This is a genomic window from Mesorhizobium sp. Cs1299R1N1 (assembly GCF_037179655.1).
Lineage (GTDB): Bacteria > Pseudomonadota > Alphaproteobacteria > Rhizobiales > Rhizobiaceae > Mesorhizobium > Mesorhizobium salmacidum.
On sequence record NZ_JAPYKR010000007.1, the window covers coordinates 340,222 to 395,658 of the forward strand.

The 55,437-nt window shown below is 63.2% G+C and carries 55 protein-coding genes, 2 pseudogenes and 1 riboswitch (2 of these 58 cut by a window edge); of the genes and pseudogenes, 37 read left to right on the plus strand and 20 right to left on the minus strand.

What is annotated here, in order from left to right:
* On the minus strand, positions 1-929 hold the 5' portion of the coding sequence (gene ubiA, locus O7A70_RS17900; RefSeq protein WP_027142327.1) for a 4-hydroxybenzoate octaprenyltransferase. The gene continues 55 nt to the left of window position 1, outside the view; only the first 929 of its 984 coding nucleotides appear in the window; the start codon lies at positions 927-929; the stop codon falls past the left edge of the window.
* A gap of 68 nt (positions 930-997) precedes the next feature.
* On the minus strand, positions 998-1,909 hold the full coding sequence (locus O7A70_RS17905) for a LysR family transcriptional regulator (protein WP_337141561.1): 912 nt from the start codon (positions 1,907-1,909) through the stop codon (positions 998-1,000).
* A gap of 90 nt (positions 1,910-1,999) precedes the next feature.
* Between O7A70_RS17905 and O7A70_RS17910 the strand changes: the two genes are divergently transcribed.
* A complete protein-coding gene (locus O7A70_RS17910) occupies positions 2,000-2,821 on the plus strand; it encodes a phytanoyl-CoA dioxygenase family protein (protein WP_337141562.1) in 822 nt (273 codons plus the stop codon).
* A 163-nt stretch (positions 2,822-2,984) separates the two neighbouring features.
* The gene (gene purD / locus O7A70_RS17915) at positions 2,985-4,262 is read left to right on the plus strand and encodes a phosphoribosylamine--glycine ligase (protein WP_337141563.1); all 1,278 of its coding nucleotides are present in this window, start codon (positions 2,985-2,987) and stop codon (positions 4,260-4,262) included.
* Between the two features lie 19 nt (positions 4,263-4,281).
* On the opposite strand, the gene O7A70_RS17920 is transcribed toward purD, so the two are convergent.
* Positions 4,282-5,394 (minus strand): glycoside hydrolase family 25 protein, encoded by a 1,113-nt coding sequence (locus O7A70_RS17920; protein WP_337141564.1) that lies wholly within the window; start codon positions 5,392-5,394, stop codon positions 4,282-4,284.
* 383 nt (positions 5,395-5,777) lie between these two features.
* A complete protein-coding gene (locus O7A70_RS17925) occupies positions 5,778-6,014 on the minus strand; it encodes a hypothetical protein (protein WP_337141566.1) in 237 nt (78 codons plus the stop codon).
* Between the two features lie 211 nt (positions 6,015-6,225).
* Between O7A70_RS17925 and O7A70_RS17930 the strand changes: the two genes are divergently transcribed.
* Both O7A70_RS17930 and O7A70_RS17935 read left to right on the plus strand, forming a co-directional pair.
* The gene (locus O7A70_RS17930) at positions 6,226-7,995 is read left to right on the plus strand and encodes an acyl-CoA dehydrogenase family protein (RefSeq protein WP_337141567.1); all 1,770 of its coding nucleotides are present in this window, start codon (positions 6,226-6,228) and stop codon (positions 7,993-7,995) included.
* A gap of 19 nt (positions 7,996-8,014) precedes the next feature.
* A complete protein-coding gene (locus O7A70_RS17935) occupies positions 8,015-8,767 on the plus strand; it encodes a crotonase/enoyl-CoA hydratase family protein (protein WP_337141569.1) in 753 nt (250 codons plus the stop codon).
* Between the two features lie 11 nt (positions 8,768-8,778).
* Here the strand turns inward: O7A70_RS17935 and pdxH are convergent, their stop codons facing one another.
* The gene (gene pdxH / locus O7A70_RS17940; protein WP_337141571.1) at positions 8,779-9,396 is read right to left on the minus strand and encodes a pyridoxamine 5'-phosphate oxidase; all 618 of its coding nucleotides are present in this window, start codon (positions 9,394-9,396) and stop codon (positions 8,779-8,781) included.
* A gap of 40 nt (positions 9,397-9,436) precedes the next feature.
* Between pdxH and O7A70_RS17945 the strand changes: the two genes are divergently transcribed.
* The 4 genes from O7A70_RS17945 (at position 9,437) to O7A70_RS17960 (ending at position 12,495) form a co-directional block, all read left to right on the plus strand.
* Positions 9,437-9,898 (plus strand): RT0821/Lpp0805 family surface protein, encoded by a 462-nt coding sequence (locus tag O7A70_RS17945; RefSeq protein ID WP_140507832.1) that lies wholly within the window; start codon positions 9,437-9,439, stop codon positions 9,896-9,898.
* Positions 9,899-9,998: 100 nt separating this feature from the next.
* Positions 9,999-10,931 carry a DnaJ C-terminal domain-containing protein gene (locus tag O7A70_RS17950; RefSeq protein WP_027142336.1) on the plus strand — a complete coding sequence of 311 codons (933 nt, stop codon included), beginning with the start codon at positions 9,999-10,001 and terminating at the stop codon, positions 10,929-10,931.
* A 105-nt stretch (positions 10,932-11,036) separates the two neighbouring features.
* A complete protein-coding gene (gene fabI / locus O7A70_RS17955; RefSeq protein WP_015318818.1) occupies positions 11,037-11,855 on the plus strand; it encodes an enoyl-ACP reductase FabI in 819 nt (272 codons plus the stop codon).
* Between the two features lie 52 nt (positions 11,856-11,907).
* The gene (locus O7A70_RS17960) at positions 11,908-12,495 is read left to right on the plus strand and encodes a histidine phosphatase family protein (RefSeq protein WP_337141573.1); all 588 of its coding nucleotides are present in this window, start codon (positions 11,908-11,910) and stop codon (positions 12,493-12,495) included.
* Between the two features lie 125 nt (positions 12,496-12,620).
* On the opposite strand, the gene O7A70_RS17965 is transcribed toward O7A70_RS17960, so the two are convergent.
* Positions 12,621-12,884, minus strand: coding sequence for a DUF1344 domain-containing protein (locus tag O7A70_RS17965; RefSeq protein ID WP_023783490.1), 264 nt, complete (start codon positions 12,882-12,884; stop codon positions 12,621-12,623).
* A 183-nt stretch (positions 12,885-13,067) separates the two neighbouring features.
* Between O7A70_RS17965 and aroC the strand changes: the two genes are divergently transcribed.
* Both aroC and ribB read left to right on the plus strand, forming a co-directional pair.
* The gene (aroC, locus tag O7A70_RS17970) at positions 13,068-14,168 is read left to right on the plus strand and encodes a chorismate synthase (protein WP_337141575.1); all 1,101 of its coding nucleotides are present in this window, start codon (positions 13,068-13,070) and stop codon (positions 14,166-14,168) included.
* Between the two features lie 108 nt (positions 14,169-14,276).
* Positions 14,277-15,377, plus strand: coding sequence for a 3,4-dihydroxy-2-butanone-4-phosphate synthase (gene ribB / locus O7A70_RS17975; RefSeq protein ID WP_337141577.1), 1,101 nt, complete (start codon positions 14,277-14,279; stop codon positions 15,375-15,377).
* 19 nt (positions 15,378-15,396) lie between these two features.
* On the opposite strand, the gene O7A70_RS17980 is transcribed toward ribB, so the two are convergent.
* A complete protein-coding gene (locus tag O7A70_RS17980; RefSeq protein ID WP_337141579.1) occupies positions 15,397-16,617 on the minus strand; it encodes an MFS transporter in 1,221 nt (406 codons plus the stop codon).
* 119 nt (positions 16,618-16,736) lie between these two features.
* Between O7A70_RS17980 and O7A70_RS17985 the strand changes: the two genes are divergently transcribed.
* Positions 16,737-17,345, plus strand: coding sequence for a TetR/AcrR family transcriptional regulator (locus O7A70_RS17985; RefSeq protein ID WP_337141580.1), 609 nt, complete (start codon positions 16,737-16,739; stop codon positions 17,343-17,345).
* An 86-nt stretch (positions 17,346-17,431) separates the two neighbouring features.
* Complete coding sequence (locus tag O7A70_RS17990) at positions 17,432-18,415, plus strand: hypothetical protein (protein WP_337141582.1); 984 nt, start codon at positions 17,432-17,434, stop codon at positions 18,413-18,415.
* 86 nt (positions 18,416-18,501) lie between these two features.
* Here O7A70_RS17990 and bluB read toward each other — a convergent pair.
* Positions 18,502-19,161, minus strand: a pseudogene (gene bluB, locus O7A70_RS17995) (5,6-dimethylbenzimidazole synthase); the annotation flags it as partial.
* 100 nt (positions 19,162-19,261) lie between these two features.
* A riboswitch (cobalamin riboswitch) is annotated at positions 19,262-19,456 on the minus strand.
* Positions 19,457-19,621: 165 nt separating this feature from the next.
* On the opposite strand from bluB, the gene O7A70_RS18000 reads away from it, so the two are divergent.
* The 6 genes from O7A70_RS18000 (at position 19,622) to O7A70_RS18025 (ending at position 24,573) form a co-directional block, all read left to right on the plus strand.
* Complete coding sequence (locus O7A70_RS18000; RefSeq protein ID WP_337141583.1) at positions 19,622-20,548, plus strand: histone deacetylase family protein; 927 nt, start codon at positions 19,622-19,624, stop codon at positions 20,546-20,548.
* Positions 20,549-20,551: 3 nt separating this feature from the next.
* Positions 20,552-20,803, plus strand: a complete 252-nt coding sequence (locus O7A70_RS18005; protein ID WP_015318808.1) for an exodeoxyribonuclease VII small subunit — start codon at positions 20,552-20,554, stop codon at positions 20,801-20,803.
* Positions 20,804-20,895: 92 nt separating this feature from the next.
* Positions 20,896-21,162, plus strand: coding sequence for a DUF2277 domain-containing protein (locus O7A70_RS18010; RefSeq protein WP_027035955.1), 267 nt, complete (start codon positions 20,896-20,898; stop codon positions 21,160-21,162).
* 40 nt (positions 21,163-21,202) lie between these two features.
* Positions 21,203-22,123, plus strand: a complete 921-nt coding sequence (locus O7A70_RS18015) for a pirin family protein (RefSeq protein WP_337141584.1) — start codon at positions 21,203-21,205, stop codon at positions 22,121-22,123.
* A gap of 70 nt (positions 22,124-22,193) precedes the next feature.
* The gene (gene dxs, locus O7A70_RS18020) at positions 22,194-24,131 is read left to right on the plus strand and encodes a 1-deoxy-D-xylulose-5-phosphate synthase (RefSeq protein WP_337141585.1); all 1,938 of its coding nucleotides are present in this window, start codon (positions 22,194-22,196) and stop codon (positions 24,129-24,131) included.
* Between the two features lie 148 nt (positions 24,132-24,279).
* Entirely contained in the window at positions 24,280-24,573 is a 294-nt protein-coding gene (locus tag O7A70_RS18025) for a hypothetical protein (protein WP_337141586.1), read from the plus strand.
* Here O7A70_RS18025 and O7A70_RS18030 read toward each other — a convergent pair.
* Positions 24,570-24,971: a GFA family protein gene (locus O7A70_RS18030; protein WP_140745692.1), complete on the minus strand. Its 402-nt coding sequence runs from the start codon at positions 24,969-24,971 to the stop codon at positions 24,570-24,572. The genes O7A70_RS18025 and O7A70_RS18030 overlap by 4 nt on opposite strands.
* Before the next feature lie 175 nt (positions 24,972-25,146).
* On the opposite strand from O7A70_RS18030, the gene O7A70_RS18035 reads away from it, so the two are divergent.
* The 3 genes from O7A70_RS18035 (at position 25,147) to O7A70_RS18045 (ending at position 30,002) form a co-directional block, all read left to right on the plus strand.
* Positions 25,147-25,911: a TlyA family RNA methyltransferase gene (locus O7A70_RS18035; RefSeq protein WP_337141588.1), complete on the plus strand. Its 765-nt coding sequence runs from the start codon at positions 25,147-25,149 to the stop codon at positions 25,909-25,911.
* Complete coding sequence (locus tag O7A70_RS18040) at positions 25,908-27,149, plus strand: class I SAM-dependent RNA methyltransferase (RefSeq protein WP_337141589.1); 1,242 nt, start codon at positions 25,908-25,910, stop codon at positions 27,147-27,149. Before O7A70_RS18035 ends, O7A70_RS18040 begins: the two co-directional genes overlap by 4 nt.
* A gap of 156 nt (positions 27,150-27,305) precedes the next feature.
* On the plus strand, positions 27,306-30,002 hold the full coding sequence (locus O7A70_RS18045) for a caspase family protein (RefSeq protein ID WP_337141590.1): 2,697 nt from the start codon (positions 27,306-27,308) through the stop codon (positions 30,000-30,002).
* A 147-nt stretch (positions 30,003-30,149) separates the two neighbouring features.
* On the opposite strand, the gene O7A70_RS18050 is transcribed toward O7A70_RS18045, so the two are convergent.
* From O7A70_RS18050 to O7A70_RS18060, 3 genes are all read right to left on the minus strand, one after another.
* The gene (locus tag O7A70_RS18050; RefSeq protein WP_337141591.1) at positions 30,150-30,824 is read right to left on the minus strand and encodes a transglutaminase-like cysteine peptidase; all 675 of its coding nucleotides are present in this window, start codon (positions 30,822-30,824) and stop codon (positions 30,150-30,152) included.
* A gap of 131 nt (positions 30,825-30,955) precedes the next feature.
* Positions 30,956-32,368 (minus strand): metalloprotease TldD, encoded by a 1,413-nt coding sequence (gene tldD, locus O7A70_RS18055; RefSeq protein WP_337141592.1) that lies wholly within the window; start codon positions 32,366-32,368, stop codon positions 30,956-30,958.
* Positions 32,369-32,533: 165 nt separating this feature from the next.
* The gene (locus tag O7A70_RS18060) at positions 32,534-33,094 is read right to left on the minus strand and encodes an invasion associated locus B family protein (RefSeq protein ID WP_337141593.1); all 561 of its coding nucleotides are present in this window, start codon (positions 33,092-33,094) and stop codon (positions 32,534-32,536) included.
* Positions 33,095-33,353: 259 nt separating this feature from the next.
* On the opposite strand from O7A70_RS18060, the gene coxB reads away from it, so the two are divergent.
* The 13 genes and pseudogenes from coxB to O7A70_RS18125 all read left to right on the plus strand — a co-directional run bounded on the left by coxB (position 33,354) and on the right by O7A70_RS18125 (position 43,697).
* Positions 33,354-34,370: a cytochrome c oxidase subunit II gene (gene coxB / locus O7A70_RS18065; protein WP_337141594.1), complete on the plus strand. Its 1,017-nt coding sequence runs from the start codon at positions 33,354-33,356 to the stop codon at positions 34,368-34,370.
* 38 nt (positions 34,371-34,408) lie between these two features.
* Entirely contained in the window at positions 34,409-36,061 is a 1,653-nt protein-coding gene (gene ctaD / locus O7A70_RS18070; RefSeq protein WP_140507797.1) for a cytochrome c oxidase subunit I, read from the plus strand.
* Positions 36,062-36,135: 74 nt separating this feature from the next.
* Positions 36,136-37,080, plus strand: coding sequence for a heme o synthase (locus tag O7A70_RS18075; RefSeq protein ID WP_337129847.1), 945 nt, complete (start codon positions 36,136-36,138; stop codon positions 37,078-37,080).
* Between the two features lie 2 nt (positions 37,081-37,082).
* Positions 37,083-37,244 (plus strand): hypothetical protein, encoded by a 162-nt coding sequence (locus O7A70_RS18080; protein ID WP_127873161.1) that lies wholly within the window; start codon positions 37,083-37,085, stop codon positions 37,242-37,244.
* The gene (locus O7A70_RS18085; protein WP_337141595.1) at positions 37,244-37,876 is read left to right on the plus strand and encodes a cytochrome c oxidase assembly protein; all 633 of its coding nucleotides are present in this window, start codon (positions 37,244-37,246) and stop codon (positions 37,874-37,876) included. Before O7A70_RS18080 ends, O7A70_RS18085 begins: the two co-directional genes overlap by 1 nt.
* Before the next feature lies 1 nt (position 37,877).
* A complete protein-coding gene (locus tag O7A70_RS18090) occupies positions 37,878-38,759 on the plus strand; it encodes a cytochrome c oxidase subunit 3 (RefSeq protein WP_027142360.1) in 882 nt (293 codons plus the stop codon).
* A gap of 68 nt (positions 38,760-38,827) precedes the next feature.
* Positions 38,828-39,336, plus strand: a pseudogene (locus O7A70_RS18095) (L,D-transpeptidase family protein).
* 18 nt (positions 39,337-39,354) lie between these two features.
* Positions 39,355-39,741, plus strand: a complete 387-nt coding sequence (locus O7A70_RS18100) for a DUF983 domain-containing protein (RefSeq protein WP_027142361.1) — start codon at positions 39,355-39,357, stop codon at positions 39,739-39,741.
* Entirely contained in the window at positions 39,738-40,493 is a 756-nt protein-coding gene (locus tag O7A70_RS18105) for an SURF1 family protein (RefSeq protein ID WP_337141596.1), read from the plus strand. Before O7A70_RS18100 ends, O7A70_RS18105 begins: the two co-directional genes overlap by 4 nt.
* A 70-nt stretch (positions 40,494-40,563) precedes the next feature.
* Positions 40,564-41,574: a 4-hydroxy-3-methylbut-2-enyl diphosphate reductase gene (ispH, locus tag O7A70_RS18110; protein ID WP_337141597.1), complete on the plus strand. Its 1,011-nt coding sequence runs from the start codon at positions 40,564-40,566 to the stop codon at positions 41,572-41,574.
* 6 nt (positions 41,575-41,580) lie between these two features.
* Positions 41,581-42,543, plus strand: a complete 963-nt coding sequence (locus O7A70_RS18115; RefSeq protein ID WP_337141598.1) for a homoserine kinase — start codon at positions 41,581-41,583, stop codon at positions 42,541-42,543.
* Complete coding sequence (gene rnhA / locus O7A70_RS18120; protein ID WP_027142365.1) at positions 42,540-43,073, plus strand: ribonuclease HI; 534 nt, start codon at positions 42,540-42,542, stop codon at positions 43,071-43,073. Before O7A70_RS18115 ends, rnhA begins: the two co-directional genes overlap by 4 nt.
* 42 nt (positions 43,074-43,115) lie before the next feature.
* Positions 43,116-43,697, plus strand: a complete 582-nt coding sequence (locus tag O7A70_RS18125; RefSeq protein ID WP_337141599.1) for a histidine phosphatase family protein — start codon at positions 43,116-43,118, stop codon at positions 43,695-43,697.
* Positions 43,698-43,699: 2 nt separating this feature from the next.
* Here the strand turns inward: O7A70_RS18125 and O7A70_RS18130 are convergent, their stop codons facing one another.
* From O7A70_RS18130 to O7A70_RS18140, 3 genes are all read right to left on the minus strand, one after another.
* Positions 43,700-44,176 (minus strand): DUF2938 domain-containing protein, encoded by a 477-nt coding sequence (locus O7A70_RS18130; RefSeq protein ID WP_337141600.1) that lies wholly within the window; start codon positions 44,174-44,176, stop codon positions 43,700-43,702.
* Between the two features lie 94 nt (positions 44,177-44,270).
* Positions 44,271-44,753, minus strand: coding sequence for a peroxiredoxin (locus O7A70_RS18135; RefSeq protein ID WP_337141601.1), 483 nt, complete (start codon positions 44,751-44,753; stop codon positions 44,271-44,273).
* Positions 44,754-44,940: 187 nt separating this feature from the next.
* Complete coding sequence (locus tag O7A70_RS18140) at positions 44,941-45,747, minus strand: protein-disulfide reductase DsbD domain-containing protein (RefSeq protein ID WP_337141602.1); 807 nt, start codon at positions 45,745-45,747, stop codon at positions 44,941-44,943.
* A 173-nt stretch (positions 45,748-45,920) separates the two neighbouring features.
* Between O7A70_RS18140 and O7A70_RS18145 the strand changes: the two genes are divergently transcribed.
* Entirely contained in the window at positions 45,921-46,529 is a 609-nt protein-coding gene (locus O7A70_RS18145) for a YqgE/AlgH family protein (RefSeq protein WP_027142370.1), read from the plus strand.
* 7 nt (positions 46,530-46,536) lie between these two features.
* Here the strand turns inward: O7A70_RS18145 and O7A70_RS18150 are convergent, their stop codons facing one another.
* The 4 genes from O7A70_RS18150 to thrC are packed head-to-tail and all read right to left on the minus strand — an operon-like array spanning position 46,537 to position 52,738.
* A complete protein-coding gene (locus O7A70_RS18150; protein WP_337141603.1) occupies positions 46,537-49,425 on the minus strand; it encodes an EAL domain-containing protein in 2,889 nt (962 codons plus the stop codon).
* 2 nt (positions 49,426-49,427) lie between these two features.
* Positions 49,428-50,024, minus strand: a complete 597-nt coding sequence (locus O7A70_RS18155; RefSeq protein ID WP_337141604.1) for a GNAT family N-acetyltransferase — start codon at positions 50,022-50,024, stop codon at positions 49,428-49,430.
* 12 nt (positions 50,025-50,036) lie between these two features.
* On the minus strand, positions 50,037-51,329 hold the full coding sequence (locus O7A70_RS18160; protein ID WP_337141605.1) for a M16 family metallopeptidase: 1,293 nt from the start codon (positions 51,327-51,329) through the stop codon (positions 50,037-50,039).
* Positions 51,330-51,343: 14 nt separating this feature from the next.
* Positions 51,344-52,738 (minus strand): threonine synthase, encoded by a 1,395-nt coding sequence (thrC, locus tag O7A70_RS18165; protein ID WP_337141607.1) that lies wholly within the window; start codon positions 52,736-52,738, stop codon positions 51,344-51,346.
* A 130-nt stretch (positions 52,739-52,868) separates the two neighbouring features.
* On the opposite strand from thrC, the gene O7A70_RS18170 reads away from it, so the two are divergent.
* Positions 52,869-53,600 carry a hypothetical protein gene (locus O7A70_RS18170; RefSeq protein WP_337141608.1) on the plus strand — a complete coding sequence of 244 codons (732 nt, stop codon included), beginning with the start codon at positions 52,869-52,871 and terminating at the stop codon, positions 53,598-53,600.
* A gap of 142 nt (positions 53,601-53,742) precedes the next feature.
* Here the strand turns inward: O7A70_RS18170 and O7A70_RS18175 are convergent, their stop codons facing one another.
* Positions 53,743-54,432 carry an HAD family hydrolase gene (locus O7A70_RS18175; protein WP_337141610.1) on the minus strand — a complete coding sequence of 230 codons (690 nt, stop codon included), beginning with the start codon at positions 54,430-54,432 and terminating at the stop codon, positions 53,743-53,745.
* Between the two features lie 177 nt (positions 54,433-54,609).
* On the opposite strand from O7A70_RS18175, the gene O7A70_RS18180 reads away from it, so the two are divergent.
* On the plus strand, positions 54,610-55,437 hold the 5' portion of the coding sequence (locus O7A70_RS18180) for a site-specific DNA-methyltransferase (protein WP_337141611.1). It continues 306 nt past the right edge of the window; 828 of the gene's 1,134 nt are visible here — the first part of the coding sequence; the start codon lies at positions 54,610-54,612; its stop codon lies off the right edge, out of view.

Below are 55,437 nucleotides of genomic sequence, written 5' to 3' on the forward strand. Positions count from 1 at the left end.
ATCAGCCAGCCGACCTGGTTGTTCGACCGGAACAGCCGCAGGCATTGGTCCGGATCGTCGATATCCAGCACCGCGATCTGCCGGGCCATATGGGCACCGGCCGCTATCAAGCCAGCCAGTGCCACCACCGGGGCCTGCGCCGAGGCGAAGGCGATGGCGAAGCAGATCAGCGTACCGCCATAAAGCCCAGCGAGCCACGCTTTGGTGTTGTCGCCGAACAGCCGCGCCGTCGAACGCACGCCGACAATGGCGTCGTCTTCCTTGTCCTGGTGCGCATAGATCGTGTCGTAGCCGATCACCCACAGGATCGAACCGATATAGAGCATGATGGCGGGACCATCGAGATCACCGAACTCGACCGCCCATCCCATCAGCGCGCCCCAGGAAAACGCAAAACCGAGAAACAGTTGCGGCCAGTTGGTTATCCGCTTCATGAATGGGTAGACGGCCACGATCGCCAGCGAGCAGACGCCGAGCAGGATGGCGAAGCTGTTGAACTGCAGGAGTACCGCCAGGCCGACCAGGGCCTGCAGGACAAGAAACAGCCAGGCCCGCCGGCGCGTGGTCTGGCCGGATGGCAGCGGGCGTGAGCGGGTGCGTTCGACCTGGTTGTCGATGTCCTCGTCGACAATGTCGTTATAGGTGCAGCCGGCGCCACGCATGGCAATGGCGCCAATCAGGAACAGCACGAGATAGAGTGGCGCCGGCAGCAGCGAAAGCAGCGGGTCGCCAGGCCGGGGATAGGCGCTCGCCGCCAGTGCGGCCGACCACCAGCATGGCCACAAAAGCAACTGCCAGCCGATCGGCCTGTCCCACCGTGCAAGCTGTGCATAGGGCCAGATCGCGCGCGGCAGCACGCGGTAGACCCAATGGCGGTTCGGCGCATCGGAGACGCGGCCCTGGGACGCTTTCGACTGGACAGGTTCCATTGGCATGGAGTGGCAGCAGCGGCGGAAACCGTCAAGCGGCAAGCAGGGCAGGAGCGTCCGTCCGCCCGTCAGGCGGTGAAGATGTCGCGTGTGGAAAACCAGACTTTTGCCACCTCGATGAAAGCCAGCGCCGCATTCGATACGCGCTGATGCGTATCGTGGGTCAGGATGATGCGCTGCATGGGCAGCGGATCCGACAGCGGTTTGCAGACGAGGCGCAAGCCGTCATAGCTGTGGTCGCCATGCGGGCGGGTATAGCTGACCGCGACGCCGAAGCCGTTCGCCACCATGCTGCGCTGGAGTTCGAACGAGCTTGAGCGCATGTCGGCGACGGGTGACAGGCCACGGCCGCGGAACAGGTCAAGCATATGCTGCCAGCTATGCGGCTGGTCGGTGGTGATCAGCGGGTAGGCGGCGAGATCCGCCAGGCTGACCTCGGGGCGGTCCGCCAGCGCATGGCCCGCCGGCAACAGCGCATGCGGCCGCAGCTCGTGCAGCAGGATGCGGGCGAAATGCGACGGCAGGCCGAGATCGTAGCTGAGGCCGAGATCGACGGCGGCGTCCGCCAGGCGTCGCCCGAGCGTCTCGAACGTCTCGTCGCGGACGATGACGGCGACCGCTGGATGGCGTTCGGAGAAGGCGCGGATGAGGCCCGGCGCGAAATAGGGCGCCAGATCCTCGAAGCAACCGAGCACCAGCTCGCCGCCGATCGCCGAGTTGACCTTTCCCAGGGCAAGGAGTTTGTCTGTCTCGGCAAGAACCTGCTTTGCCTTTGCCACGGCGGCACGACCGAAGGAGGTCAGCGAGACACCGCTTCCACGCTGGCGCACGAACAGTTTCTGGCCGAAATCCTTTTCGATGGCATCGATCGCCACCGAAATAGACGGTTGGGAAATGTTGAGCGCCCGGGCCGCGCCCGTGACGCTGCCAAGGCGGGCGACGGCGACGAGATAGCGTAGCTGGGCGAGCGTCAGACTCATAGTTCAAACCTATGTGTCGGATGAGAAGTTATTATTTTACTGAATGAGCGGCCGTTGCGATAGTCGCATCGATCCTGAAAGGAGGACAACATGGCTTCCCAACCCGCTCCACCGGCAATGGACACCGAAATCATCGATCCGCGGACAATCGCCGACTACCAGAGCGACGGCGCGGTCTGTGTCCGCGGCGCCTTCAAGGGCTGGGTCGACACGATCGCCGCCGGCATCGAGCGCAACATGCAGAACCGCAGCGCCACGGCGTCCGACATTGCCAATGGCCGCGGCAGCTTTTTCGACGATTACTGCAATTGGGAGCGCATCCCCGAATTCGTCAAGGTGGTGCGCGAATCGCCCGCGGCGCGACTGGCAGCCGCGGTGATGCAGTCGCGCACCGCGCAGTTCTTCCACGACCATGTCCTGGTCAAGGAACCTGGCACGCAGAAGCCGACGCCGTGGCACCAGGACATTCCCTATTATTTCGTCGACGGCCAGCAGACGGTGAGCTTCTGGATCCCTATCGATCCGGTGAAGGAGGCGACGCTGCGTCTGATCGCCGGCTCGCACAAATGGGACAAGATGATCCTGCCGGTACGCTGGCTGGACGACGGCAATTTCTACGCCGCCGAGGGTGATTATCGTCCGGTGCCCGATCCCGACAACGATCCATCGATGAAAGTTATCGAGTGGGAAATGGAGCCGGGCGACGCAATCCTGTTCGACTTCAGGACGGCGCACGGCGCGCGTGGCAATATGACCGCGGCCCGGCGCCGGGCGCTGTCGCTGCGCTGGGTCGGCGACGATGCCCATTATGTCGAGCGGCCGGGCCGCACTTCGCCGCCCTATCACGGTCATGGCATGCAGCCGGGGCAGAAGCTGCGCGAGGACTGGTTCCCGGTGGTCCATCAGGGCTGAACGAGAGCCAGAATAGGGGGCGCCGGTGGCCTGCGCCCCCTATTCGGCAGGCATAGCGTTCCCGTGCGCAATTCAGATCAATCCACCTGATGCCTTGACCCGTCGTCCAGAGAGCAATAGCGGGTTGTTTTCTCTATGGGATAGTCGGCATCATGAGGTGGCCATGAACGTTCTTCTTCTCGGCTCCGGCGGCCGCGAACATGCGCTGGCCTGGAAGATCGCCGCTTCACCGCTGCTGACCAAGCTCTACGCGGCGCCCGGCAATCCGGGCATCGGCGCCGAGGCCGAACTGGTGAAGCTCGATATCGCCGATCATGCCGCCGTAGCCGCCTTCTGCCGCGAGAAAAAAATCGATCTCGTCGTGGTCGGTCCGGAAGGGCCGCTGGTGGCCGGTATCGCCGATGATCTGCGCGCCGAAAACATTCGCGTCTTCGGGCCTTCGAAGGCCGCCGCGCGGTTGGAAGGCTCGAAGGGTTTCACCAAGGATCTCTGCGCCCGCTACAACATCCCGACCGCCGCCTATGGCCGGTTCGGCGATCTGGCCTCCGCCAAGGCCTATGTCGAGAAGATGGGTGCGCCGATCGTCATCAAGGCCGACGGGCTCGCAGCCGGCAAGGGTGTCACCGTCGCCATGACGATGGATGAAGCACAGGCGGCACTCGCTTCCTGCTTCGACGGGTCCTTCGGCGCCGCCGGCGCGGAGGTGGTGATCGAGGAATTCATGACCGGCGAGGAGGCGAGTTTCTTCTGCCTCTGCGACGGCACAACGGCGCTTCCCTTCGGCACCGCGCAGGACCACAAGCGCGTCGGCGACGGTGATGTCGGTCCCAACACCGGCGGCATGGGCGCCTATTCGCCGGCCCCGGTGATGACGCCTGACATGATCGAGCGCACCATGCGCGAGATCATCGACCCGACCATGCGCGGCATGGCCGATCTCGGCGCGCCTTTCGCCGGCATTCTGTTCGCCGGGCTGATGATCACGGAAAACGGGCCGAAGCTGATCGAATACAACACCCGCTTCGGCGATCCTGAATGCCAGGTGCTGATGATGCGGCTGAAGGACGATCTTCTGGTGCTGCTCAATGCCGCCGTCGACGGCCAGCTTGCGCATACCTCCGTACGCTGGCGCGACGAGGCGGCGCTGACCGTCGTGATGGCGGCGAGGGGCTATCCCGGCACGCCGGAGAAAGGCTCCGTCATCCGCGGCGTCGAGGACGCCGCCGGTGAAGGCGTCGAGATTTTCCATGCCGGAACAGCCATCAACGGCGGCGCGCTGGTTGCCAATGGCGGCCGTGTGCTCAACGTCACGGCGACCGGCGCCACCGTTGGCGAGGCGCAGGCGCGGGCCTATGCCGCGCTCGACCGGATCGACTGGCCGGATGGGTTCTGTCGCCGCGACATCGGCTGGCAGGCCGTGGCACGCGAGCAGGCAGGCTGAAGCTCCGACCGGGTGGCGGTTACCGCTGGCCGCGGTCGAGGGTTGTCGAAGCGGTGCTGACCGGGTCGGCGGCCGCTGCGAAGGCGGCGTCGAGTTGCTCGGGTGAACGCCGCCCGGCCCGCTTCCAGGCGACATATTGGACAATACCGAACCCCGGCCGTCGCGGCACCGTCTTCACGACAGGCATGCGGAACCCGTCGCGGAATTTCGACCAGCGCGAACCGAGCACGGCGGCCATTTCCTCGAATGTCGGCGGCGTCGCCACATCGGCATAGATGATGGTCGCTTTGCCGGCCAGGGCAGCTTCCCGCGAGAGCGGCACCGGCACGCTGGCAAGATAATCGGGAGGCACGTCGATCAGGCCGCCGAAAGGCCATTGCTGACGCAGCGTGACGGCATCCGTGGGCGCCACGTTGACGTCGATGTTGTCGGGCGTGCCGGCAACCCTGTAGGGGCAACGGAAGCGCCCGCAATTGGCCTGCGCCGAAAACTGCCAGAGCGCGTAGCCCTGCCAGTTGCCCATCGGAAAATGCACGTCGATGTCAGGCTTATAGCGCGCGTACCACAGAGGCAGCCGCGACAGGAGCCGGTATTTGTAGCGGTTGTCGGCGATATATTGGGCGGTCTTGCCATTGGTGTAGAGCACCGGGAAGCGGCCGACGCGCCGATGCACCTGGCGCGCGAACTCCTCGGCGTCATCGAGCGACATCCATTGCGAGGGATCGTTGCCCTCGAGGTCGAGAGCCATGAGATCATCCGGCGCGGGGTCGGCGAAATCGAGGAAATTGTTGGCCTGCTCGACCGGATTGCCGGGACGGGCGAGATGATAGGCGCCCCATTTCATGCCGAGCGTCTTGGCCACGACCCTGCGTGTCTGGAACAATTCGCGCGTCACCGCGTGGCGTTTCCACAGCGCCTTGCACAGCTTCACGTCGGTGTCGCCGCCGAAACAGAAGTAGGGCGGCGGCATGCCGTCGGACGCCTTGTTGATGAAGGCGACGATGCGTTTGTCGGTGGCAAGCCGGGCCCAGTCGATGGAATTGTACTCGTAGGCATCGACCACCAGAGCACGGTCGGCACTCTTCCACGGCTCGGAAAAGTCCGAAGCCTTTGCCGCCATCGACAGCGCCATTGTCGCCGCAAGAGCGAGAAGCGCTGTGCGGCGAAGGAAACACGCCGTCCTTTTCAAACAGGGAATCCCCGTTGATCAAAGCAATCCTGGACCGCTATGGTTAAGGATTTACTTCGGAAATGGCCAGGATCGACGCGGTCCTTGGCAGATAGCTGGCAAGCGCGAAATTTACCGGGAATCCACGACCAGCCGTTTGTAAGCATTGGCGGCTGAGCGTAGCGCTTCATTCGGTTCGGGCGGCGGATTCACAATCGCCTACGCCAAGGCGATCTGATCCTCGATTGAGAGGCGCATGGCTGCGGCCTCGTCAGGCGGGCAGCGCTGACCGGGGCCGCGCAATAACGGCCTGCTTGTTTGGCATCATGTCTCCTCTAGCCCAACTTTCACCGCTGGCTGAACGGCTGAGATTCGAACGGGTCCGGCGCGGGCTCTTGCTGCAGTGTCCCTTCGGCGGCGCGTTTGTGGTGGTGGGCAAGCGAGCATCGCGGCGAGCACAATATGCCGCGATCAGACCAGTAGGCGGCACCGTTTGCCACGTCGCCGTGATAGTAGGAAAATCCCGCTGCCCGATAGGGTAAGCCGCATTCAACACAGCGATAGGCGTCGGGTCTGGCAAGCATTGGAATGTTCCGGTCGGCTGGTTTTCAGTCGCCGTTCGATTTGATCCGGCATCCGTCGAATTTAGTATAGGCCGGCCCGATTGCAAAATCCGCGTGACAAATTTTGACGTTTACGTAAAAAGAAAATGGGAGACCGCCCAAAGGCGGATGGTTTTGCGGCGGCACTGGCTCTAGGGTCGGCAAGGCCGGTGCATCAGGAGGATCGAGCAGCATGTATCGGGCACCGGTCGAGGATATTGCGTTCACCCTGAAGCACGTCGCCGGCATGAAATCGGCCATCGATGCCGGTGCGTTCGGCGATCTCGGCGAGGATCTGGTCGATGCCGTCCTTGGCGAAGCTGGCCGCTTCGCCACCGAGGAAGTGGCACCCCTTTATAAGATCGGCGACGAACACGGCGCCGTGTTGAAGGACGCGGTCGTCACCACCCCGCCGGGCTGGAAGGAACTCTATCGCCGCTGGATCGAAGGCGGCTGGAACGCGCTCTCCGGGCCGGAAGAGTATGGCGGTCAGGCGCTGCCGACGATGCTCGGCGTCGCCGCGCTCGAAATGTGGAATTCGGCCGCCATGGCCTTCGGCATCGGTCCGACGCTGACCATGGGCGCGGTCGAAGCGCTTGACAAGCACGCCTCTGGGGACCTCAAGGCCAAATATCTCGCAAAGCTCGTCTCCGGCGAATGGATGGGCACGATGAACTTGACCGAGCCGCAGGCCGGATCGGACCTCGCCGCCCTGCGTAGCCGCGCCGCGCCGGCCGGCGACGGCACCTACCGCATCTTCGGCCAGAAGATATTCATCACCTATGGCGAGCACGATTTCACCGACAACATCGTCCACCTGGTGCTGGCGCGGCTGCCCGATGCACCGGCCGGAACGCGCGGCATCTCGCTGTTCCTGGTGCCGAAATTCCTGGTCGGCGACGACGGTTCGCTGGGTGCGCGCAACGACGTCTTCTGTTCCGGGCTCGAGCACAAGCTCGGCATCCATGCCTCGCCGACCTGCACCATGATCTATGGCGACGGTTTCCAGGGTGCCCAACCCGGCGCCATCGGCTGGCTGATCGGTGAGGAGAACAAGGGCCTCGCCTGCATGTTCACCATGATGAACAATGCGCGGCTTTGCGTCGGCATGCAGGGCGTCGCTGTCGCGGAAGCCGCGACCCAGAAAGCGATCGCCTATGCCAATGAGCGCCGTCAGGGCAAGGCGGCAGGCTTTGGTGGCGCCGGCATGGCGCCGATCGTCCATCACCCGGACGTGCAGCGCAATCTCCTGACCATGAAGGCGCTGACACAGATCGCCCGCGCCATCAGCTATTCCTGCGCCCACGCCATCGATCTCGCGCGCGCAACGTCCGATGACGAGGCGGCGCATTGGCGCGACCGTGCCAATCTCTTGACGCCGCTCGCCAAGGCCTTTTCCACCGATGTCGGCGTAGAGGTCGCCTCGCTTGGCGTCCAGGTGCATGGCGGCATGGGCTTCATCGAGGAAACGGGTGCGGCAGCCCTCTATCGCGACGCGCGCATCGCGCCGATCTATGAGGGCACCAACGGCATCCAGGCGATCGATCTGGTGATGCGCAAGCTGCCGCTTGGTGGCGGCGAGCACGTGCATGGCTATATCGACGAACTGGCTGGTATCGCCAATGCGGTACGAACGTCGAACCTCGAAGGGTTTGGCCGCACCGCTGATGCTCTCGATCAGGCGCTCTCCGATTTGACGCAAGCAACGCGCTTCCTGCAGAAATTGTCGGCCGACGGCCGGACGGAGGAGGCGCTGGCGGGTGCGACGCCTTATCTCAGGCTGATCTCGCTTGCCGCCGGCGGCGCCTATCTGGCGCGGGCCGCTCTTGCCGACCAGGGCCGCATCGCGCTTTGCCGCTTCTTCGCCGAAAACCTGCTTGGCGAAGTCAGCGCTTTGAAGGAGCGCGTCATCGGCGGCGCCGAAAGCCTGGCTGCTGCCGGCAAGGCACTGATTTCCGCCTGACCTTCACAAGGAAAAGACCGTGACAGACCACATCCTCGTCGAGCGCCAGGGCGCCATCCAGATCATCCGCATGAACCGCCCGGACAAGAAGAACGCCCTGACGCGCGCCATGTATGCGAAGATGTCGGCGGCCCTTGCCGAAGGCGACTGCGATCCGGCGGTCCGCGTTCATGTCTTTCTCGGTGTGCCCGGCGCCTTCTCATCCGGCAACGACCTTGCCGATTTCATGGTTATGGCCACCGGCGGCGATGGTGGCACGGAAGTCTGGGATTTCCTGCTGGCGTTGGCCCGGGTCGAAAAACCCATCGTTTCTGGCGTCGACGGCATCGCGGTCGGCATCGGCACCACGATCAACCTGCATTGCGATCTGACCTTCGCCACGCCACGCACCGTGTTCCGCACGCCCTTCGTCGATCTCGGCCTCGTGCCGGAGGCTGGATCGAGCCTTTTGGCGCCGCGCATCCTGGGTCAGCAAGCTGCGTTTGCGCTGCTTGCCCTCGGCGAAGGCTTCTCGGCCGAGCGCGCGAAGGCCGCTGGACTGATCTACGAGGTGGTCGAGGAGGGCGCTCTGGAGGCCTCGGTCCTCTCGGCCGCCGGCCAGATCGCGGCCAAGCCCCCGCAGGCTCTCAAGATCGCGCGCGACCTGATGCGCGGCTCACGCGACGATCTGGTTGCCCGCATCGGGGTGGAGAGCGAGCATTTCCGTGAGCGGCTGAAATCCGATGAGGCGCGCGCGGCCCTCACGGCATTCATGACCAGGAAAAAGGGCTGAACCTTACCCTTTCAGGGATAAAGCCTCGTCTTGCTCCACCCACCATCGGCGTCGCGTGAGAAGACCACTCGGTCATGCAGCCGGAACGGCCTGTCGTGCCAGAATTCGATCGTCTTCGGCACGATGCGGAAGCCCGACCAGTGCTTGGGCCGTGGAATCTCGCCGATAGCGTAGCGCGCTGTGTATTCCGCGACGGCCTTTTCCAGGGCAAAGCGGCTTTCCAGCGGCCGCGACTGCTTCGAGGCCCAGGCGCCGATGCGGCTGCCGCGTGGCCGCGTCGCGTAATAGCTGTCGGCCTCGGCGTCGCTGACGACTTCCACCGGACCGCGAATGCGGACCTGGCGGCGCAGCGATTTCCAGTGGAAACACATCGCCGCCTTCATGCTGCCTAGAATCTCCTGGCCCTTGGCGCTTTCGAAATTCGTGTAGAACACAAAGCCGCTTTCATCGAACCCCTTGAGCAGCACCATCCGTACGTCCGGCATGCCCTCGGCATCGACGGTCGCCAGCGCCACGCCGTTGGCATCGTTGATTTCGCTCTTGGTGGCGTCGTCCAGCCATGCGGCAAAGAGGCGAAACGGCTCGGCCGCTTCGGTAAAGTCACTGGTTATTAACGCTGTGTCACTCATAGTTTTTCTCAAATTGTCACGAGATCAGGGAGGTTGCCGATTGTCGCGTATCGCGCAAGCTTTTGACAGCAGGCAATGGGGCGTTATCGCTTCAGCCAGCGCGAAAGCGGCGATCGTGGCAATCGCCCTGCCGCTTGCTGGCTGCGGTGCGGGCGGCTTCAGCCTGGACAAGGCCGAAGTCGACCGATCGATCCTGACCAGCAGCACATCGGCTTCGGCCAAGCCGGCCGATTCGGATCGCGACTCCGACCAGACGACGATCGGCAATGCGGTATCCTCCGCCGACATCGAGCAACTCAGTGGCCAGGCCGTGCCTTGGGCGAATGCCGGCACCGGCTCGCGCGGCTCCATCACGGAACTGGCGGAATTGAAGGACAGCGGCCAGACCTGCCGCCGCTTCAGGGCTTCGCGCGAGAGCTTTGACGGTGTTGCCATGTTCGAGGGCGAACTCTGTCTTGCCAGCGCCGGCGGCTGGCGCATGCAGGGCTTCAAGGCACTCTGATTTTCCGGCCTTGATATGACGCTCCGCTACTGGAATTTCTTCCTATGCGAGCGCATATAGGAGGCAAGTATGGACTCACTCCTTTTCCAGGGCAGGAAGCATGCGCGACCCCTATGAGGTGCTGGGCGTTGCAAAGAACGCATCGGCCAAGGACATAAAATCGGCGTACCGGAAACTCGCCAAGAAGCATCATCCGGACCAGAATCCGAATGATCCCAAGGCGAAGGACCGTTTTGCCGCGGCCAATCAGGCCTATGAGGTCATCGGCGACGAGAAGAACCGTGCCGCTTTCGATCGTGGCGAGATCGATGCCGACGGCAAGCCGCGTTTCCAGGGTTTTGAAGGTGCGGCCGGCGGCGGCGACCCCTTTGCCGGGTTTCGCCGCCAGCAACAGGGCGCCGGCGGCTCGCGATTCGAGTTCCGCTCGGGCCGCCCCGGTGGCGATCCGTTCGACGGCAACAGCGACATCTTCAGCCAGATTTTCGGCGATGCCTTTTCAGGCGCGCGCGGGCCAGGCGCAGGCGACCGCCGCCAGCCGGCGACATCAGCTGACCTGAACGTCACGCTCGACGTCACCATCGAGGAAGCTGCGAATGCTGAAAAGGTCACGGCGATGTTCCCGGACGGCCGCAAGGTGGCGGTCAAGCTGCCGGCCTATGTCGAGGATGGCCAGACCATCCGGTTGAAAGGCCAGGGCGAGCAGGGACCGGGCCAGCCCGGCGACGCACTGGTCAAGATCCACATCCGCCGCCATCCGCGCTACCGCATCGAGGGTCGCGACCTGCACGCCGATCTGCCGGTTTCGCTGGCCGATGCGGTGCTGGGCGCCAAGGTGCCGGTCGAGACGCCGACCGGCAGGCTCGCTGTCAACGTTCCCGCCTGGTCGAGTTCCGACAAGGTCCTGCGGCTCAAGGGCAGGGGCTTGCCCGAGAAAGCCGGCGGCCATGGCGACCTCTACGCCCATGTGCGTATCATGCTGCCGGAAGGCGGCGACAGCGCGCTGGAATCGCTGTTGCGCGGCCAAAAAGGCTGATCAAGAGCTTTTGTCCCCCGAACTGTCCGGTTTGAACGCTTGAAGGGGCTGTGTGCCTGTGCGATAGGCACTCCACAAAGCAGAAACCTTGCGGAGAGCGCTGACATGGCGGGTGGACAGGGCCTAATGGCCGGCAAGCGCGGCCTTATTCTTGGCGTCGCCAATAACAGGTCGATCGCCTATGGCATTGCCAAGGCCTGCGTCGATCACGGCGCCGAGATCGCACTGACCTATCAGGGCGAAGCCTTCAAGAAGCGGGTCGAGCCGTTGGCGGCGGAACTGGGCGCCTTTGTCGCGGGCCATTGCGACGTCACCGATCCCGCGAGCTTGGACGAGGTTTTCGCCAATGTCGCCAAACACTGGGGCAAGCTCGACTTCCTCGTCCACGCCATCGCTTTTTCCGACAAGGACGAGCTGACCGGCCGCTATGTCGAGACGACGCGCGACAATTTCCTGCGCACCATGGACATTTCGGTCTATTCCTTCACCACCATCGCCAAGCGTGCCGAAGCGCTGATGACCGAGGGCGGGTCGCTGCTGACGCTGACCTATTACGGCGCCGAGAAGGTGATGCCGCACTATAACGTCATGGGCGTCGCCAAGGCGGCACTCGAGGCCAGCGTGCGTTACCTCGCGGTTGATCTCGGCGCCAAGAAGATCCGCGTCAACGCGATTTCCGCCGGCCCGATCAAGACGCTTGCCGCCTCCGGCATCGGCGATTTCCGCTACATCCTGAAGTGGAACGAATACAATTCGCCGCTGAAGCAGACAGTCACGCAGGAAGAAGTCGGCGATTCCGGCGTCTATTTCCTGTCCGACCTGTCGCGTGGCGTCACCGGCGAGGTGCACCATGTCGATTCCGGCTATCACGTCGTCGGCATGAAGGCGGTCGACGCGCCGGATATTTCGACGGTCAAGGATTAGTTCTCTCCGCCTATCCTCCGTCCAGGCCCTGGCCCGATCTCCGGAAGAGCTGATGTACCCGCTGGTTTATATCGTGCGCCACGGCCAGACCGCGTGGAACGCCGAGTTCCGGCTTCAGGGCCAGGCCGACACCGATCTCAATGCCCTCGGCCGCGAGCAGGCGACCAGAAACGGCCGTCGGCTGGCGGAACTCATCGGCGATCCCAACGAGTTCGACTTCGTCGCCAGCCCGATGAGCCGGACGCGCGAGACGATGGAACGCATCCGCGCCGCCATGAAGCTCGATCCGCTCGCCTATCGAACCGATGTCAGGCTCATTGAAGTCAATTTCGGCGATTGGCAGGGCTTTACATTTGCCGAGCTCGATACGCGGTCTCCCGGGGCAAGCAGGACGCGTGCTCGCGACAAATGGAATTTTCAGCCGCCGGGCGAAGGTGCCGAGAGCTACCAGATGCTGCTTGAGCGGGTGAAGCCATGGTTCGACGAGATCGACCGCAAGACGATCTGTGTCACGCATGGCGGTGTCATGCGCGCCCTGTTTCGCTTCGTGCTTGATAGGCCCGAGGACGAGGCCGCGAACCTGGAGATACCGCACGATCGCGTGCTCAAACTTGAAGGCAACAGCCTGGAGTGGCTTTAGGACGCCTGGTAAAGGCCAATTCCTAATGCATGTCGCCCAAAAGTGACCTCGGTTTTGGGGAAGACGATATGCACAAAAACAAGACCTAAAGCGTGTCGCATGAATCCGTTTCGACGCGACCCGCTTTAGTTCGTGTCGCTGTCTCCCGGCAACTGCATGTCGGTGACGACGTTTTCGCCATCGGTCACATCGTAAGCGATGACGATGTCCATGCCTGGCTTCAGCGCATCGAGATCGGTCTCGGCGTTCAGCTTGTAGGATTTGCCGTCATCAAGCGTCAGCGTCAACGCGTCCTTGTCGACCTTCTTGATCAGGCCTTCGGTCTGGCCGGCAAAGGCGGCGGTGGAAAGCAGCAGCGTGGCGGCAACAGCGCCAATCAGGGTACGCATCATCGTCCTCTTTGGTCATTGCGCCGGCCTGGGTGGCGGCGGATCCTCAACGGCGAATGGAGCAGAGCAGAAACCAACCGAATGTGTCAAAACTAAATCCGCCAGATCACAGTTTGACCACTGTGGAAAACGCCAATAGAAGGCTGGCTTCAGCCGGTTTCGATGCCGGGCAGGGCACTTTCCATGTCTCACAACACGTTTGGCCATCTTTTCCGCGTCACCACCTGGGGCGAGAGCCATGGCGCGGCGCTCGGCTGCGTGGTCGATGGCTGCCCGCCCGGCATCCGTTTCACACGCGATGAAATCCAGGCCGAACTCGACAAGCGCCGACCCGGCCAATCGCGCTTCGTCACGCAGCGCCGCGAGCCGGACGAGGTGAAGATCCTCTCGGGCTTCGTCCTCGACGAGGACGGCGCGACGATGATCACCACCGGTACGCCGGTGTCGATGCTGATCGAGAATGTCGATCAGCGCTCGAAGGACTATGGCGACATCGCCCGCCAGTTCCGGCCGGGCCATGCCGACTACACCTACGAGGTCAAATACGGGGTACGGGACTATCGCGGTGGCGGCCGCTCTTCCGCGCGCGAGACCGCGGCCAGGGTCGCCGCCGGCGCGCTCGCCCGCAAGGTGGTGCCGGGCATGGTGGTGCGCGGCGCGCTGGTGTCGATGGGCGAAAAGTCGATCGACCGCACCAACTGGAACTGGAATTTCATCGGCGACGCGGAAAATCCGTTCTTCACTCCGGACCCGGCTTCCGTTTCTGTTTTCACGCAGTATCTCGACGGCATTCGCAAGGCCGGCTCCTCGGTCGGCGCGGTGATCGAGATCGTCGCTGACGGCGTGCCTCCCGGCCTCGGCGCGCCGATCTACGCCAAGCTCGACCAGGACATTGCCTCCGGCCTGATGTCGATCAACGCCGTCAAGGGCGTCGAGATCGGCAACGGCTTCGAGGCCGCCCGCATCACCGGGGAACAGAATGCCGACGAGATGCGCATGGGCAATGACGGCAGGCCGGTGTTCCTGTCCAACAATGCCGGCGGCATCCTCGGCGGCATCTCCACCGGCCAGGCGATCGTCGCGCGCTTTGCCGTGAAGCCGACGTCGTCGATCCTGACGCCGCGCAAATCGATCGACAAGGACGGCAACGACGTGGAGGTGATGACCAAGGGTCGCCACGACCCTTGCGTCGGCATTCGCGCCGTGCCGATCGGCGAGGCCATGGTTGCCTGCGCCATCGCCGACCACTATCTGCGGCACCGAGGACAGACAGGAAGGGGATAGGGAATAGGGGACTAAGCTTGGCTGCCACGCCGAAACGGCCAAATTTTCCTTTTCCCTACTCCCGCACTATCCTATTCCCCTACTCCCTGCGAGTGAAACGAGCGCTTTATGCCTTACGACCAGAAGAAAATCGTCGAAGCAATTCGGGCCTTCGAACGCGGCGAGATCGTCGTCGTCATGGACGATGACGGGCGTGAGAACGAGGGCGACCTGATTGTCGCCGCCGTCCACTGCACGCCGGAGAAGATGGCCTTCATCGTGCGCAACACGTCGGGCATCGTCTGTACGCCGATGCCGCGCGAGGAGGCCAAGCGGCTGAACCTCGCGCCGATGGTGGCCGACAATGATTCGGCCCACATGACCGCCTTCACCGTCAGCGTCGACTTCAAGCATGGCACCACGACAGGTATTTCAGCCGACGACCGCACGCTGACCGTTCGCAATCTTGCCAACGGCAATGTCGGCGCCTCCGATTTCGTCCGCCCCGGCCACATCTTTCCGCTCATCGCGCGCGAAGGCGGCGTCTTGATGCGCTCGGGTCACACCGAGGCCGCGGTCGACCTCTGCAAGCTCGCCGGCCTGCCGCCGATCGGCGTGATCTCGGAACTGGTCAATGATGACGGCACCGTCAAGCGCGGCCCGCAGGTCGCGGCCTTCGCCGAGGAGCATGGTCTCAAGCAGGTATCGGTCGCCGACCTCATCGCTTACCGGCAGCGCAAGGAAACGCTGGTCGAGCGCGTCGCCTGCTCCGACATCGAGACGCTGGGTGGCAAGGCGCAGGTCTTCACCTACACGCTGCCCTGGGACACGATGCATCACGTCGCCATCGTCTTCGGCGATATCCGCGACGGCGAGGACGTGCCGGTGCGACTGCATTCGGAGGACGTCGTAACCGACGTGTTCGGCACCAGCCACCGCCTCGACGGCATCATGAAGGCGATGGGCGAGCGCAAGCGCGGCGTCATCGTCTATCTGCGCGAGGGCTCGGTCGGCGTCGCCCACCAGGAGCGCAACCGGCCGGCGCCGGGCGATCGCGAGGACCATGAAGAGGCGCGCCGGCGCGAGAGCGAATGGCGCGAGATCGGCCTTGGTGCGCAGATCCTGAAGGATCTCGGCATTTCCTCGATCAACCTGATCGCCTCGCGCGAACGCCATTATGTCGGCCTCGAAGGGTTTGGCATTCACATCGCCAAGACCGAGATTATCTGAGCTCAGCAAATCCTGGCTGTCATTCGGCCGGGATTGCCGCCTCGCATCCTTCCAACTCGCATTCGTGGGTGGCGAGGCTGCGCTGGCCGAGCAGCACCGTGACCAGTGCAATAACGCCCGATGCCACCGATACCCAGAACCCGTTCTGGGCGCCGAACGCATCCACCACCGCGCCGGCGGCGAACGAACCGAGCGCCATGCCGATGCCGATGCCGGTGGTCACCCAGGTGATGCCTTCGGTCAGCATCGTCTCAGGCACATGCCGTTCGATCAGGCCGAAGGCGGTGATGAAGGTCGGCGAGATCGCCACCCCGCTGATGAAGACAGTCAGCGCGAGCACGGGCACGGTGCTGGCGGTAAGCGGCAGCAGCGTGCCGAGCGCGACCAACGCGACCGCGATGGCGAGCTGGCGCTGCAGCGGTGCTGTCAGGTTGAGCGCGCCGATGATGATGCCGAGCACGAAGGAGCCCAGCGCATAGACGCCGATGACGAGACTTGCGGCGCCCGGCTGGCCGAGTTCTTTGGTGATCGCCACCGTGCTCACCTCCGTCGTCGCGAAAGTCGCGCCGATGAAGACCATTGCGAAGGTGATGATTTGAACCGGCACCAGGCGGATAGCCGAGCCGGTTGAGCCATGGTCCACCTGTCGCACCTGCGGTTCGGTCGAACGCTGCAGGATGAAGGCTATCGAGCCCAGGGCTAGGAACAGCGTGCTGACGAGCACGCCCGCTTCCGGGAACAGCGCGGCGCTGAGACCAACCGACAGCGATGCGCCGGCGATGTAGACCAGTTCATCCGCCGCCGACTCGAAGGCGAAGGCGGTGTTCATCTCGGGCCGGCCCCGGAAAATCTCGGTCCAGCGCGCGCGTACCATGGCCGGCATGCTTGGCATCGCCGCGGCCAGCAATGCCGACACGAATAGCGTCCATACCGGCCAGTCCTGATTGGCCGATGCGATCAGGGCCGCGAATGCGAGCACGGAGATGACCGTGGTGGGGACGACAACCCGCGTCTGGCCGAGGCGGTCGACCAACCTCGATATTTGCGGCGCCAGGAAAGCATTGGCCAAGGCGAATGTCGCCGAAACCGCACCCGCCAGCCAGTATTCGCCACGCGTCTGCGACAGCATCGCCACGATGCCGATCGGCGCCATGGCGATGGGCAGGCGCGCCATGAAGCCGGCGGCGGCAAAGCCCCTGGCGCCAGGAGCGCGAAAGATTTCCGAGTAGGGGTTTTGCATGATCCTGTTCCTCGACAAGGGACGATTCGACAATTACATACGAGACGTATAAGTGTTAAATAGACCATACGCCGCGTATGTCAATTGGCATACGGAGCGTATGTAGATAAGGCCAGAGCATGCACCGACCCCGCAAGGAGATGATCGCCGAGACGCGTGCCAAGCTGATCGCCGCGGCGCGCCAAGCCTTTGGCACCATCGGTTATGCCGAAGCGTCGATGGACGATTTCACCGCATCGGCCGGACTGACGCGCGGCGCCCTCTATCATCACTTCGGCGACAAGAAGGGACTGCTGCAGGCGGTTATCGCGCAAATCGATGCGGAAATGGCCGCGCGGGTGAATGAGGTCGCGTCGAGGGCGCCAACCCGCTGGCAGCATTTCGTCGACGAATGCACGACCTACATCGAAATGGCGCTGGAGCCGGAAATCCAGCGCATCATGTTCCGGGACGGTCCGGCCGTGCTGGGCGATCCGGCACAGTGGTCGAATGCCAATGCCTGCGTCGGTTCAATGACCGATCATCTGACCGCGCTGCAAGAGGAGGGGGTGGTCGTGCCGGGCCTCGATCCCGAGACGGCGGCGCGGCTGATCAACGGGGCGAGCAGTCAGGCCGCGCAGCGGATCGCCAACTCGAACGATCCCGAAGCGACGTCGAGGAAGGTGGTGGTCGCGTTCAAGCAATTGCTCGAAGGCCTGCTCGAGAAGCCGGAAGCGCGGCCAAACTGACCCGCAATCGGGCTCCGCCACCGCTCGCAATTGACAATAGACGGTTTGGGCGCATCCTCCACAGCCACCTCTGGGGGATTCGGGGCATGTGGGATTTCGATATCGGCAGGTCGGTGTCCATCATGATGCGGACCTGGCCTTTCATCGTCTTTCGCATGATCGTCTATTTCGGCATTACGCTGGCCTATATCATGGCCACCGGCACGGGTGCCTCGGTCGGCTATGGCGTCGGCCATATCTCCACCGATCCCGACGGGCCGTTGTCCTTTGCCATGTGGGGCGGCGTAGTTGGTTTCGGCCTCGTCTCGATCGCCGTCTACTGGATCCGCGAATACATCCTCTACATCGTCAAGGCAGGCCATATCGCCGTCATGGTGCATCTGATCGACGGCCATGACGTACCCGACGGCCAGAACCAGATCGCCTATGCGAAAGGGGTTGTGACCGAGCGTTTTGCCGAGGCGAACATCCTTTTCGTCGTCGACCAGCTGGTCAAGGGCGCCATCCGCGCCATCACCGGCCTGCTCGGCGGCATCGCGGCTTTCCTGCCCATTCCGGGCCTGAGCGGCCTGGTCTCGTTCCTCAACACGGTGATCCGCCTGTCGCTGACCTATGTCGACGAGATCATTCTCGGCTACAACATCCGCATCAATTCGTCCTCACCCTTCGAGACCGCGCGGCAAGGCGTTGTGCTCTACGCCCAGAACGGCAAGATCATGGTCAAGAACGCCGTCTGGCTGGCCGTGATCATGTGGGGGGTCTCCTTCGTCATCTTCCTGCTGATGCTGGCCCCGGCAGCCGCCATTCTTTACGTCATGCCCGGACAGCTCGCCGGTTGGGCCTTCGTTCTGGCCATCGTCTTTGCCTGGGCCTTTAAGGCGGCGTTCATCGAGCCGTTCGCCATCGCCTGCCTGATGCAGGTCTATTTCAAGACCATCAAGGGTCAGGTGCCCGATGCCGCCTGGGACGCCAGGCTGGCCGATGCCTCGTCGAAGTTCCGGGAACTCAAGCGCAAGGCGCTCTCCACCTTCGACGGTTCGCGCTGGGGCACGGCCGGCGCGACACGCTGATCGGTTGGGCTGGCGGGCCCACCGGCGACGGTGCTGAAGCGGGCCACTGTCGATTTGAGCGGCGCTTCGCCTTGCCCACAAAAAGTCTCGCTCATGATCAGGTCGGGCAACGGCAGCCGTCGGCCCCAGCCATGCGTTTCGAGATCCGGTTTTGGCGCGAACTCCGAGACACGGCCGACGCAGAGATAGGCGATCGGCGTCACGTGATCGGGGATGGACAGCAGGCTCTTCAGCGCTTGCGCCTCGATGATGCTGACCCAGCCGACGCCGACTCCCTCGGCGCGTGCCGCCAGCCAGAAATTCTGCACCGCGCAGACCGTGCTGTAGAGATCCATTTCCGGATTGTGCCACCGTCCCAACGGCGAGCCTTTCGAGCGCTCACGGTCGCAGGTGATACAGATGTTGAGCGCGCTTTCACAAATGCCTTCGAGCTTGAGCTTGCGGTAGAGCGCCCGCCGGTCCGCCTCGATTGCCGGCAGTTCCTGTTCGCGCGCGGCAAGGAACAGGTCGCGCACCTGCGCCCGTCGCGCGGCATTGCGAATGACGATGAAATTCCAAGGCTGCATGAAGCCGACCGATGGCGCGTGATGGGCGGCAAGCAGCAGTCGCGCCAGCACCTCGTCGTCGAGGGCCTCTGATGTAAAATGGCTGCGGACGTCGCGCCGCGTGAACATGGCGCGGTAAACCGCGTCGCGCGCTATCTGATCAAATCCATCGCCCGTTGGAGCGGTCATAGCTTCCGGCATCGCTTGTCCCCTTGCGATTGCAGCAGTTCAAATTCTCAGAGCGTACTTTGTGCGTCCAGGAGGACGCACGTCGTTCTGATGTCGTCCGCCTGACCATGCGGATGACGATGCCTGCCAGGCCGGTCTTCTGGCTCGGGATCAACCCGCGTCCGGTGCCTTCCCGTCATCGACAGTGGCACTTACCGGCGCGGTCCCCCTCACAGCGTTGGGCACGCCACGGTATCAAACCGTGTTCCCGATTCTCCCGCCAGAGCATTTGCTCCCAAGTGGAATCACTTGGCGTCGCGGAATGCGGCTAAAACAAACGTCCGGCAGGCACCAGGCAGTGGCGGCGACTTTACGCCGAAGCGCCGGCGACGCCAATGCCCGCAGCGACATGAATGGACGCAGGCGTGATTTTCCCCAGCGATCAAGCCGCAACGCATGGCCATCACGGCGCCGGGGCACTAGATAGGGGGACATGGCCACTCGTCTCTACACGCACCCGATCTTCCTCGAACACATCACCCCGCCCGGTCACCCCGAGCGGCCCGACCGCTTGCGCGCCATCGAGCGCGTGCTCGACGACGAAGCTTTTGCCGCGCTTGACCGCGTCGAGGCACCGCAAGGCGACGAGGCCACCATCCTCTACGCGCATCCCGCCGATTTCGTCGCGCGCGTGCGCGCCGCCATTCCCGATGAAGGCCTCGCCCGCATCGACGCCGACACCACCGCCAGCCCGAAGAGCTGGCAGGCGGTGATCACGGCGATCGGCGCCGCCAATGCCGCCGTCGACGACGTCTTTGCGGGCCGCGCCGACAATGTCTTCGTCGCCGCCCGGCCGCCCGGCCACCATGCTGAAAAGAACACGGCCATGGGCTTCTGCTTCTTCAACACTGCGGCTATCGCTGCCCGCTATGCGCAGAAGAAGCATGGCGCGGAGCGAGTCGCCGTCGTCGATTGGGACGTGCACCACGGCAACGGCACGCAGGATATTTTCTGGGACGATCCCTCGGTGCTCTATTGCTCGACGCACCAGATGCCGCTCTATCCCGGCACCGGGGCGAAGAACGAGACCGGCGCCGGCAACATCGTCAACGCGCCGCTGGCGCCGCAGACAGGCAGCGAGGTGTTTCGCGATGCTTTCCTGTCGCGCGTGCTGCCGGCACTCGACAATTTCGCGCCCGACCTGATCATCATATCGGCCGGCTTCGACGCGCACCATCGCGACCCGCTGGCGGAGATCAATCTGACCGAGGACGATTTCGACTGGGCGACCGGCCAGCTGATGCAGCGCGCCGCGCGCCATAGCGGCAACCGGCTCGTCAGCGTGCTCGAGGGCGGCTACGATCTGCAGGGATTGGCATTTTCGGTCGCCGCCCATGTCGGGCGACTGATGAAAGGATGAATGATGACTGGTGAGATCAACGAAGACGTCAAGGCGATGAGCTTCGAGCAGGCACTCGACGCGCTGGAGAAGATCGTCGATGATCTGGAGCGTGGCGACGTGCCGCTCGACCAGTCGATCCGGATCTACGAGCGCGGCGAGGCGCTGAAGGTGCATTGCGACCGGTTGCTGAAGGCCGCCGAGGACAAGGTCGAGAAGATCAGGCTGTCGCGCGACGGCAAGCCGGTTGGAACCGAGCCGCTCGACGCGGACTGAGGTGCGGAGCAGGCTTACCGACTTTTGGACACGATCATGATTGAGGATACAACTCGTCCCGATTGAAACGGACAAGAGGAGATACGGAAGCGATGTGCAGAAACATCAAGACCCTGTTCAATTTTGATCCGCCGGCAACCAATGACGAAGTCCGCGACGCGGCACTCCAGTTTGTCCGCAAGCTCAGCGGAACGACGCGACCGTCGAAACAGAACCAGCATGCGTTCGATCATGCGGTCGAAGCCATCGCGGCATCCGCACGCGAATTGCTTGATTCCCTCGAAACCCACCAGCACCCGCGCAATCGCGAAGAGGTGGCGGCCAAACTGAGAGCAAAGGCGGCGATCCGGTTCGCCTGATATGTCCAAAGCGGCCACCGAGCGCTGACCAGGAGAGTTCATGAGCTTCTTCCCGGGGAAAGACCCTGAGGCCGGCGATGCCTTCGCCAGCGACCAGATCGAACTGATGGTCATCCCCAACGCCAAGGATATTGGCGGCTTCGAGGTGCGCCGCGCCTTGCCGACCGCCAAGAGAAGGCTGGTCGGGCCGTTCATTTTCTTCGATCGCATGGGCCCCGCGATCATGCGCGCCGGCCAGGCGCTCGATGTCCGTCCGCACCCGCATATCGGCCTGTCGACAGTGACCTATCTGTTCGACGGCAAGATCAGGCATCGCGATTCGCTCGGCACCGAAATGGTGATCGAGCCCGGCGACGTGAACCTGATGACCGCGGGCCGCGGCATCGTCCACTCGGAGCGCACGCCGCAGGAATTGCGCGGCGCGCCGATGTCGATCTCCGGCCTGCAGACTTGGCTGGCTCTGCCGGACGGCAAGGAAGAGGTTGCACCGGTGTTCGAGAACACAGCGGCGCTGCGGCTTCCAGAGATCGATGCCGAAGGCGTCAGCGGCCGCGTCGTCATCGGTGACTTCCAGGGGTTGCGGTCCCCGGTGCGGGCGGATTCCGACACGCTCTACGCCGATTTGCGGCTGGCGCCCGGTGCCAGCGTCAAAATCCCGGCCGATGCGGAAGAGCGCGCCATCTACACGCTGGAGGGCGAGGTCTCGATTTCGGGCGACGTCTTTCCGGCTGAACGGCTGCTGGTGTTCCGGCCCGGCGACGAGATCGTCATATCGTCGCAAACCGGTGCGCATTTCATGCTGTTCGGCGGCGCCTCGCTCGGTTCGAAGCGTTACATCTGGTGGAATTTCGTCTCTTCGTCGAAGGAGCGCATCGAGCAGGCCAAGCAGGAATGGAAGACCGGCCGCTTCGATATCGTTCCTGGCGATGAGAAAGAATTCATTCCGCTGCCGGAAGGCTGAGCGGTGAGGGGCTGACCATCCGCGTCACCGACACGCATTTACTTTCGCCGGCCGGCGGCCTATCCCGCCGATGAAAAGAGAGTCTGGGCCCAACGTGAACGCAACGCCGCATACGCCGCTTCTCGACAAGGTTCGCGTCCCGGCCGACCTGCGCACGCTGGCCGAGAGCGAATTGCCGCAACTGGCGGCCGAGCTGCGCACCGAACTGGTCGATGCTGTCTCCCACACCGGCGGCCACCTCGGTGCCGGCCTTGGCGTGGTCGAACTGACGGTGGCGCTGCATTATGTCTTCAACACACCCGATGACCGGCTGATCTGGGATGTCGGCCATCAGGCCTATCCGCACAAGATCCTGACCGGACGTCGGGACCGCATCCGCACCTTGCGCCAGGAAGGGGGTTTGTCGGGCTTCACCCGCCGAGCCGAGAGCGAGTATGACCCGTTCGGCGCCGCCCACTCCTCGACGTCGATCTCGGCTGGTCTCGGCATGGCCGCCGCCCGCGACCTCTCAGGCGGCCGCAACAATGTCATTTCAGTCATCGGCGACGGCGCAATGTCGGCCGGCATGGCCTATGAGGCGATGAACAATGCCGGCGCGCTCGATGCCCGTCTCATCGTCATCCTCAACGACAACGACATGTCGATCGCGCCGCCGACCGGCGCGATGAGCGCCTATCTGGCGCGCCTGGCTTCCGGCAAGGCCTATATCGGCTTGCGCGACTTCGGCAAGAAACTGACCTCCTATCTCGGCAAGCGGGCCGATCGAGCCATCACCAGGGCCGTCGAGCATGCGCGCGGCTACGTCACCGGCGGCACTTTGTTCGAGGAACTCGGCTTCTATCACATCGGCCCGATCGACGGTCACAATCTGGAGCATCTGATCCCGGTCCTGAAAAATGTCCGCGATAACGGCAAGGGTCCGGTGCTGATCCATGTCGTCACCCAGAAGGGCAAGGGTTACGCGCCGGCGGAAGCGGCCGCAGACAAATACCATGGCGTCAACAAATTCGACGTCATCACCGGCGCGCAGGCCAAGGCGCCGGCCAATGCGCCGGCCTACACCAAGGTGTTCGCCGAAAGCCTGATCCAGGAGGGCCGCGATGACGACCGCATCGTCGCCGTCACCGCCGCCATGCCGAGCGGCACCGGCCTCGATCTGTTCGGCGAGGTGTTCCCGTCGAGGACCTTCGATGTCGGCATCGCCGAGCAGCATGCGGTGACCTTCGCCGCCGGCCTGGCGACGGAAGGCTACAAGCCGTTCGCGGCGATCTATTCGACGTTCCTGCAGCGTGCCTACGATCAGGTCGTCCATGACGTCGCGATCCAGAAACTGCCGGTGCGTTTCCCCATCGATCGCGCCGGCTTCGTCGGCGCCGATGGAGCCACCCATTGCGGCGCGTTCGACACCACCTTCCTGGCAAGCCTGCCGGGCTTTGTCGTGATGGCCGCCGCCGACGAGGCGGAACTGCGCCACATGGTGCGCACCGCCGCCAGCTATGACGATGGGCCGATCGCCTTCCGCTATCCGCGCGGCAACGGGGTCGGCGTCGACATGCCTGAGCGCGGCTCGGTTCTCGAGATCGGCAAAGGCCGCATCGTCCGGGAAGGCAGCAAGGTTGCCCTGCTGTCCTTCGGCACGCGCTTGAAGGATTGCCTCATCGCCGCCGAGGAACTCGGCGCGGCCGGGCTTTCCACCACCGTTGCCGACGCCCGCTTCGCCAAGCCGCTCGACCAGGATTTGATCCGCCGGCTGGCCCGCTCGCATGAGGTGCTGGTGACGGTGGAGGAGGGCGCTGTTGGAGGCTTCGCCAGCCATGTACTGCAGTTCCTTGCCCATGAAGGACTGCTGGAAAATGGCCTGAAGGTACGCCCGCTGGTACTGCCGGACGCCTTCACCGACCACGCCAAGCCGGAGAAGATGTATGCCGACGCCGGCCTCGACGCCGCCGGGATCGTGCACACTGTTTTCACGGCCCTCGGCCATACGGTCCGCGCCCAGCGCGCCTGAATCAAAACCTGAACAGCTTGGATCAGTTTGCCGGCTTTATTTTGTAACGCGTTGTTAACGCTGCCGTTTGGCGTTTCGCTTACTGTGTCCCTTGGCCGTTTTTCAACGGCACCCTGCTAGACCGGCGTCAGGCAGGGAGACAACAACAATGAACACGCTTCTGTGCGGCGCGGCCTTCTTGGCCGTGATGGTCTTGCCGGCCGCGGCCGAAACACCCTACGACCGCAATCTTGAAAAGGCGGCGCTAGGCATTGTCGCCGGCAAGATTGGCGATATTCGCGGCGGCTTTTCCTACAAGCAGGTGCCGCAGCTTGTGGTGTTGCCGGAGGCCGCACCTCCGTCCGCTGTTGTGACCAAGCATCCAGGTGAACAGGCGTCGGGGAACCGGGACGATGGTCTGTCTCCCGCTGTCGAGCGCCAGGTTTTACGGACCATCTTTTAAAACCACATGTCGCGCACACAGCGACCATCGCGGGGCAGATCGTCGTAAGTGTCGAGGCCATCGAAATGGTCGATCGGCAAGTCGGCGACGGCTTCGGGTGGTGCCAGCCGCACATTGACTGCGATCCGTATTCGGCCAGAATCGCTGGCGCGCAAGCCGCGCCATGCCAGCACGCAGGCGCATATCGGGCAGAACAGGATTTCAAGTGACGGTGTGTCCTTTCCGGCGCGCGTATAGCTGGCCGTCCGCCCTGAAACGCGAATGCGTTCGTTGACATAATCATAGGCCCAGAGCGCGCCATAGCGGCGGCAAAGCGTGCAGTTGCAGGCCGTCACCGGGCCGGGATCGCCTTCCAGGGTCCAGTGGGCCGCGCCACAGTGGCAGGTTCCCGTCAGCATTCGTCCTCCTTCGTGTTGCAACAACTGGGAACCCTCTTCGACTGATATTCTGCCGGACCCGATGCGATGCGCGCAAGCCGCGGCTTGGCTCGCTGCACCAGCCACTCTCGCACGACGTCACCTTGTTCGGTGTAATGTTCTTGCCTTCACCGCAGGCTTTCGTCACAGAAGGCCGATGAATTCGCCCCTGCCAGCCAGCACACGCCAACGGCTCGACGACCTGCTCGTCCAGCGCGGGCTGTTTGCCAGCCGCTCGCGTGCCCGCGACGCGGTCGAGCGCGGCACGGTGACGGTTGACGGCGCCATTGCCCGCAAGCCCGGTCAGAACGTTTCGCCGCAATGCCTTGTTGTCATCGATGATCCGGCGCAAGGCTATGTCTCGCGCGCGGCGCTCAAACTTATTGGCGGACTGGACCATTTCGGCCTCGACCCCGCTGGCCGCGAAGCCCTCGACATCGGCGCCTCGACAGGCGGGTTCACCCAGGTGTTGCTCGAACGCGGCGCCTCCCATGTCACGGCAATCGATGTCGGGCACGGCCAGATGCATCCTGATGTCGGCGCTGATCCGCGCGTAACCGTGATCGAAGGCCTGAACGCACGCGATCTCACGGCCGCCGATCTTGCCGGTCGCAGTCCGGATTTCATCGTTTCCGACGTCAGTTTCATCTCGCTGAAACTTGCGCTGCCGCCGGCGCTTGCTCTTGCCAGGTCCGGTGCCGGCGCGGTCTTTCTGGTCAAACCGCAATTCGAGGCGGGCCGCGAGGCGATCGGCAAAGGGGGTCTGTTGAAGGATCCTTTCGATGCCGCCCGTGTCGCGGGCCTGCTGCAGGATTGGCTGGATGCCGTTCCCGGCTGGCGTTCGCTCGGCCTGCATCTGTCGCCGATCGAAGGTGGCGACGGCAATCGCGAATTCCTGCTCGGTGGGGTCAAGGACCGATGAGCGCACGCTTCACAATACGAAAGCTCGGATCGCAGGGCGACGGCATCGCCGAAACCGAAAGCGGCGATCTGTTCATTCCCTTCACGCTGCCGGGCGAGACCGTCAACGCCGCGCGCGAAAGGGATCGTGCGGCGCTGATGGCGGTGCTGGAGGCCTCGCCGCTGCGCATCGAACCCGCCTGCCGCCACTTCACCGAATGCGGCGGTTGTGCCCTCCAGCATCTGGAAGCCGAAGCCTACCGACAGTGGAAGCGTGAAAAGGTGGTGCACGCATTGAAGGGCAAGGGCATCGAGTGCGAAATCGGAGAGTTGGTCGCCTGCGCACCGCGGTCGCGCCGCCGTGTGGTGCTTGCCGCCCGGCGCACCGAAACAGGCATGTTGCTCGGCTTCAATCGCCATCTGTCGCCGGAGATCATCTCCATATCCGAATGCCCGATCTCCCTGCCCGAGATCGTCGCGGCACTCGGTCAGCTGAGGGCGCTGGCCGAATTGATATGCGCCACCACCAAATCGTTCCGGATGGCGGTCACCGTCACGGGTTCCGGCCTTGACATCGCGGTGCATGAGTCCGGCAAGCTTGGCGAACACCAGCGCCGTATCGCCTCCAATTTTGTCATTGCGCAGGGCTTTGCCAGACTGTCCATCGATGACGAGATCGTCATTGAGCCAAGGAAGCCTGTCGTCATGTTCGGCAGCGTCGCGGTGGCGCTACCGCCGGGCGCCTTCCTGCAGGCGACCGAGGCAGCCGAACAGACCATGGCCGAGATCGTCGGCGGACATCTGAAGCGTGCAAAAAAGGTCGCCGACCTTTTTGCCGGTTGCGGCAGCTTCGCCTTGCGGTTGGCCGCGACGTCGGAAGTGCACGCGGTCGAAGGCGATGCGGCCGCACTTTCGGCGCTCGACCGGGGATCCCGCTTCGCGACAGGCATCAAGCGGGTGACGGGCGAGCGTCGCGACCTGTTTCGCCGGCCACTGACGTTCAAGGAGTTGAACGCCTTCGACGGCTTGGTCTTCGATCCGCCGCGCGCCGGTGCCGAGGACCAGTCGAAGCAGATCGCCCGCTCGGATGTTCCATTCATTGCCGCGGTGTCCTGCAACCCGGTAACGCTGGCTCGCGACCTGCGCATCCTCATCGACGGCGGCTACACCTTGAAAAGCGTGACGCCGATCGACCAGTTCCTGTGGTCGCCCCATGTCGAAGCGGTTGCGCTGCTGGGGAAGCCAAAGCGGCGGCGGTAGTTCACGACCGTCGGTTCGCAGGAATTTCTGAAGCCTCTGTTCTTTCGACGAAATTGCGCCCTAAAGCCGCCTTTGTGCGGGCTTCTAATTTCGCATCTTTGGGAAACATTTCGGCCTATTCGTCGTTACTAATATGAATCGATGGCGATAGCGGACATGCAGACGCTTCAGAAATTCATCGGCCTCATCGTCGCTCTTATCTTTTTCGCGGTCAGCTCCGCGACCGGAGCCCTCGCGCAAGGTGAAAAGCGCCTGGCGTTCGTCATCGGCAATGGCGCGTATCAGTCCGGCGAGCTCGCCACCGCCGCCAATGATGCGGGCCTGATCGCGCAGACCTTGCAGGCGGCGGGGTTCGATGTGGTGGGGGCGCGCGATGTCGATCAGGAATCGCTGCGCGGCGCATTGCGTGATTTCCTCGGCAAGGTCTCCGCCGCCGGTCCCGACGCGATTGTCTTCGTCTATCTCGCCGGCCACGGCGTGCAGTTCGAAGGCGAGAATTACTACTTGCCGATCGATGCCCAGATTGCCAGTCCAGCCGACGTGCCACTTCAGGCGATGCGGCTCTCCGATGTCACCAAGTCGCTGGCCGGATTGCCGACAAAGGTCAACATCGTCGTGCTCGACGCGGCGCGGCCAAATCCCTTCCCGAAGTGGAAAGAGCCGCTGGCCGGCGGCCTTGCGTTGGTCGATCCCGATCCGAACATGCTGATTGCCTTCAACGCCGCTCCCGGAACGGTCGCGCCCGAAGGCAAAGGGCCCTACGGCGCCTATGCCCAGGCGCTGGCCGAGATGATACGCGAGGGCGGATTGTCGCTTGACGACGTGTTCGACCGCACGCGACTGCGCGTCAACGAGGTGACACAAGGTGCGGAAGTGCCGTGGAACGCCTCGAAAATCACCACGCCGTTCGTCTTCTTCGACCGTGCCGCGGACGCGCCCGCGCCCAAGGTTTCGGAGGCCGAATCCCGGTCCAATCGGACCAGGGCGATCCGCGACTTCAACGCTCATGACGCCTATGTCGCGGCTCTCGACCGCGACACGATGCGCGGCTACGAAGATTTCCTCGGCGCTTATCCACACGATCCGATGGCCAAGCGCGTGCGCGCCATCATCGCCGCGCGGCGCGAGGCGATGACGTGGCGCGAGACCTGGCTGCAGGACACGCCGGAAGCCTATTGGTCTTATTTGCGGCGCTATCCGCATGGTCCGCATGCTTGGGACGCGCGCCGGCGGCTCGAACATTTCGATGCGGCCCTGGAGCCGCCGGAGGAATTCACCGTCTATGAGTATGATTTGCCGCCGCCGCCGGAGGAGGAAATCGTCTACGTCGACAGGCCGGTGCTCTATTTCGACGATCCCGATTTCGACTTCGAGCCGCCACCGCCGATCGCGGTGATCTTCCTGCCGCCGCCGCCGCCGGATTTCGTCGTGCTGGTGGCGCCGCCGCCGCCGGTCGACGTCTTCGTCCTGCCAACGCCGGTGTTCGTGCCGATCCCTGCGTTCATCAACCCGCCGCGTCACATCGTGCCGCCGCCGAACGACATCATCTTCAACAACATCCACAACACGACCGTCATCAACAACATCAACACGACGATCAAAAACGAGACCATCAATCACAATGCTCAGGGTGGCCTCACTACAGGCCAGAACACGGCCGGAGGCACGGTTGGGGCCGGCTCGGCTGCACTGGCGGCCAGGGTCGCGCTGCCGCCGCTGCTGAAAAAGAGAGCGGCCATGTCCGGTCAGGCCCTGTCCAATCAGGCCCCGTCCAATCAGCAACAGGGTGGCTTGCCGCAGAAGCCTGGCCAGCGTGTGATACAGGGCCAGCAGCCTGGTGCCGCGACTCCGCTGTCGAAGAACTTGTCGACCGGCAAGCTTGAAACCGACCACGCACTGCCAGGAGCCAACGGTAAAAAGCTGCCGCTCGTCAACGGCAAGCCGGCGCTGAACGGCGAGAATTTGCCCAGCAATAAGTCCAGGAAGCAGCTTGGCAAGCCAGGCATCGTAGGCGGCAACCAAGAGGCGACCGGAAATGCCGGTGCTGCTGTTACCGGAGAGCAGGGCACGGCTCAGCAGGGCAAGAAGTTCCGCAAGCTGCCGACCGTCAACGGTGCTCCGGCCGAGAACGGGCTGAGTGCCGAGGAGAGGTTCAGGAAAAACAATCCGAACGCCTTCTCGGACCAGAACACCGGCAAACCGAAAAAGCTGATGCGCAGGGACTTGTCCGCCGGTCAGTCCGCTGTCGAACCCAACGATCAGGGCCTGGCCAGTGGAAAGGACAAGGGCAGGAAGTTGCGCAAGGTGCCGACCGTCAACGGTGCGCCGGCCGAAAATCGGCCTGGCGTGCAGGAGCGGCTCAGGAAGAACAATCCGGAGGTGTTCTCCAAGCAGGATCAAGGCCCGGCCAGCGGAAACGACAAGAGCAGGAAGTTCCGCAGACTGCCGACCGTCAATGGTGAGCCAACCGACAACGGATCGGGCGTGCAGAAACGGTTCAGGAGGAACAATCCGGCCGTGTTCTCCGACGAGAATCAGGGCTCCGCCGGCAGGAACGACAGGGGCAGGACGTTGCGCCGGCTGCAGAACAGCGAACAGGGCGCCGCCGGCCCGGAGGTTAACGTCCAGCGCAACCTCAAGATCAGGCCGAACGAGAATGCGCAGCGTCAGTTGAAACCGGAAAGGCCTAACGAGCAGGTGCTCCGGCCGCAGAGATCGGAGCCGAAGCCGGAATTCCGCGCGCAGCCGAGACAGCAGATGCAAGAGCGGCGTCTCCCGCAGGAGCAGCCGCCACAGCAGCTCAAGAAGAAGCCGTCTTGCGGACAGCAGGGCGAACCGGCCTGCAACCAGTAAGCTGTCGCGGCCGGGGTCACCTTCCCGTTCGCCGGGCGCACATCCCGCCCGTGACCTTGCGAGAGAGGGTATCGCTGGTTTGTGGCGCGTCAGCCCGTCAAAGGCGGTTCGCTCCGGCCGCTCAAACTACGAGCTTGGCGGCATCCGTCAGGTTTTTGGCGTGCCGCCTCGCTGGTTGAGCGAAACCCAGATGTTCGGGTTCTGTTGCGATTGGCGTTTCAGGAAATAATAGCCGGTTGCATTCCAGGGGCGGATTTCGTCGACCATATTGTCCAGGATGAGATCGCCCTTGTCGGTCTTCACCGTCAGGATGGTGTGACCCTCATTGTTCAGGTCGCGCACCACCGTCATCAGCAGCGCCTGCCGGGGAAATCCCGCCTCCCGAAGAAGCTTGCGCTTGTAGAGCGCGTAGATCTTGCAGTCGCCCTTGCCGTCCACCGGATAATCCCAGTGGTCCATCGTCGTGCCCCAGTGATCGTAGTTGCTGACGGGCTTGATGGAGCGGTTCGCCTTTTGGTTTATCCGTTTGAGGATGCTCAGGTTCTGCGCTGTCAGCTTGACGCTCGTGGCGGGCAGGGCCGGCACCTTGCACTCTTTCGGCCGGCGATGGCAGAAATCGACCCAACCGTACGGAACGCTGGTGCGTCCCCCGACCGCGACTGAGTTTGCACCGGCCGCGGGTTGCGTCGATGTTCGCTTGAACCATGTCGACTGCGCAGCCGCCGGGCTGACACAGAGCGACGAAATACCAACCAACGAAACGACGCCAAAGAGGAAGGAAGAGGTCAGGACGTGAGGGAAACGCAGCACTGCCAACACCACCGCAACGAGAAGACTGGCGACAAGCTAAAGCGCAAACGCCAGTTCGGGCAATTGAACAATTAATAATATCCTAACACGATTGTGTTTCGCATAAGGCAGAGGTTGCCGCGCCGTAGGTTGGCATCAACGCCTCAGACCCTCGTGCCGCCGACCGTCATCTGGTTCATCCTCAGATGCGGCTGGCCGACGCCGACGGGTACGCCCTGGCCGGCCTTGCCGCACATGCCGATGCCATTGTCGAGCTTCATGTCGTTGCCGACCATCGTGATGCGGTGCATGGCGTCAGGCCCGTTGCCGATCAGCATGGCGCCCTTGATCGGCTGCGTCACCTTGCCGTTCTCGATCATGTAGGCCTCGGTGCAGCCGAACACGAATTTGCCCGACGTGATGTCGACCTGGCCGCCGCCGAAGGAGACGGCATAGATGCCGTTCTTGACGGAAGCGATGATCTCGTCCGGCTCCATGTCGCCTGAGGTCATGTAGGTGTTGGTCATGCGCGGCATCGGCTGGTGCGCATAGCCTTCACGCCGGCCGTTGCCGGTGGCTTTCATGCCCATCAGCCGCGCGTTCTGCCGATCCTGCATGTAGCCGACCAGCTTGCCGTCCTCGATCAAAACGTTGCGGGCCGAAGGCGTGCCTTCGTCGTCGACGGTGAGCGACCCGCGCCGTTCGGGGATGGTGCCGTCGTCAACGACGGTGACGCCCTTGGCGGCCACCTGCTGGCCCATCAGGCCGGCGAAGGCCGAGGTCTTCTTGCGGTTGAAGTCGCCTTCCAGTCCGTGCCCGACGGCTTCGTGCAGCATCACGCCCGGCCAGCCGCTGGAAAGTACGATGTCGAAAGTGCCGGCCGGTGCCGGGATCGCCGCCAAATTGACCAGCGCCTGCCGGAGCGCCTCCCTGGCGGCGTGCTTCCAGCTATCCTCGACGAGGAAGTCGCCGAACGCCTTGCGTCCTCCCATGCCATAGGAGCCGCTCTCCTGGCGGTCGCCATCGCCGACGACGACCGAGACGTTGACGCGGACCAGCGGCCTGATATCGCGCACCACCTGGCCGTCGGCACGAACGATCTCGACATGCTGCCAGGATGCGGCGATCGAGGCCGTCACCTGGCGCACGCGTGGATCCTCGGCGCGCAGCCAGGCGTCGATGTCCTGCAGCAGCTTCCCCTTGGCCTCGAAGGAAGGCGAGGGGATCGGATTCTCGTCGCCATAGAGATGGCGGTTGGTGCGGGCGGGGGCTGCGGCAAGCGTCCCGGAATAGCCACCCTTGACGGTCGACACGGCTTCGGCCGCGCGCAGCAGCGATGCCTCGGACAGGTCGCTGGAATGGGCGTAGCCGCTGGCTTCGCCCGCGACCGCACGCAGGCCGAAGCCCTGGTCGGTGTTGAAATTGGCGGTCTTGAGCCGGCCGTTGTCGAACATCAGCGCTTCGCTTTCGCTGTATTCGAGGAAAAGCTCGCCGTCGTCGGCTCCCTTGATGGTGTCGGCGACGATCTGCTTGATGCGGTCGTCTGAAATGTCGAATTGGCCGATCAGGCTGTTCATGGCGCGTCCGTCCGTGGGATGATTGCTTTCCCCCGATGTAGGCGTGAAGCCGCGCCCACACAATCGGCAATGAAGATCAGTGCCGACGAATGACATCGTCGGGTTATGCAAGCCATGCTTCTGGGTCGGCAAAAGCCGCGTCCAGGTCTGGTTCAGGAGCCGCGATCAGGGCAGGGCGGCAAAGCCGTCGGCGAAACCCTTGAGGTCGACCGGGATGCCGATGCCTTCCTCAGGCGTCTGGAAGACGATGAACGTTGCCGACGTGCCGGTCTTCAGCGTGTCGAGCAGCGGCTTTTCGAGAATGACCTCGGCGTAGCAGCCGTCCTGGAAGCAGCGCACGAAATAGGCGCGGCCGATATCCTTGCCGTCGACGTTGAGGCCGAGCCCGTTCGGCAACAGCACGCCGAGCGGCGCCAGCACGCGCAGGATCTCGGCCTTGTTGTCGGCGGTGCGCAGCACGACGACCGAAAGCCCCATCTCCGGACGGTCCTCGGCGACGACGTTCTGCATCATCACGCATTGTTCCGCGGTGGCGCCGGCCGGCGTGTCGCAGATGATCGACCAGGCGCCATGCGTCGAGCGCACCGTGCCGCTCGGCTGGGCGGCATTGGCCTGACCGGCCGCGAACAGGCCGGCCGCGGACAGGACGGCGAGAAACACGGCGTTCGCCAGGGTTCTCGAAAGTCCCGGTCGCGTATGCCTCAGTCTCGAAAGCCAAGAGTTCATGACGGCTCCATTGCGAATCACGGCACTTTAAGCCGCGCCAATACCAAGTAAAGGACGAGACCGCGGCCGGACTGTCCCGAAACAGGCAATACGGCGCTTTTCCCTGCCAAATTCGCCTGAATTACGACGCTTTGCGGGCGCCGCCAGCATAGGGCGGACAGACCGCCGAACATACTCGATTCGCTACCATGGCCATTGCCCTGGAAGAGCTATGTCAGCTTGCGCGCAAAAATGCCGCACGGTTTCGACCGCTCCTTTCTTGCGGAGGGAAAAAGAGTATGGTTTGAACCAGCTTGAGACTGTCGGGATTCCCGTCCCGGCATTGTTCGTTATTCTCGTTGGCACCGCCGCGAGGAACTGGGAGGCGAAGAGGGCGATGAGAAATTTCCTAGCTAGCGGCAGGTTTCTAGCAAGTGCCAAGTTTCTGAGTGCTTGTGCCGCTGCCACGATTTTTGCAGGCACATCCGCCCATGCCGATCAGCCCGTGGAGTGGGAGACCACCTTCCAGGCGCCGGCGACCGACATGATGCGGCAGATCGAGTGGTTCGGAAACTACACGATGTGGTTCATCGTTCCGATCACCATCCTGGTGCTGCTTCTCCTCGCCTACTGCATCGTGAGGTTCCGCGCGAGCGCCAACCCGGTTCCCTCCAACACCAGCCACAACACGCTGATCGAGGTGATCTGGACCGTCGGCCCGGTCGTCGTCCTGCTCTGTCTCGCCATTCCCTCGTTCCAGCTCTTGACCGCGCAATACACGCCGCCGGAAGAGGCCAAGCTGACGGTCAAGGCGACCGGCAACCAGTGGAACTGGGATTACGAGTACCAGACCGACAACACGCTCGCTTTCAACTCCGCTATCCTCCAGGAGGGTGACCGCGCCGCCGCCGGCAAGGAGGACCGCAAGGCCTATCCGCGCCTGCTCGCTGTCGACAATGAGCTGGTGGTGCCGGTCAACACCATGACCCGCGTGCTGGTCACCGCGACCGACGTGATCCACTCCTTCGCCATGCCGTCCTTCGGCATCAAGATCGACGCCGTTCCGGGCCGCACCAACGAGACCTGGTTCAAGGCGGAGAAGGAAGGCCTGTATTATGGTCAGTGCTCGCAGCTCTGCGGCAAGGACCACGCCTTCATGCCGATCGCCATCCGTGTCGTCTCGGATGCGCAGTTCAAGACCTGGCTGGCGGCAGCCAAGACCAATCTGCCGGGCGCCAACAAGACGCTCATGGCCGAGGTCGATGGCCAGAACAAGGTAGCGGCCGCCGGCAATTGATGTCGCGGGTTAGCAAGATTTAGGGAACGGAGCGGAACATGGCAGACGCTGCAGCTCACGACGGGCACGACCATAAGCCGTATCATGGCTGGGTGCGGTGGGTTTATTCGACCAACCACAAGGACATCGGTACGCTCTACCTGATCTTCGCGATCATGGCCGGCATCATCGGCGGCGCGCTTTCGGTCGCCATCCGCATGGAGCTGCAGGAGCCTGGCATCCAGATCTTCAGCGGCCTGGCGCAGATGGTCTATGGCATGAACGGTGACGCCGCGATCGACGGCGGCAAGAGCATGTACAATGCCTTCGCCACCGCGCATGCCCTGATCATGATCTTCTTCATGGTCATGCCGGCGCTTATCGGCGGTTTTGCCAACTGGATGGTGCCGATCATGATTGGTGCTCCCGACATGGCGTTCCCGCGCATGAACAACATTTCGTTCTGGCTGCTGCCGCCGGCGTTCATCCTGTTGCTCACCTCGATGTTCGTTCCGAGTGCGCCTGGCGCCTTTGGCGTGGGTGGCGGCTGGACGCTCTATCCGCCGCTGTCGACTTCGGGCCAGCCCGGACCGGCCATGGATCTGGCGATCCTGTCGATCCACATCGCCGGCGCCTCGTCGATCCTCGGCGCCATCAACTTTATCACCACCATCTTCAACATGCGCGCGCCCGGCATGACCCTGCACAAGATGCCGCTGTTTGCATGGTCGGTGCTGATCACCGCATTCCTGCTGCTGTTGTCCTTGCCGGTTCTGGCCGGTGGCATCACCATGCTGCTCACCGACCGCAACTTCGGCACGACGTTCTTCGCGCCTGATGGCGGTGGTGACCCGATCCTGTTCCAGCATCTGTTCTGGTTCTTCGGTCACCCGGAAGTCTACATCCTGATCCTGCCGGGCTTCGGCATCATCAGCCACGTCATCTCGACCTTTTCGCGCAAGCCGGTGTTCGGTTATCTCGGCATGGCTTACGCGATGGTCGCGATCGGCGCCGTCGGCTTCATCGTCTGGGCGCACCACATGTACACGACCGGCCTGTCGCTCGACACGCAGCGCTATTTCGTCTTCGCCACCATGGTCATCGCGGTGCCGACGGGCGTGAAGATCTTCTCCTGGATCGCAACGATGTGGGGCGGGTCGATCTCGTTCAAGACGCCGATGCTGTGGGCGTTGGGCTTCATCTTCCTGTTCACCATCGGCGGTGTCACCGGCGTCCAGCTGGCCAATGCCGGCCTCGACCGGTCGCTGCATGACACCTATTTCGTCATTGCCCACTTCCACTACGTGCTGTCGCTGGGCGCGGTGTTCGCCATCTTCGCGGGCTGGTATTACTGGTTTCCGAAGATGACCGGCTACATGTATTCGCCTGTCATCGCCAACACCCACTTCTGGGTCACCTTCGTCGGCGTCAACCTGATCTTCTTCCCGCAGCATTTCCTCGGCCTCGCCGGCATGCCGCGCCGCACCATCGACTATCCCGACGCGTTTGCCGGCTGGAACTATGTGTCGTCCATCGGTTCTTATATCTCGGCCGTCGGCGTCCTGATCTTCCTCTACTGCGTGTTCGAAGCGTTCCAGAAGAAGCGGGTGGCCGGAGCCAACCCATGGGGCGAGGGCGCAACGACTCTCGAATGGCAGCTGCCTTCGCCGCCGCCCTTCCACCAGTGGGAGCAGCTGCCGAAGATCAGGTAAGGCGGCTCCCCTCGAATGCAAAACCGCCGGTCCGCCGGCGGTTTTGGCCAACGGAATAATGGACTTGAGTACGCATGGCCCTAGTCGACAAAACCAGCATTGACGAAGCGGGCTTCCGCATGTCGGAAGCGACGGCGGGCGATTTCTTCGCCCTCCTGAAGCCGCGCGTCATGTCGCTGGTGGTGTTCACCGCCTTTGTCGGGCTGGTCGCGGCACCGGTGACCATCAACCCGCTGCTGGCGGTGATAGCCATTCTGGCTATTGCGATTGGGGCTGGCGCGTCGGGTGCTCTCAACATGTGGTACGACGCCGACATCGACGCGGTGATGACCAGGACCGCCAGCCGCCCAATCCCGTCCGGTCGTATCCAGCCGCACGAGGCGCTCAGCTTCGGCCTGGTCCTTTCGGTCCTGTCGGTGATGACGCTCGGCGTGCTGGTCAACTGGCTGGCCGCGACGCTGCTGGCCTTCACCATCTTCTTCTATGCCGTCGTGTACACGATGTGGCTGAAACGCTCGACGCCGCAGAACATTGTCATCGGCGGTGCCGCGGGCGCCATCCCGCCGGTTATCGGCTGGGCCGCGGCGACCGGATCGGTCAGCCTCGAAAGCATCATCCTGTTCCTGATCATTTTCCTGTGGACGCCGCCGCATTTCTGGGCGCTCGCGCTGTTCAAGTCCGAGGACTATGGCCGCGCCGGCATCCCGATGATGCCGAACGTTGCCGGCCATGCATCGACCCGCCGTCAGATTTTCGCCTACGCACTGGTGCTGGCCCCGGTCGGCGTGCTGCCCTGGCTGCTCGGCTACACGACGCCATTCTATGGCGTGGCCGCTCTGCTGCTGGGCGTTGGTTTCGTCTGGTATGCCTGGAAAGTGCTTGGCATGGCCGACGACGACCGCGCCATGAAGCCGGCCAAGGCCCTGTTCGCCTATTCGCTGCTCTATCTCTTCGCCATCTTCGCCGCCTATCTGGCCGACTGTGTCGTCGAACGCGCGCTTGCCATGGGTGGGGCATGACTATGGTCGAGAAAGAACTCGAGACGGTCACCTTGACCGATCGCCAGAAGAAGGCCCAGCGCAGCCGTTCCATTGCGATAGGCGTAGCGCTGGCTCTGCTGGTCGTGATTTTCTACATCGCCACGATCGTGAAGTTCGGCCACAATTTGTCGGGCAAGATGTGATGAGCGTCGAGACGCCCAGAAAGACGGCCGGCAAGACCAGCAACCGCGTCGTCGCGGCCGTCTGCCTCGCCTTCTTCACCGGCATGATCGGCATGGCCTATGCCGCCGTGCCGCTCTACAAGATGTTCTGCCAGGCGACCGGTTACGGTGGTACCACGCAGCGTGCCGAGAGGCAGTATGCCGGCCGCGTGCTTGACCGCGAGGTCACCGTCCGCTTCGACGCCAACATTGCCGGCGTGCCTTGGGAATTCCAGCCGGTCCAGCGCTCGATGACCATGAAGATCGGGCAGACAGTGCAGGCGCATTATCAGGCGACCAACAAGTTCAATCGCCCCGTCACAGGCCGCGCCACCTTCAACGTGCAGCCGGAACTGGCCGGTCCGTACTTCAACAAGGTCGAATGCTTCTGCTTCACCGATACGACGCTGAAGCCCGGCGAGACGCTGGACATGCCGGTCCTGTTCTATGTGGACCCCGACATCGTGAATGTGCCGGAACTGAAGGACATCAAGACGATCACCCTGTCCTATACGATGTTCCCGGTCGAGAAGAACAAGCCGGTCGCCTCCTCGCAGCCGGCCAAGGGCACCAGCAAGACAGTTTCAGATACCGAAGGAAATCTCGGGGGTTGATATGGCAGACGCGCACGCAAAACCACACCATGACTACCATCTCGTCGACCCTAGCCCGTGGCCTTTCGTGGGATCGGTCGGGGCGCTTGTCACCGCTTTTGGCGGTGTCTGCCTCATGGAATACCTGAAGGGCGGCTCCTTCCCGATCTTCGGCTTCAACATCGCCAATCCGTGGCTGTTCTTCATTGGCATCGTGATCGTCCTGTACACCATGTTCGCCTGGTGGTCTGACACGATCAAGGAAGCGCATGAGGGCCACCACACGCGCGTCGTGTCGCTCCACCTGCGCTACGGCATGATCATGTTCATCGCCTCGGAGGTGATGTTCTTCGTCGCCTGGTTCTGGGCCTATTTCGATGCCAGCCTTTTTGCCGGGGAGGTGCAGAACTACGCGCGCCATACGTTTACCGGTGGTGTCTGGCCGCCGAAGGGCATGGAGGTTCTCGATCCCTTCCATCTGCCGCTTTACAACACCGTCATCCTGCTGCTGTCGGGCACCACGGTCACCTGGGCGCATCACTCGCTCCTCCACGGCGACCGCAAGGGGCTGGTCAACGGCCTTGTGCTGACCGTCGGCCTCGGCATGCTGTTCACAATGGTGCAGGCCTACGAGTACATGCACGCGCCGTTCGGCTTCAAGGATTCCATCTACGGCGCCACTTTTTTCATGGCGACCGGCTTCCATGGCTTCCATGTCATCATCGGCACCATCTTCCTGCTGGTCTGCCTGATCCGCGCGATGAAGGGCGACTTCACCCCCAAGCAGCATTTCGGCTTCGAGGCGGCCGCCTGGTACTGGCACTTCGTCGACGTGGTCTGGCTGTTCCTGTTTGCCTCGATCTACGTCTGGGGATCGGTCGGCGCGGTGATCGAAGGTCACTGATCCGCCTTTGGGATTCGATTTAGGAAAGGCGGCCGCGGCGACGTGGCCGCCTTCTTCTTTTCGGCGCAATGATCGTCGATCGATGGAAGATGCGGCTGATCTCGGTAATTTTCGCGTTTATCGTCTTGGCATTCCCGGCTCTTGCCGCGGACAGGGTCGATCTGGTGCGTGTCCATAAGGCGGAACGGCGGCTCGAACTGATCGGCGACGGCAAGGTCCTGCGCAGCTACGGCATTGCGCTCGGTGGGGATCCCTTAGGCCACAAGCACACCAGGAGGGCGATCAGCGCACGCCCGAGGGGCGTTATATCCTCGACTGGCGCAATCCCAACAGCATCGCGCACAAGTCGATCCATGTCTCTTATCCCGATGCCAAGGATCTGGCGGCCGCGAAGGCACGCAATGTCGATCCCGGCGGCATGATCATGATCCACGGCCAGCCGAACGGCTTCGGCTGGTGGGGCTGGCTGCTTCAATTGGTCGACTGGACCGCTGGCTGCATTGGGGTTACGGACTCCGACATGGACGAAATCTGGGCAATGGTGGCCGATGGGACACCGATCGATATCGGGCAATGACCATGAATGAAGGCAACCATGAGTGAAGACAGGGCGATCTGGCCTCCGATCGATCCGATCTCGGCCGGCTTGCACGGCCGTTGCCCGCGTTGCGGCGAGGGGCGGCTGTTTTCCGGCTTTCTCACCGTCGGCAAGCGCTGCGTCAATTGCGGCCTCGACTATTCCTACGCCGATGCCGGCGACGGGCCGGCGGTCTTCGTCATCCTGATCATCGGCTTCATCATCGTCGGCCTGGCGCTCTGGGTCGAGGTGACGCTGAGTCCGCCGCTCTGGCTGCATCTGCTGATATGGATCCCACTGGCCCTGGTGCTGTGCCTGACGGCGCTCCGGTTGATCAAGGGCGTGCTGCTCACCCTTCAATACCGCAACAAAGCGGCCGAGGGCCGGCTGGACCGCGGCGAATGAGCGACGCTTCCGTCAAGGCCGGCGGCCGTTCGCGGCCGAGATCGGCACTGTTGTTCGCCCTTGGCCTTGTGCTGTTCTTTGTCTTGCTGGCGCTTGGTACATGGCAGGTCCAGCGCCTGCACTGGAAGGAAGACCTGCTGCAGACGATCGACCAGCGCACGCATTCGGCGCCGCTGCCGCTGGCCGAGGTCGAGAAGGAATTCGCCTCGACCGGCGACGTCGACTACACGCCGGTCACTGTCACAGGCACTTTCCTGCATTCCGGCGAACGACATTTCTACGCGACCTGGGAAGGGGATGCCGGCTTCAATGTCTACACGCCGCTGGCCCTTGACGAGGGCGGTTTCGTCCTGATCAACCGTGGCTTTGTGCCCTACGACCTGAAGGACGCCGCCAAGCGCGCCAAGGGACAGGTGGCGGGCAAGGTCACGGTCACCGGGCTTGCCCGCAACCCGCTTCCGGCAAAGCCCTCCATGATGCTTCCCGACAATGACGTGGCCAAGAACATCTTCTACTGGAAGGACCGCGACGTCATGGCCGCGAGCGCCGGCCTGCCGGCCGGCTTAACGCTGGTGCCGATCTTCATCGATGCCGACAAGACGCCAAATCCAGGCGGCCTGCCGGTCGGAGGCGTCACCATCATCGATCTGCCAAACAGCCATCTGCAATATGCTGTCACCTGGTATGGGCTTGCCGCGGCGCTTGCCGCCGTACTCATCCTACGGCTTCGCCGGCCGGCGAAAGAGGAATGAACACGAGCGATACCCTTGACAGGGCAGGGGTAGGCACCTCATTTCGGCGCTGACGAACCGGCAGGATTTAATGCTTCACACAATCGCCAAGCCTCCTCTGACGATCCGGCTCTGCCAGCCGCGCGGTTTTTGCGCGGGCGTCGACCGTGCCATCCAGATTGTCGTGCTGGCACTGAAGAAATATGGCGCGCCGGTCTATGTCCGCCACGAGATCGTGCACAACCGCTATGTCGTCGAGGGGCTGCAAAGCCTCGGCGCCGTCTTCATCGAGGAACTTTCCGAAATTCCGGCCGAACACCGGCAGTCGCCGGTCGTCTTCTCGGCGCACGGCGTGCCCAAGTCGGTGCCGGCGGACGCGCAGGCGCGCAACCTGTTCTATCTCGACGCAACCTGTCCGCTGGTCTCCAAGGTCCACAAACAGGCGATGCGTCACCAGCGGCTTGGCCGCCACGTTCTGCTGATCGGCCATGCCGGGCACCCCGAGGTGATCGGCACCATGGGGCAGTTGCCGGAAGGCGCGGTAACGCTGGTCGAGACCGAAGCCGATGCCGCCCGGCTTGCGCCGGCCGATCCCGAGGCACTAGGTTTCGTCACCCAGACAACGCTCTCGGTCGAGGATACCGCCGGCATCATCCGCGCGCTGCAGGAGCGCTTTCCGGACCTGCAAGCGCCGGCGGCGGAATCGATCTGCTACGCCACCACCAACCGCCAGGAGGCGGTCAAGGACACCGCCCCGGGGGCTGACCTCTATCTGATCGTCGGCGCCCCCAATTCCTCGAATTCGCGCCGTCTCGTCGAAGTTGCGGAACGCGCCGGCGCCGCCATGTCGCTTCTCGTGCAGCGCGCCGCTGAAATTCCGTGGAATGAGATCGGCGGCATTTCGACGCTCGGCCTGTCAGCGGGGGCATCGGCGCCCGAGATCATCGTCGACGAGATCATCGACGCGTTCCGCCAGCGTTTCGATGTGACCATCGACCTGGCCATCACGGCCACCGAAACAGAGGATTTTCCGGTCATGCGGGTATTGCGCGATGTCGAACTGACGCCGGCCGACATGGCCTTCGTCAACGGGGCCGCGTGAACGGCCATGGCGGTCTATACAGACGTTGCGGAGGGCGAACTCGGCGCTTTCCTGAAGCACTACCCGGTCGGCGATCTCCTGTCCTACAAGGGCATCGCCGAAGGCACCGAGAATTCGAACTTCCTGCTGCACACCTCCAGCGGCTCCTACATCCTGACGCTCTATGAAAAGCGGGTCGAGAAGAAGGATCTGCCTTTCTTCCTCGGATTGATGGGCCACCTCGCAAACAAGGGGGTGTCCTGCCCGCTGCCGGTGACCGCGCATGACGGCAGCGTCATCGGCATGCTGGCCGGCCGGCCGGCGGTCATCATCACCTTCCTCGAGGGGCTTTCGCTGCGGCGACCGGCCGCGACGCATTGTGCCGAGGTCGGCAAGGCACTGGCCGCGCTGCATCTGGCCGGCGCCGATTTTTCCATGAGGCGCCCGAACGCGCTCGCTCTCGATGGCTGGCGCAAGCTTTGGGATGCGTCTCGCGACCGCGCCGACGAGGTCGAGCCGGGCCTTGCGGCCGAGGTCGATGCCGACTTCGCCGATTTCGGGCAGAACTGGCCCAAGGGCCTTCCCGAGGGCATCATCCATGCCGATCTTTTCCCGGACAATGTCTTTTTCCTGGGCGAGAAGCTATCGGGGCTGATCGATTTCTATTTCGCCTGTGACGATCTCTACGCCTACGATGTCGCCACCTGCCTCAATGCCTGGTGCTTCGAGAAGGATTTTTCCTTCAATCTCACCAAGGGCAAGGCATTGCTTGCCGGTTATCAGAGCGTGCGCCCCCTGAGCGCGGAGGAGAAGGCGGCGCTGCCGATGCTGTCGCGCGGCTCGGCCCTGCGCTTCATGCTGACCCGGCTTTACGATTGGCTGACCGTCCCCGATGGCGGGCTGGTGATGAAACGCGACCCGACCGAATACATCAGAAGAATGCGGTTCCACCGGGCGATCAGATCTCCTTCGGAATATGGATTGGCATGAGCAAGCAGGTTGAAATCTTTACCGATGGCGCCTGTTCGGGCAATCCCGGCCCCGGCGGCTGGGGCGCCATCCTGCGCTTCAACGGCACCACCAAGGAGCTTTTCGGCGGCGAGGCCGAGACCACCAACAACCGCATGGAATTGCTGGCGGCCATCTCGGCGCTGAACGCGTTGAAGGAGCCTTGCACGGTCGAGCTTCATACCGACAGCAAATACGTCATGGACGGCATTTCCAAATGGATCCATGGCTGGAAGAGGAATGGCTGGAAGACCGCGGACAAGAAGCCGGTCAAGAACGGCGAGCTCTGGCAGGCGCTGGACGAGGCCAACCGACGCCACAAGGTCACTTGGAACTGGGTGAAGGGCCATGCCGGCCATACCGAGAACGAGCGTGCCGACGAACTGGCAAGGGAAGGCATGGCGCCGTTCAAGAAGGGACCTTTCAGGCCGGCGGTGTCGGCACCGAAGCCCGATATCCAGGCAAAGCAGCCGCTGGTCACGAAAGCACGTCGTTCGACCCAGAGCTATTGAGCTTCTGTTCGCGGCCGGCTGACCGGCCGGAGAATTTCTGTCATGCCGATCGCCTACTACATCACCCATCCTCAGGTTCAGATCGACGCCACCATTCCGGTGCCGGATTGGGGCCTGTCCGACATCGGCCGGGCCAGGGCGCACGCAATGCTGAACCAGCCGTGGATCGCATCGATCGGACATGTGGTGGCGTCGGGCGAACGCAAGGCCATCGAAACCGCCGAAGTGCTCGGGCGGCATCTAAATCTTGCCGTAGAGGTGAGGCCGCGGATGCATGAGAACGACCGGTCGGCGACGGGTTTCCTGCCGCCTCCGGAGTTCGAGGCGGTCGCCGATCAGTTCTTCGCCAATCCGCACGAAAGCATTCGTGGCTGGGAGCGGGCCATCGACGCGCAGCAGCGCATCGTGAGCGAGGTCGAGGCCGTACTCGATGCCGGCGCCGGCAACATTGCTGTTGTGGGCCATGGAGGCGTGGGAACACTCCTGCTGCTGTCGCTGAGTGGCAGGCAGATCAGCCGCGAAGCGGATCAGCCGTCGGGCGGCGGCAATTATTTTGCTTACAATATCGGTGCGCGCCACGTTATCCATGAATGGCAGCCGATCGACAGGCTGGAACAGCCCTGATTTTAGCGGATCAGCAGCGCCGTAACCCAAAGCCCAAGTGCGAACACCGTGTGCGAGACCAGATTGAGGGCGCGGATCTCCATCGGGTTCGGCCGCTTTGAAGCCGCCCAGCCGGCGCCCATACCTGGGGCCAACAGGAACCACCCGGCGCCGACGGTGACGATGCCGAGGATGAAGGCCGGCAGGAAGGTCGGGGAGGCCAGCCAGCCTGCGCCCGCCAGCACCACCAGGATGATGCCGTAGACGATGCCGACGAAGTAATGGAAAGCCCAGCCCAGCGCCTTCTCACGGGCGTAGGGCGCCGCATCACCGATATCGTCATGAAACACCTTGTCGCCGAGGTGCCAGACCCAGCGCCCGACCGGCCCCCAGTTCGGCCGTGGCTGGCCAAACGCCTTGTGCAGGAAGAAGGCCCAGATATCCATCAGGACGGTGGCGCCGACGCCGATCGCGATAGCGCGCCAGAAGATATCAAACATGTTGGAATCCCCTCCGGGAGCCGGCAGTTCTGGAGCGCAGCCGCATGTCGGGCGAGGCCAGCCGTTGCGGCCTCGCCTGACCGGCCGTCGAAGCTCAGAGCTGGCCGAGAATATGAGCCGCGCCTGACTCATCGACACCGGGTTTGGTCTCGACATTGAGCGCGGTGACCTTGCCGTCGTCGATAATCATCGAAAAACGCTTCGAGCGCAGGCCCATGCCGCCACCGGAGTAGTCCGCGTCAAGACCGACCGCCTTGGCGAAGTCGCCATTGCCGTCGGCGAGGAACAGGATCTTGCCTTCGCCGCCGGTGAAGCGCGCCCAGGCGCCCATGACGTGGACGTCGTTGACTGAAACGACTGCGATGGTGTCGACGCCACGCGCCAGCATCGCGTCATGGTTCTCGAGATAGCCGGGCAGATGGTTATTGCTGCAGGTCGGCGTGAAGGCGCCGGGAACGCCGAACAGCACCACTTTCTTGCCCGGAAAAATCTCGGCCGACGTGATCGGCTTCGCGCCGTCGGCCGTCATGGTCTTGAAGGTCGCCTTGGGCAGCTTGTCGCCAACAGAGATGGTCATGAGTTCCTCGCTTGGGGAATGGGGAAGGACGCGTGCTTGCCTAGCGAACTCGGTGGCTTCCCGCAACCATCGCGGCAGTAGCTTCAGTATATGTCGCCCAAAAGTGCGCAGCGATTTTGGGCTAACGACATGTACAAGGAGATGACCTTGGAGCGCATCGTACGGGTTCGTTTCAATACGACGCGCTTCAAGGGAAAGGCAGCAGCCCTTCGACCGCGCCCGCCGAACTCGTCAGCGTATAGTGGAGCCCGCCGCCCGTCGGCGTCGTCGAGGGGCGATCGAGGATCGGCACGGTGAAGATCAACTTGCCGTCTTTTTCCGCGCGGGAGGAGGTGCCGAACATATAATCGCGCTCGCCGGCGACGAAGAAATCCGCTGCCCGCGGATCGCCAGGGAAGCTCGCCTCGACAACCAGCGTTTCGTGATCGCCCGGCAGCACCTTGACGCCAAAATCGGGTTTTGCAGGTGCCGGCAATGCCGTGAAACTCGCCTTTACCAATGCCGCGTCGTCGGCATTGTCGGGATCGGAAGCTGGGTCGACGCTCAGCCGTGTCTGCACCGGGATGCAGATGGTTTCACAAATGCCGAGAAAAATGTCGGCATCGATGACGGCCGGCTGGTCCGGCGTCGCCAGCGTGAACGTCACCGGCAGCGAAACCGGATAGTTGTAGCCGGCCCATTTGCCATAACCATCGTCGTGGCGCTGCGGTGCGGGAAACGACAGTGTCGCATCGGCAATATTGGTGCTGGCCGAAATGTCCAGCTGCGGCGGCACACCTGCGTCACCCGGATCGCGCCAGTAAGTCTTCCAGCCGGGTTTGAGCGCGATATCGAGAACACCCTGAATGCGGCCGGCGTCGTCCGGCTTGCCGCTGGTCACAAGCCGCACCTTGCCGCCTTCGCTGTTGTACCAGGCGGATGAGGAGGCGGTGGCGGGGAGGGCGGCCGCCAATCCGATGGCAGTACCGAGCAACAGGATTTTCAAGCTTTGCATGGCGATGATTTGATCGTCCCTTCGTGGCCGCGCAATGATTTCATGGCCCTTGCCGATATCATATTTGCGTGACCTTCGCGGGCAAGCCAAGGCCGGCCCCGCAATGTGGGCTTTGGTCGAATCCGGTACTGCGCATCTTTTCGGCGCCCGGGAAACGCGTTACGCTCCCTGGCATGGATTTGTTGCGCCACAAGAAGACAGCCGCCGGACGCGGCTTTCTCGACGATCAATTCCTGATTGCCATGCCCGGCATGAAGGACGATCGTTTCACGCGCTCGGTCATCTACATCTGCGCCCACAGCGACGAAGGCGCGATGGGCCTGATCATCAACCAGACGCAGCAGATGCTGTTTCCGGACCTTTTGGTGCAGCTCGGCATCATGAACGAGCTGGAGGCGATCCGCCTTCCGGCGCAGGCGCGCGATTTCGTCGTGCGCAATGGCGGGCCTGTCGACCGCAGTCGGGGCTTCGTCCTGCATTCGGGCGACTACCGCGTGGACTCCTCGCTCACCGTTTCCGACGACATCTGCCTGACTGCGACCGTCGACATATTGCGGGCGATATCGTCAGGGCGAGGGCCGCGCCGCGCGCTGATGGCGCTCGGCTATTCGGGTTGGGGCGCCGGCCAACTGGAAACCGAGATCGCCGAAAATGGCTGGCTGACTTGCCCGGCGACGCCGGAATTGCTGTTCGACGCCGATATCGAGCGCAAATACGACCGGATTCTCGCCTCGATCGGCATCGATCTCGCCCATCTCAGCCTGGCTGCCGGCCACGCCTGAGATTCTCTCAGGCCTGGGTTAGCGGATACTGCTCCTTCAGCGTCTTCAGCACCTGGTCGCCCGGCATCGGCGCGCCGAACATGAAGCTCTGCACATATTCGCAGCCCATCTGACGCAGCTCCAGCGCATCGCGCTCGTCTGATATGCCTTCGGCGACCACCGACAGGCCGAGCTCATGCGCCATGTTGACCATGGATTTGAGCAGCACCGCGCGTTTTGGCGTGCTGTCGTCGACGAAGCTCTTGTCGATTTTGATGGTGTCGAACGGGAACCGCGTCAGATAGGCGAGCGATGAATAGCCGGTGCCGAAATCGTCCAGCGACAGGCCGATGCCGAGCTGCTTCAGCTTGGTCAGTACGTGGGCCGTCTGCTCGGGATTGTCCATGACCAGGGATTCGGTGAGTTCGAGCCGGAAGCAGCGCGGCTTCAAATTGGCGCGCGCGATCACGGAACGCACATCGCTGACGAGGTCGCGGCGGATGAGCTGGCGGCTGGACAGGTTGACCGAGACCGACAGCGGCGCGTCGCCGATCTGCTTTTGCCATCCTGCGAGATCCTCGGCTGCTTGCTGCATGGCAAACAGCCCAAGCTGCACGATCAGCCCGCAGCTTTCGGCGACCGGGATGAAATCGGCCGGCGGGATCATGCCGCGGCGTGGATGGTCCCAGCGCAGCAACGCTTCGAAGCCGGCGACGCTGCCGTCTTCCAGGCGCACGATCGGCTGATAGGCCAGCGTGAATTCGCGCCGTTCGATGGCGCGACGCAGGTCGGATTCGAACTGCAGACGGTCAGTGCCGACTGTGCGGAAAGCCGGCCGGAACGGCTCGATCCTGTCGCCGCCGAAACGCTTGGCCTGATGCATGGCGAGCTCCGCATCCTTGACCATGTCCTCGGCCGAGGTCTGCGCCGAGGTCCAGGTGATCAGGCCGATCGAGGCGGTCAGCACGATCTCGCGCTTGGCAAAGGTGATCGGATTGTTGATCGCATGCTTGATCGCATCGGCCACGCCGGCGATGCGGGCGGGATCCTGCTCGGACAGCAGCATCAGCGCGAACTGGTCGCCGGCGAAGCGCGACAGTGAATCCTTCGGCTTCAACAGCCGGTGCAGGCGCCGCGCTATGGTAAGCAGGATGGTGTCGCCGGCCGAGATGCCGAGCCCGTCATTGACCTGCTTGAAGCGGTCGATGTCGATCACGAAGACGGTCGGCCGCACCTTCTCTTCGGTGCGGGCGATCGAGATGATCGCCTCCAGCCGGTTCATGAACAATTCGCGGTTCGGCAGGCCGGTCAGATTGTCGTGCACGGCGTCGTGCAGCAGCCGCTCCTCGGATTTCTTCTGTTCGGTTACGTCGACCATGGTGCCGACGCAGCGGATCACCTCGCCGTCCGACCCGATCACCGGGCGCGCGCGCAGGGCAAACCAGTGATAGTGCCCGTCGGCGCCGCGCAGGCGGAAATTCTGCGCCACCTTGCCACGGCGATGCTCCAGAACGACGTCGAGCGTCGTGCGGAACGTGTCGCGGTCATCGGCATGCAGCACCGGCAGCCAGTTGCGCGCGGCACCGCCCAGGCTGTTGGGGGCAAGGCCTAGCTGGATGCTGACATCGGGTTTGGTCACCACGCGGTCGCGCAGCACGTCCCAGTCCCACACCGTATCGCCCGACCCGGCGACGGCCAGCGCCTGTCGCTCGAGATCGGAGAACAGCCCCTGATGCAGCGCACCGCCTGCAAAGGCGTGCTGCATGACGGTGAAGCCGATCAGCAGGATGATCAGGATCAGCCCACCGCCGAGCGCCGGCTGGGCGATGTCGTTGTCGAGCATGCCGGTGATCGCCATCCACGATCCGCACAGCCATAACAGCACCATGACCCAACTGGGCACCAGCATGATCGCTCGGTCATAACCACGAATACCGAGGAAAATGATCAGGCCGAGCCCGGTCAGCGCCGTGGCGGCAAACGAGATGCGGGCGATGCCGGCGGCAACCGCCGGATCGACGATGGCGACGCCGGCGATCAGCAGCAGGCCCAGAATCCAGACCAGGGCGCCATAGCTGAAATGGCCGTGCCATCGGTTGAGGTTGAGATAGGCGAACAGGAAGACCACGAAGGTCGCCGCCAGCGCCACCTCCGTTCCGGCCCGCCACATTTGCTCGTTGCCGGGCGATATCTCGATGACCTTGTTGAGGAAGCCGAAATCGACGCAGATATAGGCAAGCACCGCCCAGGCAAGGGCCGCCGTCGCCGGGAACATCGACGTCCCCTTGACGACGAACAATATGGTCAGGAACAGCGCCAGAAGGCCTGCGATGCCGATGACGATGCCACGAAACAGCGTGTAGGAATTGACCGAGTCCTTGTAGGATTCCGGATCCCAGAGGTAGACCTGCGGCAGCTTCGGCGAGGCAAGCTCGGCGATGAAGGTGATCACCGTGCCGGGGTTCAGCGTCACCCGGAACACGTCGGCGTCGGGGCTGGTCTGGCGGTCGAGCGCGAAGCCTTCGCTGGGCGTGATGGCTGCGATGCGCGTCGAGCCCAGATCCGGCCAGAAGATGCCGGAATTGACCAGCCGGAAATGCGGCGCGACGATCAGCCTGTCGAGCTGCTGGTCGGTAGTGTTGGCGAGCGCGAAAACCGCCCAGTCGCCGGTCGAGCGGGCATCGTTGGCCTCGACCTCGATGCGCCGCACGATGCCGTCCGGCCCGGGCGCGGTCGACACCTGGAAGTTCTCACCCTGGTTGCGGTAGATCTCGACGGCGCGCGAAAGGTCGAGCGCGACATCGTCGCGCGCAATCTTGATGGGTTCGACGGCAAAGGCCGACGAAGCGGCGCACAGCGTCAGCATCGTCGCCAGCAGAAAGGCGATCAGCGGCCCGTTTCGCAGGAAATTCGTCAAAATCAGTCCTTCGTTCCAGCGCCCGGCGGATCGTCGGCGATCCGGGCGTAGAGGTAGTGGTCCTGCCAGAGGCCGTTGATCCTGAGATAGGATCGCAGAAGTCCTTCGCGCCGGAATCCGGCTTTTTCAAGCACGCGGATCGACCTGATATTGTCGGGAATACAGGCGGCTTCGATCCGGTGCAACCTCAGCGTATCAAAGGCGAAGCGGGCCACCACCTGGACCGCGTCGGTCATCAGGCCGCGGCCGCCGAAGCGCTCGCCGATCCAGTAGCCGACATGGCCACTTTGCGAGACGCCGTGGCGTATGTTGCCGAGCGTGATGCCGCCCGCGAGCTTGCCGCTCGACTTCTCGAAGATGAAGAAGGCGATCGCGGTTCCCTGAGCATAGTCCTCGCGATAGCGGCTGATGCGCAGGCGCCATGCCGTGCGATCGAGTTCGTCCGGGGTCCAGCGCGGCTCCCACGGCTCCAGGAACGCCCGGCTTTCGCCGCGCACCGTCGACCACTCGCGGTAGTCGTTGGTGAACGGCACGCGCAGCGTGACCAGGTTGCCCTTCAGTGCCGGCAGGTCACGGCGAAAGAAAGGGAGCGCGAACACGGCGCTGGGGACTTAGACGGCGAGCCTGCGGGCCGTGGCCTGCGTGCCCGGAAGCGAATCAAGGATCGCCTCGTATGGCGCCAGCGTACCCACGGGCCCGACAGCGGTAAGCGTCGGCTTGGTCGAGAACATCCGCGACGACAGATCGGTCAGGCGCTCGATCGTCAGCGCCGCCAGCCGCTCCATCAGCTCTTCCTTTGCGATCGGCCTGCCGAAAAGGAGCAGTTGCCGCGCGATCTGCGAGGCGCGGCTGGCCGGGCTTTCGGCGGACATGATCAGCCCGGCGCGATACTGCGCGCGTGCACGGTCGAGCTCTTCCTGCAGGATGCTGTCGCCGACCTTCTGCAACTCGTCGACGATGACGGGCACCAGTTTGGCGATGTCGCTTTGCCCCGTGGCGGCATGGACGCCGAATATGCCCGTGTCGGAAAAGCCCCAGTGAAAGGCATAGACCGAGTAGCAGAGACCGCGTTTCTCGCGAACTTCCTGGAACAGACGCGATGACATGCCGCCGCCGAGAATCATCGACAGTACCTGCGATGCGTAGAAATCGCGCACATGGTAGGCGCGGCCCTCGAAGCCCAGCACGATCTGCGCGTCCATCAGGTCGCGGTCCTCGCGGAAATCCCCGCCCACATATTGCGCGTATTGCGGAATGGTGCTGTCGGCTTTGCTGCGGAAACCGCCGAGCCGGTTTTCGACCTCGCGCACGAACTTGTCGTGCTTGATGTCGCCCGCGGCCACGATCACCATCCGCTCGGCGCCATACTGGCGTTCGATGAAATCATGCAACTGCTTGGAAGTGAAGGATTTTACGGTTTCGGGCGTGCCCAGGATCGAGCGGCCAATGGTCTGGTGGCGGAAGGCCGTCTCGGTGAAACGGTCAAAGACGATGTCGTCTGGCGTGTCGTGGGCGGCGCCGATCTCCTGCAGGATGACATGCTGCTCGCGCTCGAGTTCCTGCGGGTCGAATTCGGACTCCTGCAGGATGTCGGACAGGATGTCGACGGCCAGCGGCACATCGTCGGAGAGCACCCTGGCGTAGTAGGATGTGGTCTCGACGCTGGTGGCGGCATTGATCTCGCCGCCGACGTCCTCGATTTCCGAGGCGATCTCGAAGGCGCTTCGCCGCTTCGTCCCCTTGAACGCCATGTGCTCGAGCAAATGGGCCATGCCATGCTCTTCTTCGCGTTCATTGCGGGCACCCGACTTGACCCAGGCACCCAAGGCAACCGATTCGATACTTGGAAGGGTTTCGGTGGCGACTGTCAGGCCGTTCGACAGACGGCTTACCTCAACACCCATATGGCTCGTACTCCTTAACGCGCCGCCCGCGCGCGGCGGCTGACGTAATCTTCCACCATTTTGAGGTCGGATGGAAGTACCGTGTATTTTTCCTCAAATGTCATCAATCCCCCTAGCCATGCGGGCAGGGCGGGCGAGACCCCGCTGGCGGCCTCGACGGCGGCCGGGAATTTCGCCGGATGGGCGGTGCCCAGCACCACCATCGGCACCGCGCCAGCCTTGCCCGCCGCCACGTGCATGGCTGCCGCCGTATGCGGATCGAGCAGGTAGTTGCTGTTTGCCAGCGTCGAGCGAATGGTGGCGGCGACCTCGTCCATGTCAGCGCGGCCGGCATCGAATTCGGACCGCATCCCGGCGATTTCCGCGGCGTCGATAGTGAAGGCGCCCGATTGTTTGAGGCCTGCCATGTAACGTCGAACGGTCGCCGCGTCGCGGTTCGACGCCTCGAACAGCAGGCGTTCGAAATTCGACGACACCTGGATGTCCATTGACGGCGAGGTGGTCGCAAAGACCCCCTTGGTGCGGTATTCGCCGGTCGCGAAGGTGCGTGCCAATATGTCGTTGTCGTTGGTGGCGATGACCAGCCGTTCGATCGGCAGGCCCATCTTCTTGGCGGCGTAGCCGGCGAAAATATCGCCGAAATTGCCGGTCGGTACCGTGAACGACACCGGCCTGTCCGGCGCGCCGAGCGACAGCGCCGAGGAGAAATAATAGACGATCTGGGCCATGATTCGCGCCCAGTTGATCGAATTGACCCCCGACAGCGACACCCGGTCGCGGAAGCCGTGATCGTTGAACATGTCCTTCAGCAGGCCCTGACAATCGTCGAAATTGCCCTCGATCGCCAGCGCATGGACATTTTCAGCCGTCGACGTTGTCATCTGCCGCTGCTGCACCGGCGAGACGCGGCCATGCGGAAAAAGGATGAAGATGTCGGTGCGGCTGCGCCCGGCAAAGGCATCGATGGCCGCGCCGCCGGTATCGCCCGACGTGGCGCCGACGATGGTCGCATGCTGGCCGCGTTCGGCAAGCACATGGTCCATCAACCGGGCAAGCAACTGCATCGCCACGTCCTTGAACGCCAGTGTCGGCCCATGAAAGAGTTCGAGGACAAAAGTGTTGGCGCCGGTCTGCACCAACGGGCAGACAGCCTCATGGCGGAAGGTGGCATAGGCTTCGCGGACGAGGCGCTCGAAGACCGGCGCGGCGATCTCGCCGCCCAGAAACGGCGTCAACACGCGGATGGCGAGGTCGGGATAGGCAAGGCCGCGCATGGCGCGGATGTCGGCTGCCGAGAAGCGCGGCCATTCGCGCGGCACATAGAGCCCGCCATCGCGCGCCAGCCCAGCCAGGATGGCGTCGGAAAATCCAAGCGCGGGCGCTTCCCCGCGGGTACTCACATAATGCATGTCACAGATCCGTTTGCCGCCTGGTTTTTCCGTTCACCACAAGGTGGTTAATTTCTGCACCGGCTCTAGTCGCATTTTTGCCGCGCGGTTGATATACGTCACCAGCTTTGCGAGAGGGAAGTGCAGTTTCATGGCGTTTCGTATATCAAGTGGTCGCTTTTTGGCGGGTCTTGCGCTCACGGGCTTTATGCTTGCCGCCGCCGGTTGCCAATCAGGCGACAATGGCATCCTGAACCTCGGTTTCGGCAAGAAGGACCCGACGGCGCCTCCGCCGCCACAGGATCCCAAGGTGCTGGCCAGCCAGCTGAACGCCTATTGCCCAAGGGTGACGGTGCGCGATGGCACGGCGTTCTTCAATACCTATGTCAACGAGGCCCAGAAGCCCAAGCCGAAGCTCAAGAAGACCGGCGACGCGGCCGCGGATGCCGCGGCCCAGGCCGCGGCCGACGCCGCCGCTGCCACGCCGCCCGACGATTCGGCGAGGATCATTTATCAGGCGTCGATCAGCGACGTGACCCGCGATTGCAGCCGTGCCGACGGGCAACTGACGATGAAAATCGCGGTCGCCGGCAAGATCGTACCCGGACCGAAGTTCACGCCGGGCACCATCACCATGCCGATCCGCACGGCGGTTATGCATGGCACCGACGTACTTTATTCGCAGATCCACCAGTATCAGGTTCAGGTGACCGATCCCTCGGTCGCCACCCAGTTTGTCTTCACCGATTCCAATGTCGTCGTACCGGCGCCAACGGCCGCGGACTATCAGGCCTATGCCGGTTATGATGAAACCGCCCCCAAGGCAACGACCGACAAGCCGAAGAAGAAGACCCACAGGAAGAAGGCGACCGCGACAAACTAATGCATGTCGCCCGGAAGCGTCCTCGGTTCCGATAACGACATGCATAAAAACAGAAGCCTACAGCAGGTCGGGCGATCCTATTCGCCGCGACATGCTGTAGTCGGCTGCCAGCGTGGCGTGCGTCCGGCCGGGCGCACGCATCTCAAGCATCCGCAGACCATTCCGACAGCGCCGCGATCACGCTTTTCAACTCAGCCCACCGCCGGATGACCGTTTCGGCGCCGGCCTCCGTCAGGGCATCGGCATGGCCGGGATAGCTGTGGCTGGCGCCCGTAAAACCGATCACGCGCATGCCGGCGGCCTTGGCGCCGGTGACGCCGTGCACGGAATCCTCGATGACGAAGGTGTTCGCCGGGTTGGCGGCGAGCTTTTCGGCGGCATGCAGGAACACGTCCGGAGCCGGCTTGGTCTTTCCGGTCGGCGTCTCCATCGCCGAGAAGATGCGCCCGGCGAAGAATGGCAGCAGATGCACCTTATCCAGCATGAACTCGATTCGCTCCGAACGTGAATTGGAGCAGATGCAGCGCTGCGCCGTGACCGAGGCGACCGCTTCGCGCACACCCTCGATGGCACGCACGTCGCTGCGCAGTTTGCGGTCAACTAGTTCCTCGGCGCGATCGATCAGCGACACCTGAAACGGGATTTTGGACTTCTCCTCGATCCGGATCAGGATGTCCTTGAAGGTCAGGCCGGCATAGGTCTCGGCAATCTCCTCAGCCGAGATTTCATATCCGGCCAGGGTGATCAATTCGGCCTCGACCCGCGCGGCGATGATTTCGGAATCGACGAGCACGCCGTCGCAATCGAAGATGACAAGATCTGGCTGGGGCATGGTGATCCGGACGATGGAGGATGGAGGGGATGGCCACTCAGGGCCCAAGCGGCGCGGCATACACCAACGGCCGGACCTTCGCAAATCTGGTGGCCATCCGCGCGCCTTCACCGAATATTTACGCTGATCGGTAACCATAACGGGGAGTAAACAGTAACGCGTGCCTTGGGTGTAAAAATGTCAGCCGTGCGTCTTCTCGACGAGCTCTCCTACGCTCCCCAGCAGTCCGAGTGGCTGGACACCATCCTGAAAGGCGATTGCGTCGCGGCCCTTGACCGCCTGCCGGAAAAGTCGATCGACGTCATCTTTGCCGATCCGCCCTACAATCTGCAGCTGGACGGCGATCTGCACCGTCCCGACCAGTCCAAGGTCGACGCGGTCGACGATGACTGGGACCAGTTCGAGAGTTTTGAGGCCTATGACGCCTTCACCCGCGCCTGGCTGCTGGCGGCGCGCCGCGTGCTGAAGCCCAACGGCACGATCTGGGTCATCGGCTCCTACCACAACATCTTCCGGGTCGGCGCCAAGATGCAGGATCTCGGCTTTTGGATCCTCAATGACGTGGTCTGGCGCAAGACCAACCCGATGCCGAATTTCCGCGGCCGCCGCTTCCAGAACGCGCATGAGACGATGATCTGGGCCTCCCGCGATCAGAAGGGCAAAGGCTATACCTTCAACTATGAAGCGCTGAAGGCGTCGAACGATGATATCCAGATGCGCTCCGACTGGCTGTTCCCGATCTGCACCGGTGGCGAGCGCCTGAAGAACGACAATGGCGACAAGCTGCATCCGACGCAGAAGCCCGAGGCGCTGCTTGCCCGTATCATGATGGCGTCGACCAAGCCGGGTGACGTCGTACTCGACCCGTTCTTCGGCTCCGGTACGACGGGTGCCGTGGCCAAGCGCCTCGGCCGCCACTTCGTCGGCATCGAGCGCGAGCAGGCCTATATCGACGCCGCCAAAGAGCGCATCGATGCCGTGCGGCCATTCGACGAAGCGGATCTT

Excerpts from the sequence above, each read along its gene's own strand:
- O7A70_RS17905 (WP_337141561.1), bottom strand. The coding sequence starts at position 1,909 with ATGAGTCTGACGCTCGCCCAGCTACGCTATCTCGTCGCCGTCGCCCGC.
- O7A70_RS17910 (WP_337141562.1), top strand. The coding sequence starts at position 2,000 with ATGGCTTCCCAACCCGCTCCACCGGCAATGGACACCGAAATCATCGAT.
- purD (WP_337141563.1), top strand. The coding sequence starts at position 2,985 with ATGAACGTTCTTCTTCTCGGCTCCGGCGGCCGCGAACATGCGCTGGCC.
- O7A70_RS17920 (WP_337141564.1), bottom strand. The coding sequence starts at position 5,394 with ATGGCGCTGTCGATGGCGGCAAAGGCTTCGGACTTTTCCGAGCCGTGG.
- O7A70_RS17925 (WP_337141566.1), bottom strand. The coding sequence starts at position 6,014 with ATGCTTGCCAGACCCGACGCCTATCGCTGTGTTGAATGCGGCTTACCC.
- O7A70_RS17930 (WP_337141567.1), top strand. The coding sequence starts at position 6,226 with ATGTATCGGGCACCGGTCGAGGATATTGCGTTCACCCTGAAGCACGTC.
- pdxH (WP_337141571.1), bottom strand. The coding sequence starts at position 9,396 with ATGAGTGACACAGCGTTAATAACCAGTGACTTTACCGAAGCGGCCGAG.
- O7A70_RS17950 (WP_027142336.1), top strand. The coding sequence starts at position 9,999 with ATGCGCGACCCCTATGAGGTGCTGGGCGTTGCAAAGAACGCATCGGCC.
- fabI (WP_015318818.1), top strand. The coding sequence starts at position 11,037 with ATGGCGGGTGGACAGGGCCTAATGGCCGGCAAGCGCGGCCTTATTCTT.
- O7A70_RS17960 (WP_337141573.1), top strand. The coding sequence starts at position 11,908 with ATGTACCCGCTGGTTTATATCGTGCGCCACGGCCAGACCGCGTGGAAC.
- O7A70_RS17965 (WP_023783490.1), bottom strand. The coding sequence starts at position 12,884 with ATGCGTACCCTGATTGGCGCTGTTGCCGCCACGCTGCTGCTTTCCACC.
- aroC (WP_337141575.1), top strand. The coding sequence starts at position 13,068 with ATGTCTCACAACACGTTTGGCCATCTTTTCCGCGTCACCACCTGGGGC.
- ribB (WP_337141577.1), top strand. The coding sequence starts at position 14,277 with ATGCCTTACGACCAGAAGAAAATCGTCGAAGCAATTCGGGCCTTCGAA.
- O7A70_RS17980 (WP_337141579.1), bottom strand. The coding sequence starts at position 16,617 with ATGCAAAACCCCTACTCGGAAATCTTTCGCGCTCCTGGCGCCAGGGGC.
- O7A70_RS17985 (WP_337141580.1), top strand. The coding sequence starts at position 16,737 with ATGCACCGACCCCGCAAGGAGATGATCGCCGAGACGCGTGCCAAGCTG.
- O7A70_RS17990 (WP_337141582.1), top strand. The coding sequence starts at position 17,432 with ATGTGGGATTTCGATATCGGCAGGTCGGTGTCCATCATGATGCGGACC.
- O7A70_RS18000 (WP_337141583.1), top strand. The coding sequence starts at position 19,622 with ATGGCCACTCGTCTCTACACGCACCCGATCTTCCTCGAACACATCACC.
- O7A70_RS18005 (WP_015318808.1), top strand. The coding sequence starts at position 20,552 with ATGACTGGTGAGATCAACGAAGACGTCAAGGCGATGAGCTTCGAGCAG.
- O7A70_RS18010 (WP_027035955.1), top strand. The coding sequence starts at position 20,896 with ATGTGCAGAAACATCAAGACCCTGTTCAATTTTGATCCGCCGGCAACC.
- O7A70_RS18015 (WP_337141584.1), top strand. The coding sequence starts at position 21,203 with ATGAGCTTCTTCCCGGGGAAAGACCCTGAGGCCGGCGATGCCTTCGCC.
- dxs (WP_337141585.1), top strand. The coding sequence starts at position 22,194 with ATGAAAAGAGAGTCTGGGCCCAACGTGAACGCAACGCCGCATACGCCG.
- O7A70_RS18025 (WP_337141586.1), top strand. The coding sequence starts at position 24,280 with ATGAACACGCTTCTGTGCGGCGCGGCCTTCTTGGCCGTGATGGTCTTG.
- O7A70_RS18030 (WP_140745692.1), bottom strand. The coding sequence starts at position 24,971 with ATGCTGACGGGAACCTGCCACTGTGGCGCGGCCCACTGGACCCTGGAA.
- O7A70_RS18035 (WP_337141588.1), top strand. The coding sequence starts at position 25,147 with ATGAATTCGCCCCTGCCAGCCAGCACACGCCAACGGCTCGACGACCTG.
- O7A70_RS18040 (WP_337141589.1), top strand. The coding sequence starts at position 25,908 with ATGAGCGCACGCTTCACAATACGAAAGCTCGGATCGCAGGGCGACGGC.
- O7A70_RS18045 (WP_337141590.1), top strand. The coding sequence starts at position 27,306 with ATGCAGACGCTTCAGAAATTCATCGGCCTCATCGTCGCTCTTATCTTT.
- tldD (WP_337141592.1), bottom strand. The coding sequence starts at position 32,368 with ATGAACAGCCTGATCGGCCAATTCGACATTTCAGACGACCGCATCAAG.
- O7A70_RS18060 (WP_337141593.1), bottom strand. The coding sequence starts at position 33,094 with ATGAACTCTTGGCTTTCGAGACTGAGGCATACGCGACCGGGACTTTCG.
- ctaD (WP_140507797.1), top strand. The coding sequence starts at position 34,409 with ATGGCAGACGCTGCAGCTCACGACGGGCACGACCATAAGCCGTATCAT.
- O7A70_RS18075 (WP_337129847.1), top strand. The coding sequence starts at position 36,136 with ATGGCCCTAGTCGACAAAACCAGCATTGACGAAGCGGGCTTCCGCATG.
- O7A70_RS18080 (WP_127873161.1), top strand. The coding sequence starts at position 37,083 with ATGGTCGAGAAAGAACTCGAGACGGTCACCTTGACCGATCGCCAGAAG.
- O7A70_RS18085 (WP_337141595.1), top strand. The coding sequence starts at position 37,244 with ATGAGCGTCGAGACGCCCAGAAAGACGGCCGGCAAGACCAGCAACCGC.
- O7A70_RS18090 (WP_027142360.1), top strand. The coding sequence starts at position 37,878 with ATGGCAGACGCGCACGCAAAACCACACCATGACTACCATCTCGTCGAC.
- O7A70_RS18100 (WP_027142361.1), top strand. The coding sequence starts at position 39,355 with ATGAGTGAAGACAGGGCGATCTGGCCTCCGATCGATCCGATCTCGGCC.
- O7A70_RS18105 (WP_337141596.1), top strand. The coding sequence starts at position 39,738 with ATGAGCGACGCTTCCGTCAAGGCCGGCGGCCGTTCGCGGCCGAGATCG.
- ispH (WP_337141597.1), top strand. The coding sequence starts at position 40,564 with ATGCTTCACACAATCGCCAAGCCTCCTCTGACGATCCGGCTCTGCCAG.
- O7A70_RS18115 (WP_337141598.1), top strand. The coding sequence starts at position 41,581 with ATGGCGGTCTATACAGACGTTGCGGAGGGCGAACTCGGCGCTTTCCTG.
- rnhA (WP_027142365.1), top strand. The coding sequence starts at position 42,540 with ATGAGCAAGCAGGTTGAAATCTTTACCGATGGCGCCTGTTCGGGCAAT.
- O7A70_RS18125 (WP_337141599.1), top strand. The coding sequence starts at position 43,116 with ATGCCGATCGCCTACTACATCACCCATCCTCAGGTTCAGATCGACGCC.
- O7A70_RS18130 (WP_337141600.1), bottom strand. The coding sequence starts at position 44,176 with ATGTTTGATATCTTCTGGCGCGCTATCGCGATCGGCGTCGGCGCCACC.
- O7A70_RS18135 (WP_337141601.1), bottom strand. The coding sequence starts at position 44,753 with ATGACCATCTCTGTTGGCGACAAGCTGCCCAAGGCGACCTTCAAGACC.
- O7A70_RS18140 (WP_337141602.1), bottom strand. The coding sequence starts at position 45,747 with ATGCAAAGCTTGAAAATCCTGTTGCTCGGTACTGCCATCGGATTGGCG.
- O7A70_RS18145 (WP_027142370.1), top strand. The coding sequence starts at position 45,921 with ATGGATTTGTTGCGCCACAAGAAGACAGCCGCCGGACGCGGCTTTCTC.
- O7A70_RS18160 (WP_337141605.1), bottom strand. The coding sequence starts at position 51,329 with ATGGGTGTTGAGGTAAGCCGTCTGTCGAACGGCCTGACAGTCGCCACC.
- thrC (WP_337141607.1), bottom strand. The coding sequence starts at position 52,738 with ATGCATTATGTGAGTACCCGCGGGGAAGCGCCCGCGCTTGGATTTTCC.
- O7A70_RS18170 (WP_337141608.1), top strand. The coding sequence starts at position 52,869 with ATGGCGTTTCGTATATCAAGTGGTCGCTTTTTGGCGGGTCTTGCGCTC.
- O7A70_RS18175 (WP_337141610.1), bottom strand. The coding sequence starts at position 54,432 with ATGCCCCAGCCAGATCTTGTCATCTTCGATTGCGACGGCGTGCTCGTC.